We start from the raw sequence: 57,671 nt of genomic DNA on the forward strand, positions 1-57,671 counted from the left end.
GCGGTGGGGGGGGGGGGGGGGGGGGGGGGGGGGGGGTGGGGGGGGGGGGGGGGGGGGTGGGGGGGTGGGGGGGGGCCGGGGGGGGGGGGGGGGGGGGCCCCCCCCGCCCCGCCCCGGGCCGGCCCCGGGGCGTGACCGCCCCTCAGGCCGTCCGCCGGCTCAGATGGCCGTCAGGGTGAGCGTCGCGGTGTAGGTGCCGGCCACGGTCGAGGTCGGCACGTTCAGCGCGAGGTCCGCACCCAGGTGCGCGGTACCGAGGCCGGTACCGGTGGCGAGGGAGCGGGAGGACTTCAGACCGTCCTGGCCGGCGTCGCCGGCGGTGACGCCCTGCGCCGCGGAGACCGCGGAGCCGGCGGTGACGGTCTGCGCCGGGGCGTGGTCGACCACGTTCGGCGTCCAGCCCAGGTTCTGGCCGTTGATGGCGTGCGTGCCGCCGTCGGAGAAGTCGGTCACCTGGCCGCTGACGCTCCAGCCGGGGTTGCCGGCGCGGGTGTCGGTCAGGGTGACGGTGTTGATGTCGCCCGCGGTGCTCAGCAGGTCGCCGTCGGCGTTCAGCACCGGCGACGGCAGCGTGACGTGCGGGTTGTCGACGCTGATGACCAGGGCGCCGGACTCGACGGTGGTGGTGATGTCCTGCGAGGCGGAGACGCCCGCGAAGTCACCGATCAGGTACGGGACCGCGCCGGAGTCGGAGCCGGTGTAGGCAGCGCTGTTCGCCGGGACGAAGGTCGCGGAGAAGCTGTGCTCGCCCTTCGCCAGGCTGCTGGTGGTGTAGGAGGCCTGGCCGCCCGAGACGGGGACGGTGGCCAGCGTGGTGGTGGTGCCGCCCACGGAGTCCTGGAACTTCACGGAACCGGCCGCTGCGGCGGGGGTGACCGTGGCGTTCATGGTGACCGGGCTGAACTGCGGCGTGGTGTCGGACGGCGAGATGGCCAGCGAGGTCGTCGTCGCCGTCGCCTGCGGGGCGTTCACCTTGTACGCCACCGCGGTGGAGGCGGACGGGTTGTAGGCGGCGCCGGTCGGGGTGAACTCGGCGGTCAGGTCGTGGTCGCCCGCGGCCAGGGCGTTGGTGGTGAGGACCGCGGTGCCGGCGGAGACGGCGACCGGGGAGCCGAGCGCGGTGCCGTTGTCCTTGAACTGCACCTTGCCCTCGGCGGCAGCCGGGGTCACGTTGGCGGTCAGCGTCACGGTCTCGCCCTGGGTGACCGGGCTGGCCGGGGAGACCGCGAGGGCGGTGGCGGTGTCGGTCTTCACGCTCGGGTCGGTGTTCTGGTACGTCTCGTTGGACGTGAACCAGATCGAACCGGTGAAGTCGCCGAAGTTCGAGGAGCCGAAGGCCAGCCGGCAGGTGACCTTGAAGGCGTACTCGCCCTTCAGCTCGTTGAAGCCGGCGTCCTTGGCGTAGTCGCGCATGGTCTGCGTCAGCGGGATGACCATCCCGCCGTCACCGGAGATCGGGTAGATGTCCTTCGACGCGTTGCCGACGACGGTCTGCCCCTCGGCCGGGAAGCCCGAACCGGTCACGGACACGATGACGTTGGTCGCCTCGTCCGGGCAGACGTCCGTCGTGGTGAGCGCGATGCCCGTGGTGTCGGTGCCGGTGGCCGGGTTGAAGCTCAGGCCGCCGATCTCGGCGGCGTGCGCGGCCGGGGCCGCTATCAGGCCCGCCGCGCAGGCGGCGACCAGGCTCGCGAGACCGCCCGCCAGGGCCCGCGGGAGCTTGTTCTTGAACACTGTCGTGCTCTCCCTCTTCGGAGGTTGCGAAAGTGACGGAAACAACAGGGCGTGGATCAGGGGGTCTGCTTGCTGGTGTCGCCGCAGTTGGCGTTGGCGGCGAAGCCGTAGGTGTTGATCACGTCGGTCTTCTGGCAGATCAGCGAGTTCGGGCCGACGAAGACCGTGCTCCACGGCGCGGTGCCGACCTTGCTGCTCGGGATCACGTTGTAGACGTCGCGCTTCACACCGAAGTTGCCGTTCAGCACGGTCGGCGCGATGCCGTCGATGGTGCCGAGGACCGCCTTGCCGCGCAGGTCGGCGATGGTCTGCGTGGCCTGCGAGCTGTACTGGGCGATGGAGAACGGCACGATCGACTTGTCGTCGAGGACGCGGCCGTCGTGCTCCTGCACGGGGTTGCCGCCCTTGGTGTCCTTGATGCAGGGGTAGATGCCGTTCTTCACGTCGGTGTCCGAGATGCCGACGGTGGACTCCCAGAAGTTGCGCGTGCCGGAGCCCGCCTGCGGGAGGTACGCGGTCATGGTGAAGTTCGGAGCGGTGCCCACGTAGTCCTTGTTGCAGGTGTAGATCTGCTTCAGGTCGTTCAGGGTGAGCTTGCGCGGGATCTGGCTGGAGCCGGTGATCGCGTAGGTCACGCCGTCCACGGCGAACGGGACGTAGGTGAGGTCGGGGTCCACGGCGCCCAGGCTGAGGCTGGACGAACGGGCGAAGTCGAGGCAGTTGTCGCCCGCCTGAAGGGAGGCGACCAGCGCGTTGCGGCCGGCACCCGAGCCGTTCGGGCGGTCCATGGTGCAGGTCGTGCCGCTCTTGGTGGTGATCTTCGCCGAACCGGTGGCGTCGTAGGAGCCGATGACCTTCTGGCCGCCGATCGTGATCGACTGGGCCATGCCGTTCATGACGTCCTGGGTGGTGTCGGAGCCCACACCGGACAGCTGGCGGAAGGCCGGGGCACCGGACGGGTCGGCGACGGCGACGCTGCCGCAGACGGTACCGGTGAGCAGGCCGGCGGCGCCGATGACGGCCACTGCGAACTTGCGCATGTTCACTTGCGTTTACCTCTCGGATAGGCTTGCGCCGGGTGGTGCCCGGCACGGTTGTTTCAGACAGTTCGTTGGCGCGGACCTGTCGTGGTCTCGGGTTCGGGCATCACCCCCTCTGCTCTCGGCCGGACGTGCCCTTGGCACGCCAGGTCCGGAGACCTGCCGCGAGCCGCGGCACCACCCTCGGCAGGAGGGGGCCGCAGACGGCCGCGACGAGCCCGGCGACCAGGGCGATCATGAGGACGTAGCGCACGGCGCCCAGCGCCCACTCGGGCGTGCGCGACAGCGGGCCTTCGGCGGCCACCGGAACCGGCGGCGCCGTGGAGGCCTGGGTGCCCGGCGAGTCCGACGGGGACGGCGTGGCGGACTCCGGCGTGCCGGCGGTCAGCCCGCCGCCACCGTCGCCCGAACCGCCGCCCGTCCCGGCCGACGTGTGCTCGCCGCCCTCCCCCTCCTCGGGCGCGGAGGGGCCCGACCGGGACACGATGGCCTCGGCGGCGGACTCGGCCTGCTTGCGCAGCGACGTCGGCAGCGGGGCGTAGCCCTCCGGGAGGGTGCCCGCGGTCACTCCGGGCGCCTGGCCCTTGCCGACCGCGTACCGCAGCAGCGCGGCGTAGTCCCGGCCCTCCTGCTTGCTGAGCCTCTCCGGGACGGTGGCGGCGTAGGTGAGGAGCGTGAGCGGGTAGGCGTCCTTGGCCGCGGCCTTGGGGTTGCTCACCAGGACCCCGCTCACCGGGCCCGGCTTCATGGCCTTCTGCGCGGAGAGCATGGTCGCTTCGGTGGGCGCCACGAAGGCGCCGGCGGCGTTCTGCAGCTTCGCCGTCACCAGTCCGTACCGCCGCGCGGTCGCGGTGTCGGTCACCGCGAGGATGGCCCGCCTGCCCGCCGGCTGCGGGGGATCCTTCTTGTAGGCGGGCGGCCGGCTCGTCGGGTCCCAGTTGCCGCGGGCCAGCGTGTCGCCGCGGGCGGCGGAGCGGGCCGCGTTCTTCATGTCGGTCGCGTAGGGGTGCTTGTCCAGGATGCACAGCGGCTGGTCCGGGTGGTCCGGGAACTGCTGGCAGTACGGGTCGCTCTTGGGGAAGCCGTCGACGGGCAGGTCCAGGTCCTTGTAGTTCGGGTTGACGGTCATCCCCGAGAAGCCCGGATCGCCGTGGCTGCCCTCGTTGTCGGGCGTGCCGTCGAGGAACTCCCGCGCGGCGGGGTCGCTGTCGATCCAGCTCCACAGCTGCGAGGCCGCGTCGGAGAGCGGCTGCGGCACCAGCGCGTCGCCGAGGGCGCCGAGGAAGTCCAGGTCCTCGTACGTGGGGTTGTACTTGATGAACTCCGGGTCGTGCCCCAGGTTGTACGGGTTCTTCCCGGTGCTCTCGGCGAAGCGTGAATTGCCGTCCTGGTACGACTCGGTGAGCAGTTTGGCGACCAGTCGCGGGGTGAGGTTGAGCGAGGTCAGCCGGTTGCCGTTGCGTGCGCGGACCTCCTCGGAGGCGGAGGACGCCGCGTGGCTCTCGATGAAGAAGCCGAGGGTCAGCCCGGACAGGGTCACCGGCGCGTAGACGGGCTTGGTGTCCGGGGGCAGGGTGGCCGGATCCGCCGCGTGGTTGAGGAACACCATGCCCGGCTCGTCCGTGGTCAGGTTCTCACGAGCGCCGACGTCGCCGGCCTGCGCGAAGCCGTAGATGGTCTTGTTGCCGGTCTGGCAGAGGGTGGGCTGCCAGCGGTGCACGGCCTCGGCGGCCATCTCGGTGCCGAGAGTGGGACGCTCGGCGGCCCCGATCGGGCAGTAGGTGCCGGCGCGCTCGAAGCGCAGCGGGAAGACCAGGCGCTCCTTCCAGTTGGTCGCCGACAGCGGGGAGGACTGGAGCAGCCCGTCCGACTGCGAACGGTACGAGGTCCCGTCGACCTCCGTCTCACCCCGGGGAACGACGACGAGCCAGCACGAACGCGCGCCCGTCCGCCCCTTCGGGACGTCGCCGCAGCCGAGACCGGGGGCCTCCGCCGCGGTCTGGACCTCGAAGTACACCTCCCCGGTGCCGTTGGAGCCGCTGCGCGCGTAGGGCACCTCGTTGGTGGTGTTCGAGTCGAAGAACTCGTTGGTGTTGCCCTTGTCGAACACGTCCCCGCTCACGGCGCGGAAGGGCGCGAACGAGATGTTGCTGCCCGGAGCGGGCGCCGGCAGTGTCTGCGCGGGGTCCTTGAGGCCTCCGTAGCTGAGCTGCCGGGTGTTGGTCCAGGCTCCGGCGGCCTGCCCGCCCGTGCCCGCGCCGAGGTCGGCCGAACCGCCGAACTGGCACTGCTCGGGGCGCGGCCCCGAGGGGTCGTCGCCCCAGCACTGCATGATCTGCAGGTAGTCGGCGGGGTACTTGCTGTCGTCGACGGTGGGGGCCGCGCCCTTCCAGGTGATCTTCACGACCTGGTTGACCAGGCTGCTGGTCTGGTCGACGGTCACCTTGAGGCCGGCGAAGTCCCCCTTGCCGGACACGGTCATCGCGGAGCCGGAATCGGCCTGCGAGACGGTGGCCGGCGCGGCCGCCGCGGCCATCACCAGGGCGCAGGCGACGAGTACGGCGCGGTGCGCCGTCCGGCGAAGGCGCGAGGGGATCACGACCGCCTCCGCTTGGTGTTCAGCAGCGACGTGAGCATCGGCGGCGCGACCGGCAGCGCGAGCAGCAGCACCGCGGCGAGCACCATCAGGGCACGGCGCGTGCCGCCGCCGATGCTGCCGGCGGTGGTGACCGGCATGGAGTACGCGCCGTCGTCGCCACCGGAGGTGCCCGTCGAGCCGCCGTCGGTGACCACCTGTCCCGTGTCGGGGTCGACCGAGGGCGAGGCGCCCGTACCGCCCGACGCCGTGCCGTCCGCGCTCCCGCCGGTCGCGCCCGTGGAGGAACCGGCCCCGCTGCCGGACGTGCCGCCGGACAAGGCGCCGGACGTACCGCTGCCGGAACCGCCCGAGCCCGAGCCGCCCGACGAACCGGAGCCGCCCCGCACGACGGTCGACGTCGTGTTGCCGCCGGTGCCCGTGGCGCACTGGCGGCTTCCCTGCTTGTCGCAGTCCGCAGGGTAGGGCGCCTTCTTGGCGAGGGTGTTGGTGCCGTCGGTGGAGAAGGTCGGGTTCTGGCACTTCTTGACGTCGATCGACTCGACGTCCACCCCGGGGATGCGGCGCACCTGGTCGAGACCGGCCTTCACCAGGTTGATCGGCAGTGGGGAGAACCCGAGTTTGCCGACGCTCTTCTGGCCTTCGCACAGGAAGTAGTACGCGAACGCGCCGAGGGTCCTGCCCTTCAGCTCACTGAAGTTGTTCTCGGCCTTGGTGGGAATGATCATGTAGCTGTAGCTGGACAGCGGATACGTCCGGCGGTCGGTGTCGTTGTAGACGCCGTCCAGCTTCTGGGTGAGCGTCTTGTCGTCGATCTGCGCCTTCAGCAGCGCCACCGCCACGTTCTTGTCGGTCGGCTCGACGTAGTAGCCCGCCTTGTTGAGCACCTTGACGACCGGGAAGTGCGTGGTGACCTTCGCGTAGGAGTACTCGACGTAGGTGATCGTGCCGACGTTGCGCTGCGCGGCGACGTAGCCGGAGACGCCGTTGGAGCCCGCCTGGGCGACGGTGGGCGATCCGGAGATCTTGGGGTAGATGGACGTCGTGCCGCACGGCGTCGCACGGCCGGCCTTGCGGCAGTAGTCGTCCCACAGCCCGCCGTACTGCCTGGCCATCCAGGTCGTGAACTGCGCGGTGGTGCCGGAGCCGTCCGAACGGACCACCGGGATGACCGGACGTGCGGGCAGCGACGCCGCGAGCGCCGGGTTGTCCTTCTTGATCGCCGGGTCGTTCCAGGTCTTGATGACACCGGTGAAGATCTTGGTGATGACCTCGCCGGACAGCCGCAGGTTGGTCACCTGCTTGTTGCCGATCTTGAGGTTGTACATGAACGAGGTGCCGCCGGCCACGATCGGCATGTACGCGTACTTGCGGCGCGGCGGGGTGTCGACGACACCCGAGTCCTTGATGCCGTAGGGGATCTCGGAGACGGCGAAGTCGACGGTGCCGTTGCGGAACTGGTTGCGGCCGTCGGAGGAGCCGGTCCCGTTGTAGGTGACCTTCATGTTGTACATCTGGACGTTGGCCGTCCACTGGTCCATGGCGTTCTGGCTCCATGTGGAACCGGCGCCCGCGATCGGGACGTACGTCGCCGCGGCCGCCTGCTCGGCGACCGGCAGCGAGGCGCCGAACAGCAGCGCCGCCAGCATCACGGCGAGAGCGGTCAGGACTCTGACGCGGGGACGTTCGGATGATGCCGGACGTGCTCCGGGCATGACGGGTGACTCCTGATCGGTGCGGTCGGTGCCCTGCGTGCGGGCGGGGTGGACGGTCACGGCTGGGTCCCGGTTGCCGCCGCCTGCGCGCACGGCTCCTGACGGCGGCTCAGGCGCTCCACGTCACGGCGGGAGGCCAGCACCCGCCGGTGCTGCTGGCCCCGGGACAGCTCGCCCGGGCCGCGGCCGCCGAGGACGCGGGCCAGCAGGAACAGCAGCAGCACGAGCGCCATCAGCAGCGCGGCGCATCCGAACCCGCGGGCGATCATGTTGGGCTGGGGAGAGGCCACCAACTGGAAGGTGGCCAGCGGCAGCGAGACCTGAGGACCGCTCAGCGGGTCGGCGTTGAGCGAGGGGTTGGCTCCGGCGGTGAGCAGCACCGGGGAGGTCTCACCGATGCCCCGGGCGGTGCCCAGGATGACCGCGGTCGTGAGCCCGGAGCGGGAGGTCGGCAGCACCACGGTCCAGATCGTGCGCCACTGCCCCGAACCGAGTGCGTAGGAGGCCTCGCGCAGGGAGCCCGGCACCAGCCGGATGACCACGTCGGCCGCGCGGATGATGATGGGCAGCATCATCACGCTCAGTGCGAGCCCGGCGGCGAGGCCGGACTTCTCGAAGTGGAGGATGAGGATCAGCGTGGCGTAGATGAACAGGCCGGCCACGATCGACGGCAGCGCCGTCATCGCCTCGACGACGGTCCGTACGAAGCGGGCGTAGGCGCCCGGAACCTCGTTGAGGAAGACCGCGCACATCAGGCCGAGCGGCACGGTGATCGCCAGCGCGATGCCGATCTGCTCCAGGGTGCCGACCATCGCGTGCAGCACACCGCCCTCGCTGAGCGGTGCCAGAGGTCCCGTGCCCCCCATGTTGCGGGTGAAGAAGTTGAGATGCGTCAGCGCGGGTCTGCCGCGGTACAGGGCGTACCCGACCACGAAGAGCAGGGCCAGCAGGAGCAGCGTCGCCAGGCTCTGCCAGATCACGGCGGCGACCCGGTCGCGCACCGCGACGCGGTTCTGGTCGAGGGAGACCAGCACCGCGTACAGGCCGATGAACAGGACGTAGGCGACGACCACGAAGCCCAGCGGCGAGTCGAACGGGGCGATCCAGCCGAACAGCACGAACGTCAGGGCCACGGAACCGGTCAGTGCGCCGGCCAGCGCCAGCCGGTCCTCCGCCGTCACGGGCGAGGTGTTGCGGCGCGCCTCCGGCCCCGCGTCGTCCTCGCGGATCGGCGTCGTCGTCCGCGTTGTCTTGAGGAGATCGGTCATTTCAGGCCTCCGCCCCCGCGCCCGAGCGGCTGCGCGCCACGATCGAGGAGGCGATGAAGTTGACGATGAGGGTCATGACGAAGAGGGCGAGGCCCGCGGCCATGAGGGCGGACATGCCGAGTTCGCTCGCGGATCCGTAGCGAAGGGCGATCAGCGACGACACGGAGATGGCGCCGTTCTGCAGGATGTGCGGCTGGATCTCGAACACCGGCGAGATGATCATGTAGACCGCGATGGTCTCGCCCAGTGCCCGGCCGAGGCCGAGCATCGTCCCGCCGATCACGCCGCCCAGCCCGAAGGGCAGGACGACGGAGCGGATCATCCCCCACTTGGTGGCGCCGAGGGCGAACGCGCCCTCGCGTTCGCCGGGCGGCGCCTGGGAGAACGCCTCACGCATGACCGAGCAGGCGATCGGGGTGACCATGAGCGCCACGACCATGGCGGCGATGAAGGTCGAGGACGTGTAGACGGTCATGCTCGCGAGCGGGTTGTCGGGCTCGGCCCCGTTCACCTTGAAGATCGGGATCCAGCCGAAGTACGTGGAGATCCAGCGGGAGAGCCCGACGACGTGCCCCTGCAGGAAGAACGCCCCCCACAGGCCGTAGACCACGCTCGGCACCGCCGCCATGAGGTCGACGAGGCTGACCAGGAACCGCTTCAGCCGCCGCGGGGCGTACTCGGAGATGTACAGCGCCGTGCCGAGCGCCAGCGGCAGGGCGAAGCAGATGGCGACCACGCCGATCAGCACCGTGCCGGTGAGCACCGCCGCGATGCCGAAGTGGTGGGAGTCGGGCTCCCAGGCAGTGGTGGTGAGGAACGAGAAGCCGGCGACGCTCAGCGCCTCCCAGGCGCGGTAGGTGAGGAAGAAGCCGACCAGCAGCATGATCGCGAGCACCATGGCACCGCTGCCGCGGGCGACGAGGCGGAACGCGCGGTCCGCCGGCTCGGGGGACGAGCGGATGTCGCGGGGCGCGTCGTCGACGGCGGGGCCGGGGCCGGGCTCCGTACTGGTGAGACCGGGAACGAGGGAGTTCATCGCGCCACCGCCCCGATCCGGGAACCGGCGGTTGCAGCGGGTGCGGCGGGTGCCGCTGTCACGGCGGACGCGACGGGTGCGGCGGACGCGGCCTGGACGGCGGGGTTCCACCGGGGGCGCCCACCACGGGGTTCCTCCGGTTCTTCTCGCGTAGACCGCGCGGGCGACGAGGCGCGCAGACCGCGCAGCCGCGGGCGGTTGGCCGTTCCCTCGGTCATCTCGGCGACCGGGACCGCCGCCAGGAAGAGACCGAGGTTCTGCTGGCACTCGCGCAGGCGGTGGTACGTCCGCCCGGACACGGCGACGTCCCTGCCGCCGAGTTCGACGCGCCACGTCCAGGTGCCGCCCGCTTGGGCCATGGACAGCTGCGCCCGGACCTGAGCGATGTGCTCGCGGAGCAGCAGCACGGCGGCCTGGCACTCCGCGAGGGAGGCGTAGGTACCCGCACTGCGGCCCAGTTCCCGGTTGTTGGCGCCGACCAGCCGCCAGCCGACCGCGGCGGCGGATGCCCCCGGACGGGCACCCCGGTCACCCCGGTCGCCCCGGTCGTCACGGCCCCGGCGGTACTGGCCGTCGGGTACGCCTCCTCCGCCGGGTCTCGCCGTTCGCGACGAGCCTTCCGGGGAAGGCCCGGGATCCTCCGGGTTCCGCGGTCGCGCGGGCGACGAGGTCTGTGGCAGGGACCTGCCATCACTGTGAGCCGACATGTACAGAACGCGTGGCCGGACCATGGCGGCCGACCTCCCTCCCCTTCGCGCCGTTGTGCCCCAGGCCGAAATGCGACCCCAGGCGGCACTGACAGTCGCGGCCCATGAGGGGGCTGCGCTCAAGGAAGAGTGAAGGCCGAACGGAGAGGAGATGAACGAGACGTGCAGGTCCACGCAAGGTAATCGGGATCAGGGCATCGGTGACACTCCGCACCCGAAACCGGGTCCGTGGTGGGTGCACGTACACGGACCTTCCGCCCACTGCGCCCCAATGCGACGGGACCGAACCGGCGAGATGGGCGGGATCGGTCCCGGACCACCGGCCGGCCCTGGCGTTTTTCCGCCATTTCGGAGGGGCTTGGACGATCTCGCGCCCTTGGCGGAACCTTCACGGAATCCGACCTCCGCCCACGCGACGGCGACCCCGGCGAGGCGAGGACGGATCCCGCGGCCCCGCACCGCGGGATCCGGAAGGCGAACCGGAGCCTCCGGCGCCGGAGGGGCGGCGGATCACGCCGCGTGCTCACCCCGGCGGCCGGCAGGGCAGGCGGGGGGTCAACCCGCCTTGCGCAGCACCTCGGTGACCTTGCACGAGATCTCGCCGGATTGCGGCTCGGACCCCTGGGCGCTGGTCTCGATCGAGTCCCCGGCGGCCAGGTCCGTCGCGTTGGCGACGGTCTGGGCGAGGTGCTCCCCGCCGGCGTCCACGAACTCGACGCGCACCTGGTAGTCGGAGGTCTGCGAACTGTGGTTGGTGATGGTCAACTCGACACTGGGCCACTTGCTGAAGGCGTTGAGGCCGCACGAGGTGATCTTCGCGTCCCCCAGGGCCGCCTTCTGGGCGCCGTTCTCCGCCGGGGACGCCGTGACGGTCGAGGAGTCACCCCCCGAACCGCCCTTGTCGTCCCCGGTCTTGAGGGCGAAGGCGATGCTGCCGCCGACGACGACAACGATGGCGACGATCCCGAAACCGATGATCTTCCCCGCGCCCGACTTCTTCGGCGGCCGGCTCCAGTCCGGTTCCTGAGGCGGTGGGTACTGACCCGGTGGCGACGTGTGCGACGGCTGAGACATGGTGAACCCCCTGAGGCTCGGTTGTGAAGACACCGTGACAGAGCTTCACCATGCGCGCAGAGACAAGAGCTGTCTGTAATGTGGCTGTGACCGATCCGGTATAGATCATTCCTGATAAGTCTGCGCCAGGGGTCCGATCGGGTTCGTAAGACCACGCCTCGCCCGTCAACGACTGGGCGGAGGGCGTCCGTACGACGGTACGGACGCCCCCTCCGGCCCGCGGACGGGCCCGGACGGCTCAGCCGGTCAGACCGCGGCGCGCCAGCAGCGGCTCGATGTGCGGCGCCCGGCCCCGGAAGCCCTCGAACGCGGCCATCGGGTCGACGCTGCCGCCCCGGGAGAGCAGTTCACGGCGGAAGGTGTCGCCGTTCTCACGCCGCATGCCGCCGTTCTCCTTGAACCACTCCACGGTGTCGGCGTCGAGCACCTCGCTCCAGATGTACGAGTAGTACCCGGCGCTGTAGCCGTGGGCGAAGATGTGCGCGAAGTAGGTGCTGCGGTAGCGCGGCGGGATCGCGGGCAGCGCGAGCCCGGCCTCCTTCAGCGCTGCGGCCTCGAACTCCTCCGCGTCGCCGGGGTCGTGACCGGCCGGGATGGTGTGCCAGGCCCAGTCCAGGACGGCCGCCGCAAGGTACTCCACCGTGCGGAAGCCCTGCCCGAAGCGCTCCGCGGCCTCCATCCGGGACACCAGCCCGGCGGGCATGGGCTCGCCGGTCTCGTGGTGGCGGGCGTAGTGGGCCAGCACCTCCGGCCAGGTCACCCACATCTCGTTGACCTGGGAGGGGTACTCGACGAAGTCGCGCGGGACGGCGGTGCCGGAGAAGAAGGGGTGGCGGACGTCGGAGAACAGGCCGTGCAGGGCGTGCCCGAACTCGTGGAAGAGGGTGTTGACCTCGTCGTAGGTGAGCAGCGCGGGCTCGCCGGCGGCGGGCTTGGCGACGTTGAGGTTGTTGACCACGACGGGCTTGCGGCCGTAGAGCGCGGACTGGTCGACCAGGCTGTTCATCCAGGCGCCGCCGCGCTTGGAGGCGCGGGCGAAGAAGTCGCCGAGGTAGAGGCCGAGGGGCGAGCCGTCGGCGTTGAAGACCTCGAAGACCCGGACGTCGGGGTGGTAGCCGGCGAGGTCGGTGCGCTCGGTGAAGCTCAGTCCGTAGACCTGGCCGGCGGCGTGGAAGACCCCGTCGCGCAGGACCCGGTCCAGCTCGAAGTAGGGGCGCATGGCGGCGGTGTCGATGTCGTACTCCGCCTTGCGGACCTTCTCCGACCAGTACGTCCAGTCCCAGGCGGAGAAGTCCTCCAGCCCGGAGGCAGCGGCCAGGGCGGCGGCCTCGCGCTCGGCGTTGGCGACCGCGGCCGGCACGAGCCGGGCGAGCAGGGTGGTCACCGCCTCGGGGGTGCCGGCGGTCTGGTCGGCGACGACGTACGCGGCGTGGTTCTCGTAGCCGAGCAGGGCGGCCCGCTCGGCCCGCAGCCGGGCGAGCCGTGCGGTGAGTTCGCGGTTGGAGGTCAGGCCGCGGCCGAGCGATGCGGCCAGCAGGCGCTCGCGCAGGGCGCGGTCGTCGAGCGAGGCCAGCTCGGACTGGTTGGAGAAGTTCTTCAGGCTGAGGACGTACTTGCCTTCGTGGCCGAGGGCGGTGGCGTTGGCGGCCGCCGAGGCGACGGCGTCGGAGGACAGGCCGGACAGCTCGTCGGCGCTGTCGAGAACCAGGGCGGCGGCCTTGGTGTCGGCGAACAGGTTCTGCTCGAAGGCCGTGGAGGCCTCCGCGATCTGCGCGTTGAGCTCCCGCAGCCGGTCGCGGCCCTCCTCGCTGAGCTCGGCGCCCGCCCGGACGAAGCGGGTGTGGTAGCGCTCCAGCAGCCGCAGCGCCTCCGCGTCCAGGCCGAGTTCCGCGCGGCTCCCGTGCAGCGCCTTGACGCGGGCGTAGAGGGCGGGGTTCAGGTGGATGGCGTCGGCGTGGGCGGCGAGGGCCGGGTTGATCCTGGCCTCGATCTCCTGGATGGCCGGCCCGGTGTCGGCGCTCGCGCGGTTGAAGAAGACCTTCGACACGCGGTCCAGCAGGTCCCCGGAGCGCTCCAGGGCGACGATCGTGTTCTCGAAGCCCGGTGGCTCGGGGTTCGCGGCGACGGCCTCGGTCTCGGCGAGCTGCTCGGCCATCCCCTGCTCGAAGGCGGGAAGGTAGTGCTCCTCGCGGATGTCCGCGAACGGCGGCAGCTCGTACGGGAGGGGGCTCGGGCTGAGGAAGGGATTCGTCGAGGTCACGCCACCGACCTTACGCCCGGTGCCTGCCACCCGGACGCGGCCTTCCCTAGGATGCCCGGATGGCAGCTACGCGTACGGACGGCCGCGTGGAGCGCGGCAACCAGACCCGCCGCCTGGTGCTGGACCGCACCATGGCGCTCGCCTCGGTCGAGGGTCTGGAAGGGCTGTCCCTGGGCCGGCTGGCGACCGAACTCGGACTCAGCAAGAGCGGGGTGTTCGCCCTGTTCGGGTCGAAGGAGGAGCTGCAGCTCGCCACGGTGCGGGCGGCCCGTGAGGTGTACATCCGGCAGGTGGTGGGACCCTCGCGGGAGCTGCCGGCGGGGCCGGCGCGGGTGTGGCGGCTGTGCGAGTCGTGGCTGGACCACTCACGGCGGCGGGTGTTCCCGGGCGGCTGCTTTCTCCTCGCGGTGTCGGCGGAGTTCGGCGCGCGCAGCGGGCCGGTGCGCGACGCGGTCGCCCAGGCCCGGCTGGAGTGGACCACCTACGTCGAGATCACCCTCGAGAAGGCCCGGCGGGCAGGGCAGCTGCGCGCGGACACCGACGTCCCGCTGCTGGCCTTCGAACTGATCGCGCTGATGGACCACGGCAACCTGCGGTCCGTGCTCTTCGACGACGCCGGGGCATACGCCCGGGCGGGCACCGCCATCCTCGACCGCCTCCGGGCGGCGGCCGACGGGGCGGCGGCCGCAGCGGAAGTCCCCCTGCTGCCGGTCCGTTTCGCGGACTGAGGAGCGGCCGGCGTTCCGCAGACAGACGGCTTCTCCGACAATCGGGGAGGCCGGTCATGCCTCCGCCACGTTTGTCACCGTTACGCGGGCTTCGCGTCACAGATGATCAACAGCCCCATCCGCCCCTGATCGCATGTCGTTGTCCCGGCGAGGCCGGCCACCCCCCGAGGCCGGCGCATGGGAGGTGCGTGGGAGATGACGGACCGGACCCTCTGGTCGTACGCCGAGATCGCCGCTCACATCCGGGTGCAGGTCGACACCGTGCGCTCGTACCGCAAGCACGGGCACTTGCCGCCCCCCGACGTCGTGGAGGGCGGCAAGCCGTTCTGGTACGCGGACACTGTCCGTCTGTGGAGTTCCCGGCGCCCGGGGAACCGCGGGCGCCGGGAGTTCGACTGACGTCGGCCCCGCCGCCACTCAGCCCGAGCGGGCCGGCTCCGGATCCAGGTCCGGCTCCGGGCTCGGCTCCGGATGCGGGTCGGGGTTCGGGTCGGGTACGGGCTCCTCCCCCACGGGGGCCCTGCCGGGGTCCCCGCCCTCGCTGAGCCCGAACCGGTCGTGCAGCGCCTTCAGCGGTCGCGGCGCCCACCACGTGGCCCGCCCGGTCAGCCGCATCACGGCGGGCACGAGCAGGGTGCGCACCACCATCGCGTCCATGAGGACGGCGAGCGCGATCCCCAGGCCCAGCATCTTGGTGTTGGCGATCCGGGAGGTGCCGATGGCCACCATCACCACCGCGAGGATCACCGCGGCCGCCGTGATGAGGCCGCCGGTGCGGCGCACCCCGAAGACGACCGCCGCACGGTGGTCGCCGGTGCGGTCGTGCTCCTCCTTGATGCGTGACAGGAGGAAGACGCCGTAGTCCATCGAGAGACCGAAGGCGACGCAGAACATCAGCACCGGCAGCGTCGTCTCGATGCTCCCCGTCGCGGTGAAGTCGAGCAGACCGGACAGGTGGCCGTCCTGGAACACCCACACCACCGCACCGAACATGGCGGTCAGGCTCAGCGCGTTGAGCAGCACGGCCTGCAGCGGGATGACCGCGCTGCCGGTGAGGAGGAAGACCAGCAGCAAGGTCACCGCGACGATCAGGGCGGCCGCCCAGGGGAGGCGGTCGGCTATGACCTCCTTGGTGTCTACCAGTTGGGCCGCGGTGCCGGTGACCGAGGCCTGGAACGGGGCCTCGACCGCCCTGATCCCGCCGACCAGGTCCTGGCTCGCCTCGTCCACGGACTCCGCCTCGGGCATCACGGTCAGGTACGCCGCGCCGTCGCTGACCCTGGCCGCCTCGGCCGGGCCGGGCGCCGCGGTCCGCCTGCCCTGTGCGTACTGGCCGGCCGGGCCGTCGACGACGACCACTCCGGGCAGCGCGGACAGTCTGCTGCTGTAATCGCCGAGTTGCGCCGTGGTGGGGCGGCCCTCGGCGAGCACGCTGATCTCACCACCCGGGTTGCCGGGGAAGCCGTCGCGTATGTGCTGCTGTACGACGTGCGCCTCGGCCGTCGCCGGCAGTTGGCGGTCGTCGGCGGTGCCGAACTGCACCTGGAGGAAGGGCAGCCCGAGCAGGACCAGCCCGGCGACCGTACCGATCGCGAACAGCGGGGCGCGGCGCATCACCAGCCGCGCGAGCCGTGCGTAGCCCGCGCCCGGCTCCCGCCCGGCCGCACCCTTCCGCCGGCGCGGCAGGACGCCGCGCAGGTCCAAAGAGTTGACCCGGTGGCCGAGCAGCACCAGCGCGGCCGGCAGGATCACCAGCGCCGCGGCGGCCGCGAGCAGCACCACGGCGATGCCCGCGTAGGCGAACGAGCGCAGGAAGTACTGCGGGAAGAGGAACATCGCGGAGAGCGCGGCGGCCACGGTGAGGGCCGAGAAGAGCACCGTGCGACCTGCCGTGCGCAGCGTGGCGCCCACGGCGGTCAGCGGATCGGCACCGGTGTCCAGTTCCTCCCGGAAGCGCCGGACGACGAACAGGGCGTAGTCGATGGCGAGTCCGAGGCCGAGTGCCGTGGTGAGGTTCTGGGCGAAGATCGAGACGTCCGTGAACGCCGTAAGACCCCGCAGCACGGCGTTGGTCCCCAGGATCGCCACGATGCCGACGCCCAGGGGCAGTACGGCCGCGACGGCGCTGCCGAACACCATGACCAGCAGCAGGAGGGTGACCGGCAGGGCGATGAGTTCCGCACGGGCCAGGTCCTCCTGGATCGTGGTCTGCAGTTCGTGCCGGAAGGCGGCCATGCCCCCGACCTCGACCTCCACCGCGCCGTGCCTGCCCCGGTACTCGGGGGCGATGCGCTCGACCGCCGCGGCGACGGCGTCGTCGTCCCCCCCGATCCGCGCGGCGATCACGGCCTCACGGCCGTCCTCGGCGCGCAGCGCGGGCGCCCGGGTCGTCCAGTACGAGGTGACGCCGGTGACGTCCTTGTCCGCCGCGAGCCGGCGACCGAGCTCCCGTCCCTCGGCCGCCACCTCCGCGGAGTCGACACCGGCGCCGCGTCCGTCGACGAGGAGGATCAGATTGGGCTGCGCATCCGGGAAGTACCGGTCCAGCGCCTCGGCCGCGTAGGCCGACTCCGAGCCGGGGGCTTCCCAGCCGCCGCTGCGCAGCCGGTCGCCCACGCCGCTGCCCGCGACCACGGCCAGGGCGGTGAACAGCAGCGCCAGCATCAGGGTGAGGCGTGGACGGGCGGTCATCGCCCGGGTCCAGCCCCGTGGCGGACGCTCACGGTTGACATCGGACATGGCAGAGGTGTCCCCTCCCCTGAGGAACCGCCGTAAAATGGCGAACACGAGCAGTCACTCGCGTTTCTTCAGAATGCGAGCGGTCACTCGCGTTTGTCAAAAGTGATTGGGGATTACACGTGCCTGAGGAGCAGAAGCCTCGACGCCGGCAGGCCCGCGGCGAACGGCGCGTGGCGCAGCTGCTGGAGGCGGCGGCCGGAGTGTTCTGCAAGGTCGGCTACACCGCTGCCACCACGAACGCGATCGCCCGCGAGGCGGGCGTGTCCCCCGGCACGCTCTACCAGTTCTTCCCGAACAAGGAGGCCATCGCCATCGAGCTGGGCGGCATCCTCAACCAGCGGATGCACGAGGGGCACGGGGAGCTGTTCACCCCCGAGAACGCCTCGCTGCCGCTGCGCGAGATGCTCGAGGTGATCGTCGACCCGATGATCGAGTTCAACTGCCAGAACCCCGCCTTCCTCGCCCTGGTCCACGACAGCGACATCCCCGGCACGGTCGTCATGGAGCACGACGCTCTGCACAGCTCCCTGCTGGAGCGCGTGGAGAACCTGCTCGGACTGCGCGCCCCCGCACTGTCGGCCGCCGAACGGGCGCGGGTGGCCGCGATGGCCTTCGGCCTGTTCAAGGCCGGCCTGGCCCTGGTCCTGGCGCACGAGGGCGCCGAGCGGGAGGCGTACGTCGGCGAGGTCAAGGCGGCTCTCTACGGCTACCTCGCCCCGCACGTCGGCACCGGGGCCGTCGACCTCACGGAAGCCGGCAAGGCCTCAGCCGCCGTCTCCTGAGACCGCGCCCGGCGCGACCCCGCTCCCCGGCGGCCCGCCTCAGCGCCGCACCGCCCGGCCCGCCGTCTCCCCCCGCCCGGTCGCCGCCTGCCCGCCGTCCCCCTCCGGTCCGTCCGTCGTCCCCGTCGGCGCGGCGCCGCCGGAGGCCACCACCCGTCCGGGCGGCGCCGTGACCGCGCGGGCCGAGCGGCGCCGGGAGAGCATCTGCGCCACGCTGCCGATTCCGGCCACGGCCAGCGAGACGCCGAGGCCCAGCGCGACGGCGTACAGCGAGTTGGACATGGCGAGGCCCCCGAAGTAGCCCAGGCCCACCGAGTACGTGGCCCAGACCGCCTCGGCCACACCCGCACCGAGCAGGTAGCGGCGGGCCGGATAGCGCACGATGCCCGCCGAGAGACCGCCCACGACCCGCCCGCTGGGCAGGAAGCGGACGGCGACGACGAAGGGCACGCCATGGCGCTCTATCCGGGCGCTGGCCCATTCCAGCAGCGCACGTCGGCGCGGCCGCCGGTAGAGCCTGGTCAGCACCCGGCCGCTGACGGCCCGGCCCGTGCGGTGGATCAGCAGGTCCCCCGCGAGGGCGCTGCCGGCGACGACCAGCAGGACGAGCGCGATGGACAGCCGCCCTTGGGCGGCGAGCACGCCCCCGGTGACCAGCAGTGCCGCGTTGGGCACCAGGGGAGGCGCGGTGGTGGCAGCGAGCACCGCGTACGCCCAGAAGACGTGGCCGTCCCGCAGGTACCCCTCGAGGCCCGCGGTGAAGTCGAGGGCCGACACGATCCGTGCAACGTCCATGCGGCCGCCCCTCTTCCCGCCCCGGCCCGTCCCCCTGCCCGTCCCAGGCCCTCCACGCTGGCAGGGCCGCGACGGAGGGGGCAAGGCGATTTCACCGGGATCGGGGCATTCCCAGGGTTTTCCCGGGGGCACCTCATCCTCAGGTACGGGGCCGGTGGGTCCGGCTGTGGCGCGGGGAGTACGCCCGGGGTACTCCCCCTCGGCCCGGGCGTCCGGCGGCTCAGCGGCCGAGCAGCTCGCCGCCGTTGCACTGCAGGATCTCCCCGGTGATGAAACCGGCCTCGGGGGAGGCGAGGAAGACCACCGCGGAGGCGACGTCCTCGGGCCGCCCGACCCGGCCGACCAGGGTCCGGCCGGCCCTGCGGGTCTGCTCGGCGGCGTCGAGCCGGGCGCCGAAGAACTCGGTGCCCGCCACGGTGCCCGGGGCGACGATGTTGCAGGTCACCCCGCGCGGACCGAGCTGGGCCGCCAGGGAGTGGTTCCAGGCGTGCAGGGCGGCCTTGGAGGCCCCGTAGGAGCCCCCGCCGCGCAACGCGGCCACCGAGGTGACGGTGATGACCCGGCCGCCCTCGGGAAGCCGGTCACGTACGGATTCGGTCACCAGGACGGCGGTCAGAACGTTGCGCTCGAAGTCGCCGCGCCAGCGGGCCAGCACCCCGTGCGGGCCGGCCCCGATCGCGAGTTCACGGCTGCCCGCGTTGTTGACCAGCACGTCGATGCGCCGGGGCAGCCGCGCGAGGGTCGCCTCCACGTCGTCGGGGTCGGCGAGGTCGCAGGCGACCGGGGTGACGTCGTAGCCATGCCGGGAACGCAGCTCGTCGGCGGTGGCGCGCAGCACGTCGCGGCGCCGGCCGACGATGGTCACATGGTCGCCGGCCTCGGCGAAGAGGGTGGCCACCGACCGGCCGATGCCCGTTCCCCCGCCGGTCACCACGACGTGCCGACCCACACTTGCGTTCTGCGACATCACGCTCCGCCCCTCGAGGAGGGACAGCACGTTACGGGACCCCGGCCGCGCGACCGACACGGGGGTCCGTCATGATGCGGATGACGTAGGAGATGCGTAGCCATGACCGAGATCACACTGGCTGGAACGTAACCTTTTGGTTTACGAGGGGGTCTAACCCGGCGAAGACACCGGGCTCCCGGCGGACTCGGTGAGATGATGAGCGGGTTGTCTTTGGGGGACAGCCCGGTCGCCATGCCGGGGCGAACTGCCCGGAGAGCTTTGAGCGGCCCTCCCGGGTGGCTGGTCCCGGCTGGGCGAGCGCACCCAAAGAACGCCCGGTACGGACCCGTGGGGGGATCCGCTCCGGGAAACGGGAGCGCCCCGTGCCGAACCCGTGGGGGGATTCGGCGCGGGGCGTTTCTCTTTGCGGAGGGGCGCTCGCGTCAGCGGGCCTCGACCGGGACGTAGTCCCGCTCGACGACGCCCGTGTAGACCTGGCGCGGACGGCCGATCCGGGAACCCGGCTCGGTGATCATCTCGTGCCACTGGGCGATCCAGCCGGGGAGCCGGCCGAGCGCGAAGAGCACCGTGAACATCGTGGTCGGGAAGCCCATGGCCCGGTAGATCAGGCCGGTGTAGAAGTCGACGTTCGGGTACAGGTTGCGCGAGACGAAGTAGTCGTCGCTGAGGGCGTGCTCCTCGAGCTTCAGCGCGATGTCCAGCAGCTCGTCGGACTTGCCGAGCGCGGAGAGCACGTCGTGGGCGGCGGCCTTGATGATCTTCGCCCGGGGGTCGAAGCTCTTGTAGACGCGGTGGCCGAAGCCCATCAGGCGGACGCCGTCCTCCTTGTTCTTCACCTTGCGGATGAAGGCGTCCACGTCGCCGCCGTCGGCCTGGATGGCCTCCAGCATCTCCAGCACGCTCTGGTTGGCGCCGCCGTGCAGCGGGCCCCACAGGGCGTTGATGCCGGCGGAGATCGACGCGAAGAGGTTGGCCTGCGAGGAGCCGACCAGGCGGACGGTGGAGGTGGAGCAGTTCTGCTCGTGGTCCGCGTGGAGGATGAGGAGCTTGTCCAGGGCGTCGACGACGACCGGGTTGAGCTCGTACTCCTCGGCGGGCACGGCGAAGGTCATGCGCAGGAAGTTCTCGACGTAGCCGAGGTCGTTGCGCGGGTAGACGAAGGGGTGGCCGACCGACTTCTTGTAGGCGTACGCCGCGATCGTCGGCAGCTTGGCGATGAGCCGGATCGTCGACAGGTAGCGCTGCTTCTCGTCGAACGGGTTGTGGCTGTCCTGGTAGAAGGTCGACAGCGCGCTGACCACGGAGGACAGCATCGCCATCGGGTGGGCGTCCCGCGGGAAGCCCTGGAAGAACCGTTTGACGTCCTCGTGGAGGAGCGTGTGCTGCGTGATGTCGCCGCGGAAGGCGGCGAGCTCGTCGACGGTGGGGAGCTCACCGTTGATCAGAAGGTATGCGGTCTCCAGGAAGGTGCCGCGCTCGGCGATCTGCTCGATGGGGTAACCGCGGTAGCGGAGGATTCCCTGCTCGCCGTCGAGGTAGGTGATCGCGGACTTGTAGGCCGCGGTGTTGCCGTAGCCGCTGTCCAGGGTGACCAGGCCGGTGTCGGCGCGCAGCTTGCCGATGTCGAAGCCGTTGTCCCCAACGGTGCCCTCGATCAACGGGTAGCTGTACTCGCTGTCCCCGTACCGCAGTACTACAGAGTTGTCGCTCACGTCATTCCCTCACCGACGTCGTGCCTCTTCTTCGAGGTTTGTAGGTGCCCTGACTACCCCTACTGTCCCCCATTTGGCGTGACCACGTGCACTCGGGGTCGGCAGAGGAGCCAAATGATGGCACCCAGTGCCTATTTTGCCGCGCGCGCCAGCCGGTGGTCGAGGGCCGTGAAGCGCCTGCCTGCGGAGACGGTACGGACCGCCTGGCCGATCGCTCTGCGCGAACCCACGAGCACGACCAATCGCTTTGCCCGGGTAACGGCGGTATAGAGCAGGTTCCGCTGGAGCATCATCCACGCCCCCGTGGTGACAGGGATCACCACGGCGGGATATTCGCTGCCCTGGGACCGGTGGATCGTCACCGCGTAGGCGTGCGCCAGCTCGTCCAGCTCGTCGAAGTCGTAAGGAATCTCCTCGTCCTCGTCGGTCAGTACGGTGAGCCGCTGCTCCACGGTGTCCAGGGAGGTGACGACCCCCACGGTTCCATTGAAGACGCCGTTGGCGCCTTTTTCATAGTTGTTCCTGATCTGTGTCACCTTGTCGCCGACCCGGAAGGTCCGGCCGCCGAAGCGCCGCTCCGGCAGGTCGGGGCGGGCCGGGGTGACCGCCTGCTGCAGCAGCCCGTTCAGCACGCCGGCGCCCGCGGGGCCGCGGTGCATGGGGGCGAGCACCTGCACGTCACGGCGGGGGTCGAGGCCGAACCGGCGCGGGATGCGGCGGGCCGCCACGTCCACCGTGAGCCGGGCCGTCTCCTCGCCGTCCTCCTCCACGAAGAGGAAGAAGTCGTCCAGCCCCTGGGTGACCGGGTGCGCTCCGGAGTTGATCCGGTGCGCGTTGGTCACCACCCCGGACTCCTGGGCCTGCCGAAAGATCCGGGTCAGCCGGACCGACGGGACCGGGCCGCCCTCGGCCAGCAGATCGCGCAGCACCTCGCCGGCGCCGACGCTGGGCAGCTGGTCCACGTCGCCGACGAAGAGCAGGTGGGCCCCCGGCGGCACGGCCTTGACCAGCTTGTTCGCCAGCAGCAGGTCGAGCATCGAGGCCTCGTCGACGACGACCAGATCGGCGTCGAGGGGGCGGTCCCGGTCGTACGCGGCGTCACCGCCCGGCTTGAGCTCCAGCAGCCGGTGGACCGTCGAGGCCTCGGCCCCGGTCAGCTCCGCCAGCCGCTTGGCCGCCCGCCCCGTGGGCGCGGCCAGCACGACCTTGGCCTTCTTCGCCTGCGCCAGAGCCACCACGGACTTGACCGTGAAGGACTTCCCGCAGCCCGGGCCGCCGGTCAGCACGGCGACCTTCTCGGTGAGCGCCAGCCGCACCGCCTGCTGCTGCTCGGGGGCGAGGTCGGCGCCCGTCCGTCCGGCGAGCCAGGTCAGCGCCTTGTCCCAGTCCACGTCGTGGAAGGCGGGCATGCGGTCCTCCGTGCCACGCAGCAGCCGCAGCAGCGAACCGGCCAGGGAGATCTCCGCCCGGTGGAAGGGCACCAGGTACACCGCGCGCACCGGGTCGCCGCCGCCGTCGGGGGCGGGCACCGGCTCGACGACCACGCCCTCCTCGCCGGCCAGCTCCGCGAGGCAGTCGATGACCAGGCCGGCGTCCACCTGGAGCAGTTTCACGGCGTCCGACAGCAACTGCTCCTCGGGCAGGAAGCAGTTGCCGCTGTCGGTCGCCTGGGACAGGGCGTACTGGAGGCCGGCCTTGACGCGATCGGGGCTGTCGTGCGGGATGCCGACGGCCTGCGCGATCCGGTCCGCGGTGAGGAAGCCGATGCCCCAGACGTCGGCCGCCAGCCGGTAGGGCTGGTTCTTCACCACGGAGATCGACGAGTCGCCGTACTCCTTGTAGATCCGCACCGCGATCGAGGTGGACACGCCGACGCCCTGGAGGAAGACCATGACCTCCTTGATGGCCTTCTGCTCCTCCCAGGCGGCGCCGATCAGCTTGGTGCGCTTGGGACCCAGCCCCGGGACCTCCACCAGCCGGGCCGGCTCCCGCTCGATGACCTCCAGGGTGCCGGTGCCGAAGTGCTCGACGATCCGCTCGGCGATGCGCGGGCCGATGCCCTTGATCAGCCCGGAGCCGAGGTAGCGCCGTATGCCCTGGATCGTGGCCGGCAGGACGGTGGTGTAGTTCTCCACGGTGAACTGCTTGCCGTACTGCGGGTGGGAGCCCCAACGGCCCTCCATCCGCAGCGACTCCCCCGGCTGGGCGCCCAGCAGCGAGCCGACCACGGTCAGCAGGTCGCCGCCGCCCCGGCCGGTGTCGACCCGGGCGACCGTGTACCCGTTCTCCTCGTTCGCGTACGTGATCCGCTCGAGGACGCCCTCGACGACGGCCAGTCTCAACTCCCCCACGGCGCGGGCACCTCCCCGGATCTGCGATGTGATCCGACGGTACCGCCCGCCCCCGACAGGCCGCCTGGGCCTGTGGACAACTCCGCCCGGCGGGCCCCCGGAATGTAACGATCCGGTTTCGTGCTCTTGCCTCGGAGCATGTAATCGATTCCAATCCTCTTTGTAATCGATTCCACGAGGAGGTGGGACGGGTGGCGAGCATCAAGGACGTGGCATCACGAGCGGGTGTCTCCGTCGCGACGGTCTCCCGTGTGCTCAACGACCACCCGGCGGTCCGACCGGACACCCGCACCCGGGTGCTGGAAGCCGTGGCCGACCTGGGCTACCGGCCCAACGCGGTGGCGCGCTCGCTGCGCACCGACCAGACCCGGACCCTCGGCCTGGTCATCAGCGACGTGCTGAACCCCTTCTTCACCGAGCTCGCCCGCTCCGTGGAGGACGAGGCCCGGGCACTGGGCTACAGCGTGATCATCGGCAACGCCGACGAGCGGCCGGAGCAGCAGGACCACCACATCCGCACGCTGCTGGACCGCCGCATCGACGGACTGCTGGTCAGCCCCACCGACGGCGGTTCCCCGCTGATCCTGGACGCGGTGCGCTCCGGTACCCCGATGGTCTTCGTCGACCGCTGGATCCCGGGCATCGGCAACGACGTCCCGGTGGTCCGCACCGACGGCTGCGACGCGGTGCGCGACCTGGTCGCCCATCTCCACGGCCTGGGCCACCGCCGGCTGGCGATCATCGCGGGCCCCGCGGCGACCACCACGGGCCGCGAGCGCGTGCGGGCCTTCCGCGAGGCGCTTGCCGCCTTCGGTCTGCCGCTGCCCGACGAGTACATCGGCCAGGGCGACTTCCAGGCCGACAGCGGCCGCCGGGCGGTCGCCCGTTTCCTCGACCTGCCGGTTCCGCCCGACGTGGTCTTCGCCGCGGACAACCTCATGGCGCTCGGCGCCATGGACGAGATCCGCGCCCGCGGCCTGCGCGTGCCCGACGACATCGCGCTCGCCGCCTTCGACGACATCCCGTGGTTCCTCCACACCGATCCTCCGATCACCGCGATCGCCCAGCCCACGGGCGAGCTCGGCCGTGCCGCCGTGCGCTCGCTGATCGACCGGGTGGAGGGCAGGCCGGCGCCGTCGGTCACCGTGTCCGCCCGTCTCGTTGTCCGCCGCTCCTGCGGCGCGTCCGAAGGGAGCCCCCGTTGAGCACGAGCAGCCCCGAGCTCCTCCGCATGGAGGGCGTCCGCAAGGTCTTCCCCGGTGTGGTGGCCCTCGACGGCGTCGACTTCGACCTGCGCGGAGGCGAGGTGCACGTCCTGCTCGGCGAGAACGGCGCGGGCAAGAGCACCTTGATCAAGATGCTCTCCGGCGCCAACCGCCCCGACGGGGGCCGGATCCTCGTCGACGGCGGCGAAGTGCGCATCCATGGTGCGCAGGACGCCGAGAAGCTGGGCATCGCGACCATCTACCAGGAGTTCAACCTCGTGCCGGCGCTGAGCGTCGCCGAGAACATCTTCCTGGGCCGCCAGCCGCGCCGTCTCGGCCTGGTGAACCGCAAGCAGATGAACGCGGACGCCGCCGCACTGCTCGCCCGGGTCGGCATCGACGTCGACCCGCGCACCCCGGTCTCCGAACTGGGCATCGCCCGCCTGCAGATGGTGGAGATCGCCAAGGCCCTCAGCCTGGAGGCGCGCGTCCTGATCATGGACGAGCCGACCGCGGTGCTCACCAGCGAGGAGGTCGACAAGCTCTTCCGGATCGTGCGCAAGCTGCGCGAGGACGGCGTCGGCATCGTCTTCATCACGCACCACCTGGAGGAGATCGCCGCTCTCGGCGACCGCGTCACCGTCCTGCGCGACGGCCGCAGCGTCTCCCAGGTGCCCGCGAGCACCCCCGAGGACGAGCTGGTCCGGCTGATGGTGGGCCGCAGCATCGAGCAGCAGTACCCGCGCGAGCGTGCCGAGGCGGGCGCGCCCCTGCTGCGGGTCGAGGGCCTCACCCGGGGCGGCGTCTTCCACGACGTGAGCTTCGAGGTGCGGGCCGGCGAGGTCGTCGGCCTGGCCGGTCTCGTCGGCGCAGGGCGCACCGAGGTCGTCCGCGCGGTCTTCGGCGCCGACCCGTACGACGCGGGAACGGTCGAGGTGCTGGGCAAGCGGCTGCGCCGCCACGACGTCAACGCCGCCATGGACGCGGGCATCGGCCTGGTGCCGGAGGACCGCAAGGGCCAGGGCCTGGTGCTCGACGCCACCATCCAGGAGAACCTGGGCCTGGTCACCCTCGGCCGCGCGACCCGCGCCGGGTTCGTCGACCGGGCCGGGCAGCGCAAGGCGGCGGAGGGGATCTCGGGGCAGCTCAAGGTCCGCATGGCCGGGCTGCACCAGCACGTACGCACCCTGTCGGGCGGCAACCAGCAGAAGGTCGTCATCGGCAAGTGGCTGCTGGCCGACACCAAGGTGCTCATCCTCGACGAGCCGACCCGGGGCATCGACGTCGGTGCCAAGGTCGAGATCTACCAGCTCATCAACCAACTCACGGCTTCCGGCCACGCGGTGCTGATGATCTCCAGCGACCTCCCCGAGGTGCTGGGCATGAGCGACCGCGTCCTGGTGATGTCCCAGGGCCGGATCGCCGGTGAACTCCCCGCGCACGAGGCCACCCAGGACTCCGTCATGGCCCTGGCCGTCGGCACAGCGCCCGCCGAGGGCGGCAACGCAACAGCAACGAAGGATGTGGAGGGCTCCCGTGGCCACTGACACGCTCAAAAGCAGTACGGACACGGGCGGCGTCGCCGCGGCACGCCGTGTGCTCCTCAACAACGGCGCGCTGAGCGCCCTGGCGGCCCTGCTGGTGGCACTGTCGTTCCTTTCGGGCGACTTCCTGTCCACGCAGAACCTGCTCAACGTCGGCGTCCAGGCGGCCGTCGTCGCGATCCTCGCCTTCGGCTCCACCTTCGTGATCGTGGCGGCCGGCATCGACCTGTCGGTCGGCTCTGTCGCGGCGCTCTCCGCGACGGTGCTGGCCTGGAGCGCGAGTTCTGCGGGTCTGCCGGTGTGGCTGGCGGTCGTGCTGTCCGTCGCCACGGGTGTCGCCAGCGGCCTGCTGAGCGGCCTGCTGATCTCCTTCGGCAAGCTGCCGCCGTTCATCGCGACGCTCGCGATGCTGTCGATCGGCCGCGGCCTCACCCTGGTCATCTCCCAGGGCAGCCCGATCGCCTTCCCCGACTCCGTCTCCCACCTGGGCGACACCATCGGTGGCTGGCTGCCCGTCCCGGTCCTGGTGATGATCGTCGCGGGCGCCGCCACGGCGATCATCCTCGGGCGCACCTACATAGGCCGCGCCATGTACGCGATCGGCGGCAACGAGGAGGCGGCCCGCCTCTCCGGCATCCGCGTCAAGCGCCAGAAGATCATCATCTACGCGCTGTCCGGCCTCTTCGCCGCGGTCGCGGGCATCGTGCTCGCCTCCCGGCTCGCCTCGGCGCAGCCGCAGGCCGCCTACGGCTACGAGCTGGACGCCATCGCGGCGGTCGTCATCGGCGGCGCCAGCCTCTCCGGCGGCGTCGGCAAGGCATCCGGCACCCTGATCGGCGCGCTGATCCTCGCCGTCCTCCGCAACGGCCTCAACCTGCTGTCGGTCTCCGCCTTCTGGCAGCAGGTCGTCATCGGCGCGGTCATCGCGCTGGCCGTCCTGCTCGACACCCTGCGCCGCCGCGCCTGACCGCGCCGCGCGCACCCCAGACCCCTTCTTCTTCTCCGCACCACACCAGCAAGGAACCCTCATGCGCACCAAGCTCATCTCCGCCACCACCGTCGCCGTCGCCGCCCTGGCCCTCACCGCGACCGCCTGCAACTCCGGCTCCGGCTCGTCGTCCGACGTCAAGGTGGGCCTGTCGGTCTCCACCCTCAACAACCCGTTCTTCGTCCAGCTGAAGGAGGGCGCGCAGGCCGAGGCGAAGAAGGAGGGCGTCGACCTGACCGTCACCGACGCGCAGAACGACGCGTCGCAGCAGGCCAACCAGCTGCAGAACTTCACCAGCCAGAACGTGAAGTCGATCATCGTCAACCCGGTCGACTCCGACGCGGCCGGCCCCTCGGTCAAGGCCGCCAACAAGGCCGGCATCCCCGTCGTCGCGGCCGACCGCGGCGTCAACAAGGCCGAGCTCGCCACCACCGTCGCCTCCGACAACGTCGAGGGCGGCCGGCTCGCCGCCAAGACCCTGGCCGATTCGCTGGGCGGCAAGGGCACCGTGGTCGTCCTCCAGGGCACCGCGGGCACCTCCGCGGCCAACGAGCGCGGCCAGGGCTTCAACGAGGGCATCAAGGCCTACCCGGGCATCAAGGTCGTGGCCCAGCAGGCCGCCGACTTCGACCGCACCAAGGGCCTCGACGTCATGACGAACCTGCTGCAGGCCCACTCGGACGTCACCGGCGTCTTCGCCCAGAACGACGAGATGGCCCTCGGCGCCATCAAGGCGCTCGGCGACAAGGCCGGCAAGTCGGTCAAGGTCGTCGGCTTCGACGGCACCCCCGACGGCCTCACCGCGGTCAAGGGCGGCACCCTCTTCGCGTCCGTGGCCCAGCAGCCGAAGGAACTCGGCAAGCTGGCCGTGCAGAACGCGGTGAAGGCCGCCAAGGGCGAGAAGCTCGGCAGCCTGGTGAAGGTTCCGGTCAAGGTCGTCACCGAGAAGAACGTCGCCGACTTCTCCTCCTGACAGGCCGTACCGGTACGGCTGGATCCCGAAGGGAACACGCAGATGCACGGCTACGACCTGCTGGTCGTAGGGTCGGCCAACGCCGACCTGGTGATCCACGTCGACCGCCGCCCGGCGGCCGGCGAGACGGTCCTCGGCTCCGACCTTGCCACCCACCCGGGTGGCAAGGGGGCCAACCAGGCCGTCGCCGCCGCCCGCCTGGGCGCGCGCACGGCGCTCCTCGCGCGGGTCGGCGACGACGCCCACGGGCGGCTCCTCACCGGCTCGCTGACGTCGGCCGGCGTCGACACCACCGGTGTCCTGAGCGGCGACGTCCCCACGGGGGTCGCGCTGATCACCGTGGACCCCTCGGGTGACAACAGCATCGTGGTGTCGCCGGGCGCCAACGCCCGGCTCACCGCGGCGGACGTGACCGGGGCGCGCGAGCTGCTGGCCGCCGCCAGGGTGGTCTCGCTGCAACTGGAGATCCCCCTGGAGTCCGTCGCCGCCGCGGTGGCGACGGCCACGGAGGCCGGCACGCGGGTCGTCCTGAACCCCTCGCCCCCCGCGGCTCTGCCGCGCGAGGTGCTGGCCGGCTGCGACCCCATCGTGGTCAACGAGCACGAGGCACGCGTCGTGCTCGGCGCCGGGGCCGGGGACACCCCCGAGGCGTGGGCGGCGGGGCTGCTCGCCCTCGGCCCGCGCTCGGTGGTCGTCACGCTCGGCGCGGCGGGCGCGCTCGCCGCGACGGCGGACGGCACCGTGCGCATACCCAGCCCGCGCGTGTCCGCCGTCGACACCACCGGCGCCGGCGACTCCTTCACGGGGGCGCTGGCCTGGCGGCTCGGCGCGGGCGACGACCTGGTGACCGCCGTGCGGTTCGCGGTGCGGGTGGGCGCCGCCGCCGTCACGAAGCCGGGTGCGCAGGAATCCTTCCCCACCCTCGAAGAAGTGGGTCAGCTGTGAAGAAGTCCGGAATCCTCAACCGCCATCTGGCGGGCGCCCTCGCCGTGCTGGGCCACACCGACCTGGTCGTGGTCTGCGACGCGGGGCTCCCGATCCCTCCCGGGCCGATCGTCGTCGACCTCGCGTTCCGGGCCGGCACCCCGTCGTTCTCCGAGGTCCTCGACGGCCTGCTGGAGGAACTGGTCGTGGAGGGCGCGATCGCGGCCAAGGAGGTCCGCGAGCACAATCCCGAGGTGACCTCCCGGCTCGACGAGGCCTTCCCCGACCTGGAACTGGTGCCGCACGAGGAGTTCAAGGCCCGCACCCGGCAGGCCCGCCTCGTCGTCCGCACCGGCGAGTCCCGGCCGTACGCCAACGTCATCCTGCGCTGCGGCGTGCCCTTCTAGGCCGTACATCCTTCCGGCTGCGGTCGGCGGGCCGTGCGGGCGGATCGCGCGTAGCGTCCCGACCATGAGCGACCGACCGCTGAAGGACGAGGTGCTGGAGGAGCTGGGGGACGACCGGCTCCGGGAGATCACCGAGCTGCTCGGGACCGACGCCGACGAGGCGCAGCAGGTCGTGGGGAGCGCGGTGGCCTCGATCACCGGGGTGCTGACCGACGACGCCGTGACGCCCGGCGGCACCGCGGAGCTGTGCCAGGCCATGGAGCAGGCCGCGAACGAGCCCGAGCCGCTGCCCGCCGCCGCCGTCGGCTTCGCCGGGGTGCAGGGCGGCACGAGTGCGGAACCGGGGCGCGGAGTGCTGGCGGCCGTGCTGGCCAAGGTCGCCGCGCCGGCGGCGCGGGCGGTGGCCAAGCGGACCGGGCTCCCGGTCGAGACGGTCACGGCGGCACTGCAGACGGTGATCCCCGTGATGGCGGCCGTCCTGGCCCGGCGGGCCCGCGAGAAGCGCTGAACCGCGTCGGCCCGGGCGGACACGGCCGGGCCGACATGGCGAAAGGGGTCCGGCTGGGCCGGACCCCTTTGGCGTTTCCCCTCCCTCTGCGCGATGCCCCGAGCCCCCTCCGGGCGTCACGCTCTCCCCCACTCAAGACCCTTGTGAGGCCCCCCTCTGGGTCTTGACGCTACGTAGACACACCGGCCCCGGGGATGGTTGCACGGGTTGCGGAAGAAATTTTCAGGGATTTCTCAGAGCACGTGCCGGCGGTACCTGGCGGCCGTCTCGGCCAGCACCTCGGCCCCGTCCCGGGCCCACAGCGCCGGGTTGAAGATCTCCACCTCGACGGCTCCCGTGTAGCCGGCCGCGTCCACCAGCTCGCGGAACCCACGCAGGTCGACGCAGCCGTCCCCGAGCTGGCCGCGGCCCAGGAGCACGCCCTCGGGAAGCGGGGTGACCCAGTCGGCGAGCTGGAACGCGGCGATCCGGCCGCCGGCGCCCGCCCGTGCGATGCCCTCGGCCGCCCGGTCGTCCCACCACAGGTGGTACGTGTCCACGACGACGCCGACCTGCCGCGCGGGGAAGCGCTCGGCGATGCCGAGGGCCTGGGCGAGGGTCGACACGACGCAGCGGTCGGAGGCGTACATCGGGTGCAGCGGCTCGATCGCCAGGCGCACCCCGCGTTCCTCCGCGTACGGGGCGAGCTCGGCGACCGCGTCGGCGACGCGTTCACGCGCGCCGGCGATGTCGCGGTCCCCGGCGGGGAGGCCGCCGGAGACCAGGACGAGGGTTCCGGTGCCCAGGGCCGCAGCCTCGTCGACCGCGGCCCGGTTGTCGGCGAGCGCGGCGCCGCGCTCCTCCGGGTCGGAGGCGGTGAAGAAGCCGCCGCGGCAGAGCGTGGTGACGGTGAGCCCGGCCTCGCGCACCAGCTTCGCGGTGGCCTCGACGCCGTGCTCCCTCACCGGCCCGCGCCACAGTCCGACGCCGGGGACACCGAGCGTCACCAGCGCCTCGACCAGTTCGGGGAGGGGCAGTTGCCGCACGGTCTCCTGGTTGACGCTGAGCCGTGCGAGCTCGGCGCGGGGCAGATTGCCAGTACGCAATGTCACACTCCGTACACGGAGAGAAGTTGGCGCACGCGCGACGCGGCGAGCGACGGATCGGGGAACAGTCCGATCCGGTCGGCCAGTTCGTAGGCGCGGGCCAGATGGGGGAGGGAGCGTGCCGAGTGGAGACCACCGACCATCGTGAAGTGCGACTGGTGGCCGGCCAGCCAGGCGAGCAGGACGACGCCCGTCTTGTAATGGCGGGTCGGGGCGCCGAAGAGGTGACGGGAGAGTTCGACGGTGGGGTCGAGCAGTGCCCGGAAGCCCGCGATGCCACCGGTGCCGGCACCGGTGCCATCGGTCTCGCCGGTGTCGTCGCCGTCGTCGTCCAGCAGGCGCACGGCCCGGGCGGCGAGGGGTGCGAGCGGGTCGAAGACGCCGAGCAGGGCGTGGCTGAAGCCCCGGTCGTCGCCGGCGATCAGTTCGGGATAGTGGAAGTCGTCGCCGGTGTAGCAGCGCACGCCGTCGGGGAGGCGTCGGCGCAGCGCGACCTCGCGCCCCGCGTCGAGCAGGGAGATCTTGACGCCGTCGACCTTGCCGGGGTGGGCGGCGATCACCTCGAGGAAGGTCTCGGTCGCCGCGTCCAGGTCCGTGCTGCCCCAGTAGCCCTCCAGCGCGGGGTCGAACATCGGACCGAGCCAGTGCAGCACGACGGGCCCGGCGGCCTGGCGCAGGAGGTGGCCGTAGACCTCCAGGTAGTCGTCGGGCCCCTTGGCGACGGCGGCCAGGGCGCGCGAGGCCATGAGGACGGCGCGCGAGCCCGCGTCCTCGACGACGGCCAGTTGCTCCTCGTAGGCGGCCCGGATCTCGGTGAGGCCGTACGGGTGGCCGGACTCGGTGGGCCGCAGTTGGTCGGTGCTCACGCCGCAGACGATGCGGCCGCCCTCGGCGCGGGCCTCCGCAGAGGAGCGGCGGATCAGTTCGGCGGCCCCGGCCCAGTCCAGGCCCATGCCGCGCTGGGCGGTGTCCATGGCCTCGGCGACACCGAGCCCGTGCGACCACAGATGGCGGCGGAAGGCCAGTGTGGCCTCCCAGTCCAGTGCGGCGGGCCGGTCGGCCGCGGTGCGGAAGGGGTCGGCGACGACGTGGGCCGCCGCATAGACGACGCGCCTTCGCGGCTCGTCCGGCGCCGTGGGGGCTCCGGCGTGGGCGGCGGGCTCGGTGCGCGGCCGGTACGCGTACAGCTCGCCCGATTCGGTGGGGAGGTGGAGGAGTGTCACAGCGTCAGCTCCGGCACGTCGAGCCTGCGGCCCTCGGCGGAGGAACGCAGGCCCAGTTCGGCGAGCTGGACACCGCGGGCACCGGCAAGCAGATCCCAGGTGTAGGGCTCGTCGAGGTGGACGTGGCGCAGGAACAGCTCCCACTGGGCCTTGAAGCCGTTGTCGAACCCGGTGTTGTCCGGAACCACCTGCCACTGGTCGCGGAAGACCTCGGTGGCAGGCAGGTCGGGGTTCCAGACCGGCCTGGGGGTGCCGGAGCGGTGCTGGGCGCGGCAGTTGCGCAGCCCGGCCACGGCCGAGCCCTCGGTGCCGTCCACCTGGAACTCCACCAGCTCGTCGCGGTTGACGCGCACGGCCCAGGAGGAGTTGATCTGGGCGACCACGCCGCCCTCGAGCTCGAAGATGCCGTAGGCGGCGTCGTCGGCCGTGGCGTCGTAGGGCTTGCGCTGCTCGTCCCAGCGCTGCGGGACGTGCGTGGTGACGAGCGCCTGCACGGAGAGCACCCGGCCGAACAGCTCGTGGAGCACGTACTCCCAGTGCGGGAACATGTCGACGACGATGCCGCCGCCGTCCTCGGCGCGGTAGTTCCACGAGGGGCGCTGCGCCGGCTGCCAGTCGCCCTCGAAGACCCAGTAGCCGAACTCGCCGCGGACGGAGAGGATCCGCCCGAAGAAGCCGCCGTCGATCAGCCGCCGGAGCTTGAGCAGGCCGGGGAGGAAGAGCTTGTCCTGGACGACGCCGTGGCGCACTCCGGCGTCGGTGGCGAGACGGGCCAGCCGCAGCGCTCCGTCCAGGCCGGTCGCGGTGGGCTTCTCGGTGTAGATGTGCTTGCCCGCGGCGATCGCCTTGGTGAGCGCCTCCTCACGGGCACCGGTGACCTGCGCGTCGAAGTAGATCTCGGTGGCGGGGTCGGCGAGCACCGCGTCCAGGTCGGTGGAGACCAGGGACCGGTCCAGGCCGTGACGGTCGGCGAGGGCGCGCAGCGCATGCTCGCGGCGGCCGACGAGGACGGGCTCCGGCCACAGCACGCTGCCGTCGCCGAGGTCGAGCCCGCCCTGCTCGCGCAGGGCGAGGATCGAGCGGACGAGGTGCTGGTGGTAACCCATACGGCCGGTGACGCCGTTCATGGCGATCCGCACGGTCCTGCGTGTCACGTGGGGGTTCCTCTCTCCTGCGTATCACCGAACTACAGCAAGCGCTTTCTCCACCTCACGCTAAACGCTGCCGGACATCTTCGACAAGAGGTGGCACAACAAGAGAAAGCGCTTGCAGGCCCGCTGACGTGGAGTCAGCGACCCGGGTACGGGTGCGCCGGCGCAGGCGGCACGTCGCACGCCTCCCGGTCGCGACAGGCCCCGGCCCGCGCTGCGGCAGTACCCGCGGCCGCGAGCCCGGCGCGCGACAGGTGCCCCGGGTCACCCCCGGGAGCGCCCGCAACAGGGCGTCCGCGCACTGATGCGGGCCTCACCCCCGGGCGCCGACGCACCCTGCCGGGCGGGGGACTTCGGCACGACGAACCGGGCGACGGCAGGAAGGTGCGCGCTGCGTTCACCGGCACTCCGCCACCCGCGGTGCCGACCTCGGCCCGACGGCGTCACGGAGACACGGGGCGGCCGGCGGTCGAGGGCTCCGGAGCGGCGCCCACGGCCGGCGACGACGGCAGGTCGAGGCGCTTGATTGGGGGCAGAAAGCGTTTTCCCGTACCACGACCCCAGGGCGTTGGAGGGTCCGGGCAAGGTGCCGTGCGACTCCGCTCCCCCGCCGGCCCCCGAGGTGAGACCATGTGCGGCTACGGGCGGAGGGCCCGGGGAGGACCGACCCGGAGGAAACAGACGAGATGGCAGTGACCCTCGCCGACGTGGCGGCGCGCGCCGGAGTGTCCGCCGCGACCGTGTCGCGTGTCCTGAACGGCAACTATCCGGTCGCGGGCAGTACGCGCGAGCGGGTGCTGCGGGCCGTCGACGACCTCGACTACGTCGTGAACGGGCACGCCCGCGCGCTCGCCGCCGCCACCTCCGACCTGGTGGGGGTCCTGGTCAACGATGTCGCCGACCCCTTCTTCGGGCTCATCGCCAGCGCCGTGCAGGGCGAGATCAGCGGCGGCGGCGAGCAGCCGTCCGGGCTGCCGGCGGGCGCCGGGAAGCTCGCCGTGGTCTGCAACACCGGGGGCTCCCCCGAGGCCGAGCTGAACTACCTGACCCTGCTGGAGCGGCAGCGCGCCGCCGGCGTGGTGCTCACCGGGGGCGCAGTGGAGGGCACCGGCCACAGCGCCGCCGTCGCGGGCCGCCTCGCCCGGCTCGCCGCGTCAGGCACCCGGATCGTGCTCTGCGGCCGCCCGCCCGTACCGGAGCTCGCCGGGCTGTCCGGCCCCGCCGCGGACGCCGTCATGACCGTCGCCTTCGACAACCGCGGCGGTGCGCAGCGCCTCACCGAGCACCTGCTGGGTCTCGGCCACCGCACCATCGGCTACGTCGCCGGCCCCGCGGAGCGCAGCACCACCCGGCACCGCCTGGAGGGCCACCGCGCCGCCCTGGCCGAGGCCGGGCTCGCAGGCTCCCCCGTCGGGCTCGAGCGCCTCACCGTGCACGGCTACTACGACCGCTCCTCCGGATACGACGCGGCGCTGGAGCTGCTGCGCCGCGAGCCGGGGCTCACCGCGGTCGTCGCCGCCAACGACACGGTGGCGCTCGGCGTCTGCGCCGCGCTGCGCGAGCGCGGGCTGCGCATCCCCGAGGACGTCTCGGTCGCCGGCTTCGACGACCTGCCCTTCAGCGTGGACGCCGTGCCCGCGCTCACGACCGTGCGCATACCCCTGCAGGAGGCGGGCGCCCGCGCCGGGCGGCTGGTCATGGGGCGGCAGGCACCGCCTCCCGGCGGGCTGGCGACCGTGCGGACGGAACTGATGGTGCGGGCGTCGACGGCGGCTCCACGGAAGGGCGCATAGCCGGCCGGCACGGCGCGGCGGCGCCTTTTCACGACCACCCGACGGGGATATCTTTGACGCAGTCAAAGAATTTCCGGGGAGGACCACCGTGACCGTCCAGGAGATCCGGGCGTTCAACCGCTTCTACACCAACCTCATCGGCGCGCTCGACTACAGCCGCCATCTGCACACCCCGTACACGCTCACCGAGGCCCGCGTCCTGTACGAGCTCGCCCACGCTCCCGGCGGTGGGCTGGACGCCGCCGACCTGCGTACCGCCCTGTCAGTGGACGCCGGGCAGCTCAGCCGGATGCTGGCGGCCTTCGGGGAACGGGGACTGGTGACCCGCTCGCCGTCACCGCGGGACGCCCGGCGGCAGCGCGTGGAGCTGACGCCCGGCGGCCGCGAGGCCGCCCGGCTCCTGGAGGACCGGTCGCGCGAGGCGGTCGCGTCCATGGTCGGCGGGCTCGCCGCGCGCGACCGCGAACGCCTGACGGAGGCCATGCGCACCGTCCGCAAGGTCCTCGGCGGCGACGCCGCGGCCGGCGCCCCCGCCGGGCCCCGGGTCCGGCTGCGCGATCCGCGCCCCGGCGACCTCGGCTGGGTGGTCCAGCGCAACGCGGAGGTCTACGCCGAGGAGTACGGCTGGAACGCCGACTACGAGACCCTCGTCGCCCGGATCGTCGCGGACGGCCACGAGCGGGCGTGGATCGCCGAACTGGACGGCGAGCGCGCCGGCTGCGTGTTCTGCGTGCGCGACGAGGCACCCGGCACGGCACGGCTGCGCCTGCTGCTGGTGGACCCGGCCGCCCGGGGCCACGGCATCGGCCGCCTGCTCGTCGAGGCCTGCGTCGCGCACGCCCGCGCGGCCGGCCACCGCGAGCTGGTGCTGTGGACGAACGATGTCCTGGTCTCCGCCCGGCGGATCTACGAGGCGGCCGGTTTCGAGCTCGTCGGCGAGAAGCCGCACCGCAGTTTCGGCCGCGATCTCGTCGGGCAGGACTGGCGGCTGGTGCTGTAACGTCCGAAAAGTGAAGCTCGCGTTCTCGACCCTCGGCGTGCCGGGGCTCCCCGTGCCGGACGTGCTCCGGCTCGCCGCGGAGCACGGCTACCACGGCGTGGAGCTGCGGGCGGGCCACGAGGAGCCGGTGCACAGCGGCCTGACGGAACGGCAGCGTGCCGACGTGGCCGGGGAGTTCCGCGACGCCGGAGTGGCGGTCCTGGCGGTCGCCTCCTCCGTCCAGGTGGCCGCGCCGGGTGAGGACGCCCCCGCGCTGCGCGGACTGCGCGACCATGTGCGCCTCGCCGCCGACCTCGGCGCCTCATACGTACGGGTGTTCCCCGGCGCCGGTGACGGCGACGGCGACGCCGCCGACACCCGGGCGGCCCGCCGGCTGGCGGCGGTGGTCCCCGAGGCGGCGGACGCGGGCGTGCGGGTGCTGGTGGAGACCCACGACTCGCACCGGACCGGCGCGGACGTGGCGCGGATCCTGGGGCTGGTGGGCCATCACCACGCGGGCGCGCTCTGGGACGTGCTGCACCCGTGGCTGGGCGGCGAGCAGCCGGAGCACACCTATCCCGTGCTCGCCCCCTACCTGGGCTACGTACAGGTCAAGGACGTCTCCTCGGCGCAGGACACCACCCCGCTGCCGCTCGGCCACGGGGCGCTGCCACTGGCCGGCACGGTGGAGGTGCTCAGCCGGGCGGGCTGGGACGGCTGGCTGTGCTGGGAGTACGAGAAGCGCTGGTACCCGCAGGTGCGGGCGCTGCCGGAACTGCTGTCGCGGGGGCGTTCGCATCTGCTGCGGCTGCTCGGCGAGTCTGCCTGAGCCCGGCGCCCTCGTCCTCGCCCAAGTCCCGTCCCCGTCCCCGGCCCCGGCGCGGCCGGATCGAACCCGACGACGTCAGGCCGACGCCGCCCACCAGCAGCACCGCAGCCGCCCAGCGCAGCGGGCCGACGCCCTCGTCCAGCAGCAGGGCCGCCGACGTCATGCCGAACACCGGGACGAGCAGGGAGAACGGGGCCACCGCGGAGGCGTCGTACGTCCGCAGCAGGAAGCCCCAGGCGCCGAAGCCGAAGACCGTGGTGATCCAGGCGACGTAGACGATCGCGCCGGCGCCGCTCCAGTCGAGGCCGCGCAGCGCGGCCGCGTCCGCCGCGGGACCCTCCAGGGCCAGGGAGAGGGCGAGCAGCGGCAGCGGCGGGACGAGGCTGACCCAGACCATCCAGCTCAGCGCGTCCGGCGGGGCGGCACGGCGGGTGAGCACGTTGGACAGCCCCCAGAAGGCGGCGGCCACGACGACCAGCACGAACGCGCCGAGCGGCCCCGAGGTGCCCTCGTCGTACGCGGCCACGCCGATCCCCGCCAGCGCGACACCCATGCCCGCGATGCGCAGCCGGCCGGGCCGCTCGCCCAGCAGTACGACCGCGAGGAGGGCGGTGAAGACCGCCTGGACCTGGAGCACCAGCGAGGACAGCCCGGCGGGCATGCCCTGGTCCATGCCGATGAAGAGCAGGCCGAACTTGACGACGCCGAGGACGAGTCCGACGGCGACGATCCAGCGCAGCGCGACACCGGGCCGGCGGACGAAGAAGACCGCGGGCACGGCCGCGACCAGGAAGCGCAGGGCGCAGAAGAGGAGCGGCGGGAAGTGGCCGAGCCCGGCCTCGATGACCACGAAGTTGACGCCCCAGACCGCGGCGACGAGGACCGCGAGGGCGAGGTGTACCGGTCGCATCGCCCCAGCATCCGGCACCGTACTCTTAAGCACCAGCGACTATCGCTGCACTGTCGGCTTCAGCGTTGCTGAATGGTGCGCCCTCCGGAGCGCGGGATGACGAGGTGAACGGATGCTGGACCTGGCCCGGCTGCGGGCGCTGCACGCCGTGCATGTGCACGGATCGGTGGGGGCGGCGGCCACGGCCCTCGGCTACACCGCGTCCGCCGTGTCCCAGCAGATCGCCAAGCTGGAACGGGAGACCCGTACGACGCTCCTGGAGCGGCAGGGCCGCGGAGTCGCGCTGACCGAGGCCGCGCAGTTGCTGGCGGAGACCGCGCAGGAGCTGATGGCGATCGTGGAGCGGGCCGAGGTGGCGCTGGAGGAGCGGCGCGGCCGCCCCACCGGGCGGCTGACCATGGCCGCCTTCCCGACCGCCGCGCGCGGTCTGCTCCCGGAGGTGCTGGCCGGGCTGACGGCCGCCCACCCGTCGCTGGAACTGCGGCTGGTGGAGGAGGGCGCGCACCTGTCGGTCGACCTCGTCTCCCGCGGCGTCGTCGACCTGGCCGTGGTGCACGACTGGGACATCGCCCCACTGCCCGCGCCCGAGGGGCTGGAACGGGTGGTGATCGGCGAGGACCACTGCGACGTGCTGGTCCCCGCCGGGCATCCGCTGGCGGCCCGCGATGCGCTGGTCCGCGAGGACGTCGTCGACGAACGGTGGATCTGCCAGCCGCCGGGGCACGTGTGCCACGACTGGCTGGTGCGGACGCTGCGGGAGGCCGGCACCGAGCCGGACCTGGCGTTCCAGGTCGCCGAGTACCAGACGCAGTTGGCGCTGGTGGCGGCCGGGCTGGGGATCGCGCTGGTCCCGCGGCTGGGGCGCGGGCCGGTGCCGGACGGCGTGGTCGTGGTGCCGCTGGAGCCGGCACCCGTGCGGCGGCTGTACGCCTTGTGGCGGACGGGGGCGTCGCGACGTCCGGCCATCACGGAGACGGTCCGGGCGTTGCGCGTTCACTACCCCCGGGTCGTTGCCTGACCATGGGCGGATGTCACCCACCCTCAGGGAACCGTTCGCGTCCCGATCCCGTCCAACCCGCGTGCTGCCGGGGAGTCTCCGCAAAGCGGTGTCGGTCACGCTGCTTGCTGCGTCGCTGACGACCCTCTCCGCCGCCTGCGGCCGGCAGCAGCCCGCCACCGGCGTACCCCCCTCCGACAACGCCGGTGGCGGCCCCTCCACCTCCGCGATCGCCTCCGTGCCCACCGGCCCGGCACCGTCAGCCTCGGCGTCCGCCGCGCAATCCGTCCCTTCCGACGGGACGGTCTCCACCCGCCGCGTGTACTTCACCGAGACCACGCGGGGGGTGCCCGCGGTGCACACCGTCCTCGACGGGGAGCGCGACCTGAGTCGCTTCCCCGGCTACTTCATGAAGTCGGCGCCGGAGATCGCCGACGACATCGCGCGGCGCGCCGCGCGGACCGACTTCTCCCGCTCGGTCCTCGTCGCCTGGACCCGGACCACCGGCTGCAACAGCACCAAGAGCGCCGTCCTCTTCCGGAGCGGCGACCGGCTGGTGCTCGGCCTCGCGCAGACCCCGATGGGCCAGTGCCTGGTCGCCAACCGGGTGGTCGTCGTGTTCGAGGTGCCGCGCGACCGGATGCCGAAGCGGCCGCGCTTCGCGCAGGAAGAGAACACGCGGGCCGATCCGCCCGCCCCGGGGAGCACGGTGGCGTTCGGCGGCCTGGAGGACATGCGAAAGCCGGACGGCCGGCGCAGTGCCGAGGTCACCTCGGCCCGGCAGCTCGACGCCTTCCTCGCCGGTCTGCCCCGCAAGGGGGCGGCCGCACTGCGCGAGCAGCTGGCGCGGCATCCGCGACGCAGTGACGAGCGGCGCTTCGGCTTCGTGCTCACGGGCTGCGGGCCCACCGGCGCCGTGCTGACCATCGGCCGGCGGGAACTGTCGGCGGCGCCCACCGGGGACGAGACCAAGCGCTGCATCCAGGTCGAGCACTACGCCGCGGTGCTCGCGGTGCCGTCCCGGCTCGTCCCGGAGCGTGCCCAACTCATTGACTGACAATAACTTTCCGGCTAAGCGTGTGTGCTTGAAGGTTTCTTTCAGCACGCCCCCCACCTCCTGCCGGAAGGAGTCCGTCATGCACAGCCGTCCCCATCCGTCCCGCCGCACGGTGCTCGGTGCCGCCGCGGCCGCCTCCACCGCCCTCGCCCTCGGCGTCCCGGGCACCGCGAGCGCGGCCGCGGCTGCGGCCGACCGCAGACGCGTCCGTGCGCTCATCGACCGCATGAGCATCGAGGAGAAGATCGGCCAGCTCTTCGTCATGCGCGTGTACGGCCATTCGGCCACCGCCCCCGATCCGGCCGACGTCGCCGCGAACCAGGCCGAGATCGGGGTCTCCAACGCGGCCGAGCTGATCGCCAAGTACCACGTCGGCGGCATCATCTACTTCGCGTGGGCCCACAACACCCGCGATCCGCACCAGATCGCCGACCTCTCCAACGGCATACAGCGGTCCTCCCGGATCCCGCTGCTGATCTCCACCGACCAGGAGCACGGCGCCGTCGCGCGGGTCGGCTCCCCCGCCACGCTCTTCCCGGGCGGGATGGCGCTCGGCGCGGGCGGCAGCACGAAGGACGCCCGGCGGGCCGCGGCCGTCGCCGGGGCCGAACTGGCGGCGATGGGCATCACCCAGGACTACGCGCCGGTCGCCGACGTCAACGTCAACCCCGCCAACCCGGTGATCGGCGTGCGCTCCTTCGGCGCCGACCCGAAGGCCGTGGCCGCGCTGGTCGCCGCCCAGGTCGAGGGCTACCAGCGGGCCGGGGTCGTCGCCACCGCCAAGCACTTCCCGGGGCACGGCGACACCGGCACCGACAGCCACTTCGAACTGCCGATCATCACCCACTCGCTGGAGGAATGGCGGCGCCTGGACGCACCGCCGTTCCGCGCCGCGATCGCCGCCGGCATCGACTCGATCATGACCGCGCACATCCTGGTCCCCGCACTCGACGACTCCGGCGACCCCGCCACCCTCTCCCGGCCGATCCTCACCGGCATCCTGCGCGAGGAACTCGGCTACGACGGCGTCGTCGTCACCGACTCCCTCGGTATGGAGGGCGTGCGCCAGAAGTACGGCGACGACCGGGTCCCGGTGCTCGCCCTGAAGGCCGGTGCCGACCAGTTGCTCAACCCGCCGGTCCTGGAGACCGCCTGGCAGGGCGTCCTGGCCGCCGTGAAGTCCGGCGAGCTCACGGAGGAACGCCTCGACGAGTCGCTCACCCGGATCCTGACGCTCAAGGCGCGGCGCGGGCTGCTCGACGATCCGTACGTCACCCACCGCGGCGTGGACCGGACGGTGGGCACCCGCGGACACCTCACCGAGGCCGACCGGATCACCGAACGCACCGTGACCCTGCTGGCGAACCAGGGGGCGCTGCCGCTGCCCGCCCACCGCCGGCTGCTGGTCGTCGGCGCCGACCCGGCCGCGCCCTCGGGCACCGGCGGGCCGCCCACCGCGGTGCTCGGCGCGACGCTGACCGGCCTCGGGCACACCGCGCAGGTCCTGTCGACCGGAACCGCGCCGGGGCAGGCGGCGATCGACCAGGCGGTGGCCGCCGCGCGGGACAAGGACGCCGTGGTGGTGGCCACGTACAACGTCACCGGGGCGTCGACGGGCCAGATCGCGCTGGTGGCCGCGCTCGTCGCCACCGGCGTGCCGGTGGTCCAGGTCGCGATCCGCAACCCGTACGACGTCGCCCGGCTGGAAGGGGTGGCCGCGTCCCTGGCCACCTACGGCTGGACGGACGTGTCGATGCGGGCGGCGGCACGGGTGCTGGCGGGCACGGTGCGGCCCACCGGGAAGCTCCCGGTGGCGGTGCCCGCGGCGGACGACCCGGCGCGGACGCTCTACCCCGTCGGCTGGGGCCTGCGGTACTGAGACCGCCGCGCGCGGGGCGGCCCCTCCGGCCCCTCCCCGAACGGGGCCGTGCCACCTATCCTGCCGAAAACGGGCAACTCGCCCGGGGGGACGGGTGGGGGGCCGCCATGCGCGTGTTGTCCGGACAGCTCCTGGGTGCCGCGGGGCTGGTCGCCGTGCTCCTCGCCGCCTGCTCACCGGGCCCGGGCGGCACGGGCAGCGGCGCGGCCGCGCCCGGCGTCCCGCCCGTCACGCACGACGCGGTCTTCCTGGACCGGGGCGACTGCGCGGCCGGCGACCGGGTGGGCGCCTACCGGGAGACGGCGTGCTCGGACCCGGGCGCCCGGGCCCGCGTCGTCAGCCGGCTGTACGGACTGCTGCCGGCCTCGCCGTCGCCTTCTCCCCCGGGCGCCGCGCGGGCCGGCGACCGCTGCCCGCCCACCACGGACTTCCTGCTCACCGTCACCGCCGCCCGCCCCCAGGGCTACGCCTGCATGCGCAACCTGGCGGCCCCGCACCCCGGGGACCCGGGCGGGGGCGGCGGTCCGCGGACGATCCCGGGCGACTGCGTCCACAGGTCCCGGAAGGGACAGGTGAAGGAGACGCCCTGCGACGGTTCGGGACCGCACGCCCCGCAGTTCCGGGTCGTCGAGCTGGCCCGGAGCCGCGGGTCCTGCCCCGCCGGGACGGCCCTGTACGTCGGGGTGGGCGGCGGGCCGGCGGGCGTGGGATGCGCCCGCCGGCTCTGACACCCGATCAGAAGGGCAGCCGCCCGGCGGCCTCGGTGCTCCGGTCGAGCTTCGCGTCGTACGCCGCCAGGGGCCTGGCCGACCCGGGGTCGGCGCGTACGGCCGCGGGGGCGACCCCGGCCCACTCCAGCACCTCGGCGGTGGCCTTCGCGCGGTCGGCCTCGCCGAGCGCGCCGATGACCGCACCGTGGTTCGCGCCGGGCGCCCACATCACGTACGAGTCGTGCGCGCCGCGCGAGAGGCGGAAGGGCTCCGCTCCCCACGGGTCGTTGGCCCCGTACACGAAGAGCATGCGCTCCGCGTGGTGGCGCACCCAGGAGTCGACGTCGTGCATCGCGCGGGGCTGGAAGCGCATCGGGATGGAGCGCGGCACGTAGGAGCGCGGCTGGTAGATCCCGGGGTAGCGCAGCAGCCCCTTCAGGTGCGGGGTGTCGAACGTCGGGGCGCCGAGCTGGGTGCCTGCCTGGTAGTAGTACGGCGTGTAGTACTCCAGGCCCTGGTCGGTGTAGAAGTCGAAACCGGAGACGGAGTCGACGAAGGAGTAGATGGCGTCCGTGGTGGCGGTCGCCGCGGGCACGTCCGCGCACTCCGCCTGCTGGTGGTACTGCCAGAAGGCCCACACCAGGTCGAGCACCACGTTCTCGTACGCCTTGTCGGCGCTGCCGACGGTGGTGAAGGTCAGGCCGTTGTCGGCGGCGTACTTCTGGTAGCGGGCGACGATCTCGCCCCGGCGGACCAGCGCCTCGCGCTGCACGGCGTTCAGCCGCGCCCGGCAGTCGGCGGTGCCGACGGTGCGGAAGAAGCGGGTGTAGGCGGAGTCCTCGTCGTTCACCACGTCGTTGGGGGCGACGTAGGCGACCGTGCCGGCCATGTCGTGCGGATAGAAGCGGCGGTAGTACGTGGCCGTCATGCCGCCCTTGCTGGCGCCGGTGGCGAGCCAGTTCTCGGCGTAGATCCGGCTCAGCGCCCGGTAGATGCGGTGCTGGTCGCCGGCGGCCTGCCAGATGTCGAGATTGGACCAGTCGGCGGGGGCGGGACGGGACGGGGTGAAGAAGCGGTACTCCATGGAGACCTGGTTGCCGTCGACGATCTGCGTCGGCTCACGGCGGGAGGGGGTCGTGGAGAGGCCGTAGCCGGAGGTGTAGAAGACGGTGGGCCGGTCGGTCCCCTTGTGCAGCACGGTGATCCGCTGCTGGAACGTCCCCTTGGACGGGTGCCGGTGGTCCACCGGCTGCGTGTAGTTCAGGACGAAGAAGCGGTAGCCGGTGACCGGCTTCTCCTCGATCAGGCTCATCCCGGGTATCGCCAGGATGCGGTCCTTGATGTCCGGCTCGTCAGCGGTCGCGGTGGCGACTCCACCGCCGGCGGTGCCTATGAGCAACACCAGCGCCAGCAGCCATCTGAGCGCGTTGCGCATGCCCCCTCCTTTGGGGTTCGACGGGCGTCGCCCGCGAACCTATGAGGAGGAAGTGACCCGCCGCCAGGGGGCGTTGGGCAAAGACCCGCGGCCCGGACCACCGGGTCCGGGCCGCGGAGGCGGCAGGGGCGGCCGCCCGCCCATCACCCGCGTGAACAACCCTGCGGGTCAATACACCTAGGCGACGGCCTCGCTGCTCTCGTCCTCGCCGACGAAGGTGCGCCACAGCACGGCGTACCGGCCGTCGGCGGCGAGGAGTTGCTCGTGCGTGCCGTCCTCGACGATTCGGCCGTGGTCGAGGACGACGACCCGGTCGGCGCGCGCGGCGGTGGTCAGCCGGTGGGCGACGACCAGGGTGGTGCGGCGTACGGCGAGGCGGTCGGCGGCCTGGTTGACCAGCGCCTCGGTGGCCAGGTCCAGGGCGGCCGTCGCCTCGTCGAGCAGCAGGACGTCCGGGTCGACCAGCTCGGCGCGGGCCAGGGCGATCAACTGGCGTTGTCCGGCGGAGAGGTTGCGGCCGCGCTCGGAGACGGAGTGCAGGTAGCCGCCGTCCAGCGTGGCGATCATGTCGTGGGCGCCGACCGCGCGCGCCGCGGCCTCCACCTCGGCGTCGGTCGCGTCCATCCGCCCGTAGGCGATGGCGTCGCGGACCGTCCCCTCGAAGAGGTACGCCTCCTGCGGGACGACGCCGAGCCGCTGGCGGTAGCCGGTCAGGTCGAGCTCGCGGATGTCCTGGCCGTCGACGAGGACGGCGCCCGAGGTCGGGTCGTAGAACCGGGCGACCATCTTGACCAGGGTCGACTTGCCCGCGCCCGTCTCGCCGACGAACGCCACCGTCTGGCCGGCGGGGATCCGCAGGTCGATCCCGGACAGCGCCTCGGCGCCCTCCTCGGTGTAGCGGAAGTGCACGTCGCGGAAGGCGATCTCGCCGCGCAGCCGGCCGACGCCGCGCGGGGACTCGGCGGGCGGGGTGGCGGTCGGTGTGCGCAGCAGCTCGCGGATGCGGCCCAGGGACACCGACGCCTGCTGGTAGCCGTCGAAGACCTGGGAGAGCTGCTGGACGGGTGAGAAGAACAGGTCGATGTAGAGCAGGTACGCCACCAGTGCGCCGGCGGTGAGCGTGCCCGCGCCGATCCGGTGGGCGCCGACGATCAGTACGAGGGCGGCGGCGACGCTGGACAGCAGCTGCACGAAGGGGAAGTAGACCGAGATCAGCCACTGGCCGCGCACGCGCGCCTGCCGGTAGGCGTCGCTGCGGTCGGCGAAGCGCTCGGCGCCGCCGCGCTCGCCGCGGAAGGCCTGCACGACGCGGAGCCCCGCGACGTGCTCCTGCAGATCGGCGTTGACGACGCTGACCCGTTCCCGGGCCAGCTCGTAGGCCTTGACGGACTTGCGTCGGAAGACCCAGGTGGCGACGAAGAGCACCGGCAGGGTGGCGAAGACGATCAGCGCCAGCTGGACGTCGATCACCAGCAGCGCGACCAGGATGCCGAGGAAGGTGAGCACGCTGACCAGCGCGGTGACCAGACCGGTCTGCAGGAACGTCGACAGTGCGTCGACGTCGGTCGTCATCCGGGTCATGATGCGGCCGCTCAGCTCGCGCTCGTAGTAGTCGAGACCGAGCCGGTGCAGGTGGGAGAAGATCTTCACGCGGAGCATGTAGAGCACCCGCTCGCCGGTACGGCCGGTCAGGCGCGTGGAGCCCCACTGCGCGACCCACTGCGCGCCGACGACGACGAGGCCCAGCAGCGCGGCGGCCCAGACGGCGCCGAGCGCCGCCTGCCGGACGCCGGAGTCGATGCCGTGCCGGATCAGGACCGGCAGCAGCAGCCCGGCCAGCGCGTCCACGGCGACGAACACCAGGCTGAGCAGCAGGGGGCCGCGGAAGCCGCGCAGCAGACTGCGCAGGCCGAAGTCCTTCTCGACGGAGGACGCCGCGTCCTCGTCGACGTCCGGGGTGTCCAGGGCCGGGGGCAGCGCCGACACCTGCGCCAGCAGCTCGGGGGTGGCCGGCATGCCGGCCATGGCCGAGGCCATGCCGCCCGGGCCGCCGCGCGCGGCGGCCGCTGAGGGTGTGGCCTGTGCCCGACCGGTGTTCTCGTCGCGGTGCCGGCGGTCCTGCGGCCACAGGGCCGCGGTCACGCCCCCGGCCGCGGGCGCCGGGGCGGCGGTGGGGGCCGCGGAGGCCGCGACCGCGCCGTCGCCCGGCCACTCGGTGAGGGGCAGGACCTCGCCCGCGGGATCGTGCGTGACGACGTCCGAGCCGAGCTCGTCGGGGTCGGTGAGCAGCCGCCGGTACAGCGGGCAGCGGGCCTCCAGCTCCTCGTGGGTGCCCACGTCGACCAGCCGGCCGGCCTCCAGGACGGCGATCCGGTCGGCGAGGGCGAGGGTGGAGTGCCGGTGGGCGATGAGCAGGGTCGTGCGGCCCGCCATCACCTCGCGGAGCGCGTCGTGGATCTCGGCCTCGACGCGGGCGTCGACGGCGGAGGTCGCGTCGTCGAGGACGAGCAGCCGCGGGTCGGTGAGGATGGCGCGGGCCAGGGCGACGCGCTGGCGCTGGCCGCCGGAGAGGGTCAGCCCCTGCTCGCCGACGACGGTGTCGTACCCCTCGGGCAGGGCGCTGATGAACTCGTCCGCCTGGGCGTGCCGGGTCGCGGTGAGGATCTGCTCGTCGGTGGCGTCGGGGTGGCCGTAGGCGATGTTGGCGCGGATGGTGTCGGAGAACAGGAAGCTGTCCTCCGGCACGAGCCCTATGGCGTCGCGCAGGGAGTCGAAGGTGAGCTCGCGCACGTCGCGGCCGCCGACGCGGACGGCGCCGCCGGTCACGTCGTAGAAGCGCGGCAGCAGCAGCGAGACGGTCGACTTGCCGCTGCCGGAGGCACCGACGACGGCGACGGTCTCGCCCGGCTCGACGGTGAGCGAGAAGTCGTCCAGCACGGGGCGGGTGCGGTCGTAGCCAAAGCTGACGTGGTCGAACTCGACGGTGGCCGCGGCCTCGCGGGGCAGCTGCCCGGTGCCCTCCTCCAGGCTGGGCCGGGTGTCGATCAGCTCGGTGACGCGCTCGACGCCGGCCCGGGCCTGCTGGCCGACGGTCAGCATCATGGTGAGCATGCGCACCGGGCCGGTCAGCTGCGCGAGGTAGGTCGAGAACGCGACGAAGGTGCCCAGGGTGATCTGGCCCCGTACGGCCATCCAGCCGCCGAGCGCCAGCATGCCGACCTGCCCGAGCGAGGGCACGGCCTGCAGGGCGGGGCTGTAGCGCGCGTTGAGCCTGATGGTGCGCAGGCGCCCGGCGAAGAGCCGCTCGCTGACCGAGCGCAGCTTGGACATCTCCTGCTGCTCCTGGCCGAAGCCCTTCACGACGCGGACACCGGTCACCGAGCCGTCCACGATCCCGGCGACGGCGGCGGCCTGACCCTGCGCGTACCACGTGGCGGGGAAGAGCCGCTTGCGGCTGCGGTCGGCGAGGAACCACAGGGCGGGCGCGACGGCGAGGGCGATCACGGTCAGCAGCGGCGAGAGCACGAACATCACGACGATCGACAGGACGAACAGCAGGACGTTGCCGATCATCATGGGCGCCATGAAGAGCAGGCCCTGGATGAGCTGCAGGTCACTGGTGGCGCGGCCGACGACCTGACCGGTGTTGAGCTCGTCCTGGCGCGCGCCGTCCAGCCGGGTGAGCGAGTGGAACATGTCCGTGCGCAGGTCGTGCTGCACGTCGAGGGCGAGCCTGCCGCCGTAGAAGCGCCGCAGGAAGGTCATCAGGTAGACCACGATCGCGGCGGCGATCAGCACGCCCGCCCAGGGGGCGAGCGGCTTGTCGTGCTTGACGATGACGTCGTCGATGATCAGCTTGGGGACGAGCGGCACGAGGGCCATCACGGCCATGCCGGCGAGCGAGGAACCGAGCGCGAGGCCCACGTTCCACCGGTAGCGCCAGCAGTAGCGCATCAGCCGCCGGAGCCAGCCCTCGGCCGCCACGGCCTGCCCGGCCTTCGCTTGGTCGTCCTTCGCCGCCACCCGGTGTCCTTCCGTCCCGTCCTTCTCGCCGGAGGATCACAACGCCCTGGAGTGCGGATTTCATCCTCCTGCAACAAAACTACGGCGAAGGTCCGACAGTGCTCGGGCGGAGGTCCTGGGACAAAGGCCACCGAAACGTTTCTCCCGCGGCCGGGCCCGGGTTCCCGGCCCCCGGTCACCCGAGGTGGGTCGGCGCGAACATCCGCAGGCGCGCGGGGAGCACGACCACGGAGGGGCCGGGCGCCGCGAGGGCGTCCGCGAGGTCGTCGCGCAGCCGCTCGGGGCTGGTGCGGACCGCCGGGACTCCGAAGGAGGCGGCGAGGGCGGCGAAGTCCGGCCGGGCCAGCTCGGTCCCGGTGGCCTCGCCGAACGCGTCCGTCATGTACTCGCGCAGGATGCCGTAGCCGCCGTCGTCGACGATCAGCCAGGTCACGGGCAGGCCGTACTGCCGGGCCGTGGCGAGCTCCGCGATCGAGTACATCGCGCCGCCGTCGCCGGAGACGGCCAGCACGGGCCGGGTGCGGTCCGCGGCGGCCGCGCCGAGCGCGGCGGGGAAGCCGTAGCCGAGGCCGCCGGCGCCCTGGGCGGAGTGCATCGGCCCGGGCCACGCCGACCAGGCCCAGTAGGCGAGGATCGTCATGTCCCAGAAGCTGGGGGCGTCCTCGGGGAGTGCGTCCCGCACGGCAGCGAGGACCTGCCGTTCCAGGCCGAGGTCCTGGCCGTCGATCCGTTTCCGGACCCGCTCCAGCAGGGCCGCCACCGCTTGGGGCGCCGCCGCGTCGCGGCGCTCGTCGACGGCCGCGGCGAGCGCGCCGAGGGCGAGCCGGGCGTCGGCGTGGATGCCGAGCGCCGGGTGGTTGGACTCCAGCTTGCCGAGGTCGGCCTCGATCTGGATCACCCGGCCGCGCGGGCGGAAGGTGTGGTAGTTCGAGGAGAGCTCGCCCAGTCCGGAGCCGACCACCAGAAGGACGTCGGCCTCCTCCAGGAAGTCGGTGGTGTGCCGGTCCTCCAGCCAGCTGCGCAGCGACAGCGGGTGTTCCCAGGGGAAGGCGCCCTTGCCGCCGAAGGTGCAGGCGACCGGGGAGTCGAGCCGTTCGGCGAGGGCGCGCAGCTCCGCCCCGGCCCCCGCGCGCACGACCCCGCCGCCGGCCAGCACGACCGGCCGCTCGGCGCGGGACAGCAGGGCCGCGGCCTCGGCGACCAGCTCGGCGCGCGGGTGCAGCGGCCGGGGCTCGGCCGCCAGCTCCCCGACCGGCGGGACGGAGACGGGGGCGAGCAGTACGTCCTGCGGGATCTCCACCCAGACCGGCCCGTACGGCGCGGTCAGGGCCGACTCCCAGGCGGCGGCGAGGGCCGAGGGGATCTGGGAGGCGGTGCGGACGGTGTGCACCGACTTGACGATGTCGCGGAACGACGCCTTCTGGTCGACGAGTTCGTGCAGGTAGCCGTGGCGGCCGCCGCCGAGGCCCGCCACCGGCACCTGGCTGCCGATCGCGACGACCGGCGCCGACGCGGCGGCCGACTCCTGCAGCGCGGCGAGCGTCATCAGTGCGCCGGGGCCGGTGGAGACCAGCAGCGGCGCCGCGCCGCCCGTGACCCGGGCGTACGCGTCCGCGGCGAAGCCCGCGTTGTTCTCCACGCGCAGCCCCACGTACTCCAGCTTCGAGCGCCGCAGCGCGTCGAAGGCGCCCAGCGCGTGCTGCCCGGGCAGCCCGAAGACGGTCGTCGCGCCGAGCGCCGCCAGGGATTCGACGACCAGGTCTCCGCCGTTCCGCTCGCTCACGCGCGGCCCGCCGCGATCTGCCGCGTCATGATCGTGGTCAGCTCGTACGCGGTGTGGGAGGCCGCGACGCTGGTGATCTCGGCGTGGTCGTAGGCGGGGGCGACCTCGACGACGTCGGCGGAGACCAGGTTGCAGGAGGCCAGGCCGCGCAGGATCTCCAGCAGCTCGCGGGAGGTGATGCCGCCGGCCTCGGGGGTGCCGGTGCCGGGGGCGTGGGCCGGGTCGAGGACGTCGATGTCGATGGAGATGTACAGCGGGCGGTCGCCGATGCGCTCGCGCAGCTGCTGGGCGACCTCGTCGGCGCCGCGCCGGTAGACGTCGGCGGAGGTGACGATGCCGAAGCCCATCTTCTCGTCGTCGGTGAGGTCCTGCTTGCCGTACAGCGGTCCGCGGGTGCCGACGTGGGAGAGCGCGGAGGTGTCGAGGACGCCCTCCTCGACGGCCCGGCGGAACGGGGTGCCGTGGGTGTACTCGGCCCCGAAGTAGGTGTCCCAGGTGTCGAGGTGGGCGTCGAAGTGCAGCAGGGCGACGGGGCCGTGCTTGCGGGCCATGGCGCGCAGCAGGGGCAGCGAGATGGTGTGGTCGCCGCCGAGGGTCATCAGGCGGGCGCCGGTGTCGAGCAGGTCGTCGGCGGCGGCCTGGATGGTCTCGACGGCCTCATGGATGTCGAACGGGTTGGCCGCGATGTCGCCGGCGTCGGCGACCTGCGCGAGCGCGAAGGGCGAGGCGTCCTGCGCCGGGTTGTACGGGCGCAGCAGACGGGAGGCCTCGCGGATCGCGTTGCCGCCGAAGCGGGCGCCGGGGCGGTAGGAGACGCCGGCGTCGAAGGGCACGCCGACCACGGCGACGTCGGTGGTGCCGACCTCGTCCAGGCGCGGGAGCCGCGCGAACGTGGCGGGACCCGCATACCGCGGGGTGCGGGAGGAGTCGACGGGGCCGCGCGGCTCGGTGCTGCTCATGAGTAACTGCCTTCTTTCGTACGCTTCGTTGCGTTCTGCTCGCTTTGTGACTTTATCCGACCGGAACGGTCCCCTCGGCGGCCGGGACGGGCGTGCGCCCGGCCAGCCGCTCCCGCCAGGCCGCCAGCACGGCGGCGTCGGTCGGCTTGGTGGCGAGGCTCACCGCGACGTACGCGACGAGGGAGGCCAGCAGCCCGTAGTAGACGGGCTCGTTGGCGAGGATGCCCTTCCAGGCCATCAGGCCCACGACGGCCAGACCGCCGACGGCCACCGAGGTGAGGGCGCCCGCCGCGGTGCCGCGCTTCCACAGCAGACCGCCGAGGATCGGCACCAGCAGTCCGCCGACGAGCAGGTTGTACGCCACGGTCAGCGCCTCGACGACGTTGTTCAGCGCGATGGCGGTGACGATCACGACCACGCCCATGATCAGGATGAAGGCGCGGTTGCCCGAGACCTCGTCGTGCGCGTCCTCTTCGCCGTCCCGGCCGCGGGAGACCACGCCGCGCAGGCGCGACCAGATGTCGTTGTTCGCCACGGTGGCGCAGGCGATCAGGGCGCCGGAGGAGGTGGACATCACCGCGGAGAGCGCGGCGGCCAGCACCAGGCCGCGCACGCCCACCGGCAGCGCGTCCTTGACGATGGTGGCGAAGGCGTCGTCGGCCGCGGCCAGATCGGGGTACAGCACCTTGGCGGCGGTGCCGATGACGGCGCCGGCGACGGCGTACACCAGGCAGTAGACGCCGGCCACGGTGCCGCCGAGTTTGGCGACCCTGTCGCTGCGGGCGGTGAACACCCGCTGCCAGATGTCCTGGCCGATGAGCATGCCGAAGGTGTAGATCAGCACATAGGTGAAGATCGTCTGCCCGCCGATGCCCAGGGGCGCGAAGTACTCGGTCGGCAGCTGCGCCTTCATCTGCGCGAAGCCGCCCGCCTTGACCACCGCGATCGGCAGCAGCAGGACCAGCACACCGAGCGTCTTGACCACGAACTGCACCATGTCGGTGAGCGTGATCGACCACATGCCGCCCAGCGTGGAGTACGCCACCACGACGGCGCCGCCCAGGATGATCGCCAGGGTGCGGTCCAGGCCGAACAGGACGTCGAAGATCGTCGCGTAGGCGATGGTCGAGGTGACCGCGAGCATCAACGTGTACGCCCACATGACGACGCCGGAGATGACTCCGGCCGAGCCGCCGTAGCGCAGGTCGAGCATCTCGGAGACGGTGTAGACCCTCAGGCGGGCGATGCGGGCCGAGAAGAAAACGCTCAGCGCCAGCAGGCCGAGTCCGATGGTGAAGACCATCCAGGCTCCGGACAGCCCGTACTGGTAGCCGAGGCCCACGCCGCCGATGGTGGAGGCCCCGCCGAGGACGATCGCGGCCATGGTGCCGGAGTACATCGACGGGCCCAGCCGGCGGCCTGCGACCAGGAACTCGCTCTTGGACCTGGCGCGGCGCATGCCCCACCAGCCCACGGCGAGCATGCCGGCCAGATAGCCGATGATCACGGCGTAGTCGACGGCCATGAACCCTCCTCCATCGGTAGCGCGGGCGGAGCCGCTGGCTTCCTCTGCGGTGACGATAGGTGGCCGGGGAGAGGCGCTGAAGTGTACGTTTCCTCCACTCCGACCGGTCAGCATGGAGGAAACGCACATGACTCCCCCGCGTCAGGGCCTGGCGCCGCCCACCCCGCCGATCCCGCTCGCGACCCTGCTCGCCCTCCCCGACCTGGGGCTGCGTCAGGTCGCGGGGCCGTCCGCGGCCGAGCGGGACGTCCGCGTCCAGTGGGTGCACACCAGCGAGATGGAGGACCCCTTTCCCTACCTCCTCGGCGGGGAGCTGCTGCTGACCGCGGGGGTGCACTTCGCCTCGGCCGAGGGCGCCGACGCCTACCTGGACCGCTACGTGGCCCGCACGGTCGAGGCGGGGGCGGCGGCGCTCGGCTTCGGCCTCGCCCCGGTGCACGACGAGACCCCGGCGGCACTGCTGGCCGCCTGCGACCGCCACGGCCTGCCGCTGGTGGAGGTGCCGCCGCAAACGCCCTTCACCGCCGTCGCACGGGCGGTCTGGCAGGCCATGAACGAGGCCCGGGTCCGTGAGCTGCGGCACGTCACCGAGGCGCAGCAGGCCCTCGCCGCGGCCGCCGCGCGCCCCGATCCCGTCCCTTCGGTGCTGCGCAGGCTGGCGGGCCGGCTGGGCGCGTGGGCCGCGCTGATCGCCCCGGACGGCTCCGAGGTGTACGCGGCGGGCACCGCCCCGGACCCGCAGGCCCGTACGGCAGCGGTCCGGCTCGCCCGGGTGGTCCGCCCGGCGCCGGACGCGCACGCGCCGTCGTCGGCGACCGACACCCATGCCGGGACGCGCCTGTCGGCGTACGCCCTCGCCGGCGGCGCACCAAGCGAGCGGCCGGCGCTCGTCCTGGCCACCGGCCGCCCCGATCCGGGCGACCACGCGGTCGCCAACGTCGCCGCCGTGCTGCTCTCGCTGCTCACCGGGCCGCACCTGGGGAGCGCGGAGGCGGGCCGGTCCGCGGCGCTGGTACGGATGCTGCTGGGCGCCACGCCCGAGGAGGCGGCCCCCCTGCTGGGACCGCAATCACGGTGGGCCGTCGTGCACGCCCGCAGGCGCGGCGGCACGGCCGGACCGCCGGCGGCGGCCGCCCTCGGCACGGCGCTGGGCACCGCGCTCATCGAGCCGGGGGACACGGTCGTACGTCTGCTGCTGCCGGCCGGCCGCGAGGTCACCGCCCAGCCGGGGTGGACCCTCGGGGTGAGCGGCCCGGTGGCGGTGGCCGCCCTCGTCACCGGCGACGGTCAGGCCGCGGGCGCGCTGCGCCGGGCGGTCGCCACCCGGGTGCCGCTGGTGGTCCACCGCGCAGCCGGTCCCGGCATGTCCGGACTGATCGCCCCGGACGACGCCCGGGGCAGGGCGCGGGAACTGCTGGCTCCGGTGGCGGACTCGCCCGCCCTGGTGGAGACGCTGCGCACCTGGATCGGCCTGCACGGCAGCTGGGACCGTACGGCCGTCGCCCTGGAGGTGCACCGCAACACCGTGCGCCAGCGCGTCGGACGGGCCGCGACCCTGCTGGAGGCGGACCTGGACGACCCGGACGTACGCATGGAGCTGTGGTTCGCGTTGCGCTGGCTGTGAAGCCGTCCACCCCGCCGCACCGGGCTTCCTGACGCCCCGGCAGGAGGTAACGGACCGGCGTCGATCGGCGGCCGCCCGCACGCACGTCCGACAGCAGGCGACAATGGGGGTCATGCTGCCCCATGTCACCGTGCCGTCCCGCAAGGCCCTCGCCGACCACCTCGTACGCACGCGCATCGCGGGCGACGTCGCCACTCCCCGCGAGAACAACCGCTCGCACTACCGCAGACTCGCCGAGGGCGACCGCCACTACTGGTTCGGCCTGGAGTTCGGCGACCGCTGGACGGACGAGGAGGCGGTGCTGGCGGTCATGGCCGAGCGCTGCGGGGTCGTGGCCGACCCCGGCCACGTCCAGGGGCAGGACACCATCGACCCCGAGCTGACGATCAGCGCGCTGGACCGCGCCGCACGAATGCTCGGCAAGGCCGTGGAGGGCGGACAGCGGGTGCTGTTCGCCACCGGACACCCCGGCGGTCTGCTGGACGTCCACCGCACCCTGGCCGCGGCCGTACGGGCCGCCGGGGCCGAGGTCGTCGCGATCCCCGGCGGGCTGTCCGCCGACGAGGGCGGCGTCTTCCAGTTCTGCGACGTGGCCATGCTGGAGCGCGGCGCCACGCTGTGGCACACCCACTCCCCCCGCCCGATGGCCGCGGTCCTGGACGCCATGGCCGCGCAGGGGCGGCCGATGCCCGACCTGGTCGTCGCCGACCACGGCTGGGCCGGGTGCGCCGGGCAGCGCGGCATCGACGCGATCGGCTTCGCCGACTGCAACGACCCGGCGCTCTTCCTCGCGGAGGCGGAGGGCACGGTCTCGGTGACCGTCCCGCTCGACGACCACGTCACCGACCCGCGCCACTACGACCCGATGACCGCCTACCTGCTGGACGCGGCGGGCCTGACCGGCTCCGCGTGACAGGAGGGCCACGCCCCCGAAGAGGCGTGGCCCGCCGTTTCCCGACGGGCCCCGGAACGCCGACCTTCCGGCGTCCCGGGGCCCGATGCCGTCAGGCCGGGACCTTCGCCCCGCCCTTGGTCCGCGACATGGGAACCCCCGTTCCCCGTGCTTCCCCCGTGGGCCCCGTTCCCCCGTAGGCCCCGGTTTCCCCCGTCGACCGACGCGGCACGGCCGCCCGGGCATGCGGCCCGGCGGTGTGCTCGTTACGATCGCCGTCGATTCTGCCGGGCCGGCGCCGCCGGGAGATCAACCCCGGGGCGGACATCGCGGTCCACCCCCGGGTGGAGTGGCAGGCCGTCCGGAGAAAGGCGCGGGAGCGTGGTACGGGTCGTAATCGTCGACGACGAGACGCTGGTGAGGACCGCCCTGCGGCGCATCCTGGAGTCCGCCGGAGACATCAGGGTGGTCGCGGACTGCGACAGCCGCGCGGCACTGGCCGCCGTCCGCGGGCACGCGCCCGACCTGGTACTCCTGGACACGGTGATGCCCGACCCCGACGGCCTGACCGTGCTGCGCGCCGTACGGGCGCTGCCCGATCCGCCGGCCGTCGCGATGCTCACCGGATTCGACACCAGCGCCCACATCACCGCCGCCATGCGCGCGGGCGCGACGGGTTTCCTGCTCAAGGACACGGCGGTCGCCACCCTCATCGACGCCGTCCGGGTGCTCGCCTCCGGCGGGACGGTCTTCACTCCCACCGTCAGCCGCGCCGTGGTCGACGGCTACCTGGGCACGGCCGACGCCCGGGGGACGGACGCGGCCGGGGCGGCCCTGGACCGGCTGACCGGGCGTGAGCGGGAGGTGCTGCTGCTGGTCGCCGGGGGCCTGTCGAACCTGGAGATCGCCGAGCGGCTGCACATCACGGTGGCCACGGTGAAGGACCATGTGCGCGCGCTGCTGCGCAAGCTCGACGCTCCGAACCGGGTGTCGCTTGCGATCACGGCGCACCGGGCCGGGCTCTCGCCGGGAAGCGCCGCGTGAGGCTCCCCCGGGCCGCCGTCGACGGGTGCCTGGTCGCCGTCGCCACGGCCGAGGCCTGGGCCACCCGTTCCCTGGGCGGTCCCTTCGCGCTGACGGCGGCGTACGTGGCGGCCGGCGCCCTCGCGCTGCGCCGGCGGCTGCCGCTGACGGTGCTGCTGGCCACCCTGCCCGCCCTGTCGCTGGGCTACGTGTGGCTGGCCCCCATGGCCGCGCTGTACACGATCGCCGCCGACGGCGGCGCGCTCACCGTGGCGCGCGCCCGGCGGTTGCTGCGGCGCCGGCAGCCGCCTCCGGGCCGGAGGCGGCTCCCGCGGGCTCTGGCCGTGACGTGGGGCAGCGCGGCGGCCGTCGCCTTTGTGTCGTTCTTCCCCTGGCCGTGGATCGGGGAGGTCGACTGGTCCCCCGCGGCAACCCTGCTCGCCGTGCTGCTGTCGGCGCTGCTGGCCGTGGCCCCGACCGCGCTGGGGCTGCTCACCGCGTCGCGCCGTGAACTGGCGGCGCGGCTCGCCGAGCTCGCCGAGAGCCGGGAGCGGGAACGGCGGCTGGCCGCGGAGCGGGCGGTGGTGCGGGAGCGCACGCGGCTCGCGCGGGAGATGCACGACACCGTGGCCCACCACATCAGCCTGATCGCCGTGCAGTCGGGCGCGCTGGAGGCGACCGCCCGCGGCGACGAGGCACGGGCCGCGGCAGGCACCGTACGGCAGCTCAGCCGCGACGCGCTGGACGAGCTGCGGCACATGGTGGGGCTGCTGCGGATGCCGGTGGCGGTGGGCGGCGGCGAGGACGCCGGACCGGGGCTCACGGAGCTGCCCACGCTGCTCGCCGCGGCGGGACCGGAGGTGCACGGCGACCTGCCCGCCACCGGCGGGACCGGGTGCCCGCCACCGGTGCAGCACGCGGCCTACCGCACCGTGCAGGAGGCCCTCACCAACGTGCGCAAGCACGCCCCGGGGGCGCGGACCGAGGTGACGGTGCGGCTCGCCGCCGACGCGCTGCACGTCGCGGTGCGGAACGCGCCGGGCGGCGAGGACCCGCAGGGCCCGGCGCTGCCGTCCGGTGGGCACGGCCTCACCGGGCTGCGCGAGCGCGCCGCCCAGCTCGGCGGCACCCTGGACGCGGGTCCCGAACCGGACGGCGGCTTCTTGGTGCGGGCGACCCTGCCGCTCGACGCCAGGCGGTGACCGTCCACCTGTGACCGTGCCCAACGGACCCGTGCCCCCACGGACTCGTGGACCCGTGGAGCCGTGACCCGGTGGCTCAGTCCCGCGGTACGCGGACCACGCCCTCCTGGATGACGGAGACGGCGAGCCGCCCGTCCTGGGTGTAGATGCGCGCGGTGCCGAGTCCGCGCCCACCGGAGGCGGAGGGACTCTGCTGGTCGTACAGCAGCCATTCGTCGGCGCGGAACGGCCGGTGGAACCACATGGCGTGGTCCAGGCTCGCGCCCACCACGTCGCCGACCGCCCAGCCGCCGCGCCCGTGGGCCAGCAGCACGGAGTCCAGCAGCGTCATGTCCGACACATAGGTGGCGAGGCAGACGTGGAGCAGCGGGTCGTCGGCGAGCTTGCCGTTGGTGCGGAACCACACCTGGGAGCGGGGCTCACGCGGCCCGGCCCCGGCGGCGAGGAACGGTGGGGCGTCGGCGTAGCGCAGGTCGACGGCGGCGCGGGCCTCCAGGAGGCGGTCCACGACCGAGGGGTCGGGGAACCGGTCCCGG

General features: G+C 72.8%; 42 protein-coding genes and 2 pseudogenes (1 of these 44 only partly in view). 20 read left to right on the forward strand and 24 right to left on the reverse strand.

Features of this window, described 5'->3' with window-relative positions:
- Nucleotides 1-159: 159 nt before the first annotated feature.
- From ACFW3D_RS02620 to ACFW3D_RS02660, 9 genes are all read right to left on the reverse strand, one after another.
- Complete coding sequence (locus ACFW3D_RS02620) at nucleotides 160-1,734, reverse strand: Ig-like domain-containing protein (RefSeq protein ID WP_500500492.1); 1,575 nt, start codon at nucleotides 1,732-1,734, stop codon at nucleotides 160-162.
- Nucleotides 1,735-1,790: 56 nt separating this feature from the next.
- Nucleotides 1,791-2,774, reverse strand: a complete 984-nt coding sequence (locus tag ACFW3D_RS02625; RefSeq protein ID WP_500500494.1) for a hypothetical protein — start codon at nucleotides 2,772-2,774, stop codon at nucleotides 1,791-1,793.
- Nucleotides 2,775-2,880: 106 nt separating this feature from the next.
- Nucleotides 2,881-5,373 (reverse strand): hypothetical protein, encoded by a 2,493-nt coding sequence (locus tag ACFW3D_RS02630; RefSeq protein WP_500500496.1) that lies wholly within the window; start codon nucleotides 5,371-5,373, stop codon nucleotides 2,881-2,883.
- Complete coding sequence (locus tag ACFW3D_RS02635; protein ID WP_500500498.1) at nucleotides 5,370-7,085, reverse strand: phosphate ABC transporter substrate-binding protein PstS; 1,716 nt, start codon at nucleotides 7,083-7,085, stop codon at nucleotides 5,370-5,372. Before ACFW3D_RS02635 ends, ACFW3D_RS02630 begins: the two co-directional genes overlap by 4 nt.
- Nucleotides 7,086-7,141: 56 nt before the next feature.
- The gene (gene pstA / locus ACFW3D_RS02640) at nucleotides 7,142-8,353 is read right to left on the reverse strand and encodes a phosphate ABC transporter permease PstA (RefSeq protein ID WP_500500500.1); all 1,212 of its coding nucleotides are present in this window, start codon (nucleotides 8,351-8,353) and stop codon (nucleotides 7,142-7,144) included.
- A 1-nt stretch (nucleotide 8,354) separates the two neighbouring features.
- A complete protein-coding gene (gene pstC, locus ACFW3D_RS02645) occupies nucleotides 8,355-9,389 on the reverse strand; it encodes a phosphate ABC transporter permease subunit PstC (RefSeq protein WP_500500502.1) in 1,035 nt (344 codons plus the stop codon).
- Complete coding sequence (locus tag ACFW3D_RS02650) at nucleotides 9,386-9,796, reverse strand: hypothetical protein (protein ID WP_500500504.1); 411 nt, start codon at nucleotides 9,794-9,796, stop codon at nucleotides 9,386-9,388. The genes pstC and ACFW3D_RS02650 overlap by 4 nt, the downstream gene beginning before the upstream one ends.
- An 855-nt stretch (nucleotides 9,797-10,651) precedes the next feature.
- Complete coding sequence (locus ACFW3D_RS02655; RefSeq protein ID WP_500500507.1) at nucleotides 10,652-11,170, reverse strand: FxLYD domain-containing protein; 519 nt, start codon at nucleotides 11,168-11,170, stop codon at nucleotides 10,652-10,654.
- Nucleotides 11,171-11,408: 238 nt separating this feature from the next.
- On the reverse strand, nucleotides 11,409-13,430 hold the full coding sequence (locus ACFW3D_RS02660; RefSeq protein WP_500500509.1) for a M3 family metallopeptidase: 2,022 nt from the start codon (nucleotides 13,428-13,430) through the stop codon (nucleotides 11,409-11,411).
- 59 nt (nucleotides 13,431-13,489) lie between these two features.
- Between ACFW3D_RS02660 and ACFW3D_RS02665 the strand changes: the two genes are divergently transcribed.
- Together ACFW3D_RS02665 and ACFW3D_RS02670 are read left to right on the forward strand one after the other, a co-directional pair.
- Entirely contained in the window at nucleotides 13,490-14,158 is a 669-nt protein-coding gene (locus tag ACFW3D_RS02665) for a TetR/AcrR family transcriptional regulator (RefSeq protein ID WP_500500511.1), read from the forward strand.
- A gap of 195 nt (nucleotides 14,159-14,353) precedes the next feature.
- Entirely contained in the window at nucleotides 14,354-14,557 is a 204-nt protein-coding gene (locus tag ACFW3D_RS02670) for a MarR family transcriptional regulator (RefSeq protein ID WP_500500512.1), read from the forward strand.
- An 18-nt stretch (nucleotides 14,558-14,575) separates the two neighbouring features.
- Here ACFW3D_RS02670 and ACFW3D_RS02675 read toward each other — a convergent pair whose 3' ends face one another.
- A complete protein-coding gene (locus ACFW3D_RS02675) occupies nucleotides 14,576-16,897 on the reverse strand; it encodes an MMPL family transporter (RefSeq protein WP_500500513.1) in 2,322 nt (773 codons plus the stop codon).
- Nucleotides 16,898-17,016: 119 nt separating this feature from the next.
- Here ACFW3D_RS02675 and ACFW3D_RS02680 point away from each other — a divergent pair, with 119 nt between their 5' ends.
- Entirely contained in the window at nucleotides 17,017-17,679 is a 663-nt protein-coding gene (locus ACFW3D_RS02680; protein WP_500500514.1) for a TetR/AcrR family transcriptional regulator, read from the forward strand.
- 39 nt (nucleotides 17,680-17,718) lie between these two features.
- Here the strand turns inward: ACFW3D_RS02680 and ACFW3D_RS02685 are convergent, their stop codons facing one another.
- From ACFW3D_RS02685 to recD2, 4 genes are all read right to left on the reverse strand, one after another.
- The gene (locus tag ACFW3D_RS02685) at nucleotides 17,719-18,474 is read right to left on the reverse strand and encodes a DedA family protein (RefSeq protein WP_500500515.1); all 756 of its coding nucleotides are present in this window, start codon (nucleotides 18,472-18,474) and stop codon (nucleotides 17,719-17,721) included.
- A gap of 220 nt (nucleotides 18,475-18,694) precedes the next feature.
- The gene (locus ACFW3D_RS02690; RefSeq protein WP_500500517.1) at nucleotides 18,695-19,441 is read right to left on the reverse strand and encodes an SDR family NAD(P)-dependent oxidoreductase; all 747 of its coding nucleotides are present in this window, start codon (nucleotides 19,439-19,441) and stop codon (nucleotides 18,695-18,697) included.
- 425 nt (nucleotides 19,442-19,866) lie between these two features.
- Nucleotides 19,867-21,156, reverse strand: coding sequence for a citrate synthase (locus ACFW3D_RS02695; RefSeq protein WP_500500519.1), 1,290 nt, complete (start codon nucleotides 21,154-21,156; stop codon nucleotides 19,867-19,869).
- A 131-nt stretch (nucleotides 21,157-21,287) separates the two neighbouring features.
- Nucleotides 21,288-23,507, reverse strand: coding sequence for an SF1B family DNA helicase RecD2 (gene recD2, locus ACFW3D_RS02700; protein WP_500500521.1), 2,220 nt, complete (start codon nucleotides 23,505-23,507; stop codon nucleotides 21,288-21,290).
- Between the two features lie 191 nt (nucleotides 23,508-23,698).
- On the opposite strand from recD2, the gene ACFW3D_RS02705 reads away from it, so the two are divergent.
- From ACFW3D_RS02705 to ACFW3D_RS02730, 6 genes and pseudogenes are all read left to right on the forward strand, one after another.
- A complete protein-coding gene (locus ACFW3D_RS02705; RefSeq protein ID WP_500500523.1) occupies nucleotides 23,699-24,712 on the forward strand; it encodes a LacI family DNA-binding transcriptional regulator in 1,014 nt (337 codons plus the stop codon).
- A 26-nt stretch (nucleotides 24,713-24,738) separates the two neighbouring features.
- Complete coding sequence (locus ACFW3D_RS02710) at nucleotides 24,739-26,259, forward strand: sugar ABC transporter ATP-binding protein (RefSeq protein ID WP_500500718.1); 1,521 nt, start codon at nucleotides 24,739-24,741, stop codon at nucleotides 26,257-26,259.
- A pseudogene (locus ACFW3D_RS02715) lies at nucleotides 26,249-28,211 on the forward strand (ABC transporter permease/substrate-binding protein); the annotation flags it as partial. The gene ACFW3D_RS02710 and the pseudogene ACFW3D_RS02715, both read left to right, overlap by 11 nt.
- Before the next feature lie 48 nt (nucleotides 28,212-28,259).
- Nucleotides 28,260-29,162, forward strand: a complete 903-nt coding sequence (rbsK, locus tag ACFW3D_RS02720) for a ribokinase (RefSeq protein ID WP_500500525.1) — start codon at nucleotides 28,260-28,262, stop codon at nucleotides 29,160-29,162.
- Complete coding sequence (gene rbsD, locus ACFW3D_RS02725) at nucleotides 29,159-29,548, forward strand: D-ribose pyranase (protein WP_500500527.1); 390 nt, start codon at nucleotides 29,159-29,161, stop codon at nucleotides 29,546-29,548. Before rbsK ends, rbsD begins: the two co-directional genes overlap by 4 nt.
- A 64-nt stretch (nucleotides 29,549-29,612) precedes the next feature.
- Complete coding sequence (locus tag ACFW3D_RS02730; protein WP_500500529.1) at nucleotides 29,613-30,056, forward strand: DUF937 domain-containing protein; 444 nt, start codon at nucleotides 29,613-29,615, stop codon at nucleotides 30,054-30,056.
- Between the two features lie 233 nt (nucleotides 30,057-30,289).
- Here the strand turns inward: ACFW3D_RS02730 and ACFW3D_RS02735 are convergent, their stop codons facing one another.
- The 3 genes from ACFW3D_RS02735 to ACFW3D_RS02745 are packed head-to-tail and all read right to left on the reverse strand — an operon-like array spanning nucleotide 30,290 to nucleotide 33,518.
- On the reverse strand, nucleotides 30,290-31,141 hold the full coding sequence (locus tag ACFW3D_RS02735; RefSeq protein ID WP_500500531.1) for a sugar phosphate isomerase/epimerase family protein: 852 nt from the start codon (nucleotides 31,139-31,141) through the stop codon (nucleotides 30,290-30,292).
- Between the two features lie 2 nt (nucleotides 31,142-31,143).
- Nucleotides 31,144-32,364 (reverse strand): dihydrodipicolinate synthase family protein, encoded by a 1,221-nt coding sequence (locus ACFW3D_RS02740; protein ID WP_500500533.1) that lies wholly within the window; start codon nucleotides 32,362-32,364, stop codon nucleotides 31,144-31,146.
- Entirely contained in the window at nucleotides 32,361-33,518 is a 1,158-nt protein-coding gene (locus ACFW3D_RS02745; RefSeq protein ID WP_500500535.1) for a Gfo/Idh/MocA family protein, read from the reverse strand. Before ACFW3D_RS02745 ends, ACFW3D_RS02740 begins: the two co-directional genes overlap by 4 nt.
- A gap of 683 nt (nucleotides 33,519-34,201) precedes the next feature.
- Here ACFW3D_RS02745 and ACFW3D_RS02750 point away from each other — a divergent pair.
- From ACFW3D_RS02750 to ACFW3D_RS02760, 3 genes and pseudogenes are all read left to right on the forward strand, one after another.
- Entirely contained in the window at nucleotides 34,202-35,308 is a 1,107-nt protein-coding gene (locus tag ACFW3D_RS02750; protein WP_500500538.1) for a LacI family DNA-binding transcriptional regulator, read from the forward strand.
- An 88-nt stretch (nucleotides 35,309-35,396) separates the two neighbouring features.
- Nucleotides 35,397-36,308: a bifunctional helix-turn-helix transcriptional regulator/GNAT family N-acetyltransferase gene (locus ACFW3D_RS02755; RefSeq protein WP_500500539.1), complete on the forward strand. Its 912-nt coding sequence runs from the start codon at nucleotides 35,397-35,399 to the stop codon at nucleotides 36,306-36,308.
- A pseudogene (locus ACFW3D_RS02760) lies at nucleotides 36,190-36,999 on the forward strand (sugar phosphate isomerase/epimerase family protein); the annotation flags it as partial. The gene ACFW3D_RS02755 and the pseudogene ACFW3D_RS02760, both read left to right, overlap by 119 nt.
- Here ACFW3D_RS02760 and ACFW3D_RS02765 read toward each other — a convergent pair.
- A complete protein-coding gene (locus tag ACFW3D_RS02765; RefSeq protein ID WP_500500541.1) occupies nucleotides 36,983-38,026 on the reverse strand; it encodes an EamA family transporter in 1,044 nt (347 codons plus the stop codon). The pseudogene ACFW3D_RS02760 and the gene ACFW3D_RS02765 overlap by 17 nt on opposite strands.
- Before the next feature lie 112 nt (nucleotides 38,027-38,138).
- On the opposite strand from ACFW3D_RS02765, the gene ACFW3D_RS02770 reads away from it, so the two are divergent.
- The 4 genes from ACFW3D_RS02770 (at nucleotide 38,139) to ACFW3D_RS02785 (ending at nucleotide 42,687) form a co-directional block, all read left to right on the forward strand.
- Nucleotides 38,139-39,044 carry a LysR family transcriptional regulator gene (locus ACFW3D_RS02770; protein WP_500500543.1) on the forward strand — a complete coding sequence of 302 codons (906 nt, stop codon included), beginning with the start codon at nucleotides 38,139-38,141 and terminating at the stop codon, nucleotides 39,042-39,044.
- An 88-nt stretch (nucleotides 39,045-39,132) separates the two neighbouring features.
- Nucleotides 39,133-40,080 (forward strand): hypothetical protein, encoded by a 948-nt coding sequence (locus ACFW3D_RS02775; RefSeq protein WP_500500545.1) that lies wholly within the window; start codon nucleotides 39,133-39,135, stop codon nucleotides 40,078-40,080.
- A 79-nt stretch (nucleotides 40,081-40,159) separates the two neighbouring features.
- Nucleotides 40,160-41,959 carry a glycoside hydrolase family 3 protein gene (locus tag ACFW3D_RS02780; RefSeq protein WP_500500547.1) on the forward strand — a complete coding sequence of 600 codons (1,800 nt, stop codon included), beginning with the start codon at nucleotides 40,160-40,162 and terminating at the stop codon, nucleotides 41,957-41,959.
- A 107-nt stretch (nucleotides 41,960-42,066) separates the two neighbouring features.
- Nucleotides 42,067-42,687, forward strand: a complete 621-nt coding sequence (locus ACFW3D_RS02785) for a hypothetical protein (RefSeq protein WP_500500549.1) — start codon at nucleotides 42,067-42,069, stop codon at nucleotides 42,685-42,687.
- A gap of 7 nt (nucleotides 42,688-42,694) precedes the next feature.
- Here ACFW3D_RS02785 and ACFW3D_RS02790 read toward each other — a convergent pair whose 3' ends face one another.
- The 5 genes from ACFW3D_RS02790 to ACFW3D_RS02810 form a co-directional block, all read right to left on the reverse strand.
- Nucleotides 42,695-44,104 carry a S28 family serine protease gene (locus tag ACFW3D_RS02790; protein ID WP_500500551.1) on the reverse strand — a complete coding sequence of 470 codons (1,410 nt, stop codon included), beginning with the start codon at nucleotides 44,102-44,104 and terminating at the stop codon, nucleotides 42,695-42,697.
- A 177-nt stretch (nucleotides 44,105-44,281) separates the two neighbouring features.
- The gene (locus ACFW3D_RS02795; RefSeq protein WP_500500720.1) at nucleotides 44,282-48,058 is read right to left on the reverse strand and encodes an ABC transporter ATP-binding protein; all 3,777 of its coding nucleotides are present in this window, start codon (nucleotides 48,056-48,058) and stop codon (nucleotides 44,282-44,284) included.
- Nucleotides 48,059-48,302: 244 nt separating this feature from the next.
- Entirely contained in the window at nucleotides 48,303-49,910 is a 1,608-nt protein-coding gene (locus ACFW3D_RS02800) for a thiamine pyrophosphate-binding protein (RefSeq protein WP_500500553.1), read from the reverse strand.
- A complete protein-coding gene (gene speB / locus ACFW3D_RS02805) occupies nucleotides 49,907-50,869 on the reverse strand; it encodes an agmatinase (RefSeq protein ID WP_500500554.1) in 963 nt (320 codons plus the stop codon). Before speB ends, ACFW3D_RS02800 begins: the two co-directional genes overlap by 4 nt.
- 52 nt (nucleotides 50,870-50,921) lie before the next feature.
- Nucleotides 50,922-52,394 carry a sodium:solute symporter family protein gene (locus ACFW3D_RS02810; RefSeq protein ID WP_500500556.1) on the reverse strand — a complete coding sequence of 491 codons (1,473 nt, stop codon included), beginning with the start codon at nucleotides 52,392-52,394 and terminating at the stop codon, nucleotides 50,922-50,924.
- Between the two features lie 127 nt (nucleotides 52,395-52,521).
- Between ACFW3D_RS02810 and ACFW3D_RS02815 the strand changes: the two genes are divergently transcribed.
- From ACFW3D_RS02815 to ACFW3D_RS02830, 4 genes are all read left to right on the forward strand, one after another.
- Nucleotides 52,522-54,018, forward strand: coding sequence for a PucR family transcriptional regulator (locus tag ACFW3D_RS02815; protein ID WP_500500558.1), 1,497 nt, complete (start codon nucleotides 52,522-52,524; stop codon nucleotides 54,016-54,018).
- A gap of 103 nt (nucleotides 54,019-54,121) precedes the next feature.
- Nucleotides 54,122-54,931, forward strand: coding sequence for a phosphatase (locus ACFW3D_RS02820; RefSeq protein WP_500500560.1), 810 nt, complete (start codon nucleotides 54,122-54,124; stop codon nucleotides 54,929-54,931).
- 360 nt (nucleotides 54,932-55,291) lie between these two features.
- On the forward strand, nucleotides 55,292-55,954 hold the full coding sequence (locus ACFW3D_RS02825; RefSeq protein WP_500500562.1) for a response regulator: 663 nt from the start codon (nucleotides 55,292-55,294) through the stop codon (nucleotides 55,952-55,954).
- Nucleotides 55,951-57,135: a sensor histidine kinase gene (locus ACFW3D_RS02830; RefSeq protein ID WP_500500564.1), complete on the forward strand. Its 1,185-nt coding sequence runs from the start codon at nucleotides 55,951-55,953 to the stop codon at nucleotides 57,133-57,135. Before ACFW3D_RS02825 ends, ACFW3D_RS02830 begins: the two co-directional genes overlap by 4 nt.
- A 76-nt stretch (nucleotides 57,136-57,211) precedes the next feature.
- Here the strand turns inward: ACFW3D_RS02830 and ACFW3D_RS02835 are convergent, their stop codons facing one another.
- Nucleotides 57,212-57,671, reverse strand: the 3' portion of a protein-coding gene (locus ACFW3D_RS02835) for an acyl-CoA thioesterase (protein ID WP_500500566.1). Its footprint extends 422 nt past the window's final position; the window shows 460 of its 882 coding nt (coding positions 423-882); its start codon lies beyond the right edge, outside the window; the stop codon is at nucleotides 57,212-57,214.

The organism is Streptomyces sp. NPDC058864 (genome assembly GCF_042742985.1).
Taxonomy (GTDB): Bacteria; Actinomycetota; Actinomycetes; order Streptomycetales; family Streptomycetaceae; genus Actinacidiphila.

Excerpts from the sequence above, each read along its gene's own strand:
- pstC (WP_500500502.1), bottom strand. The coding sequence starts at position 9,389 with ATGAACTCCCTCGTTCCCGGTCTCACCAGTACGGAGCCCGGCCCCGGC.
- ACFW3D_RS02625 (WP_500500494.1), bottom strand. The coding sequence starts at position 2,774 with ATGCGCAAGTTCGCAGTGGCCGTCATCGGCGCCGCCGGCCTGCTCACC.
- ACFW3D_RS02790 (WP_500500551.1), bottom strand. The coding sequence starts at position 44,104 with ATGCGCAACGCGCTCAGATGGCTGCTGGCGCTGGTGTTGCTCATAGGC.
- ACFW3D_RS02810 (WP_500500556.1), bottom strand. The coding sequence starts at position 52,394 with ATGGCCGTCGACTACGCCGTGATCATCGGCTATCTGGCCGGCATGCTC.
- ACFW3D_RS02795 (WP_500500720.1), bottom strand. The coding sequence starts at position 48,058 with ATGCGCTACTGCTGGCGCTACCGGTGGAACGTGGGCCTCGCGCTCGGT.
- ACFW3D_RS02635 (WP_500500498.1), bottom strand. The coding sequence starts at position 7,085 with ATGCCCGGAGCACGTCCGGCATCATCCGAACGTCCCCGCGTCAGAGTC.
- ACFW3D_RS02710 (WP_500500718.1), top strand. The coding sequence starts at position 24,739 with ATGGAGGGCGTCCGCAAGGTCTTCCCCGGTGTGGTGGCCCTCGACGGC.
- ACFW3D_RS02675 (WP_500500513.1), bottom strand. The coding sequence starts at position 16,897 with ATGTCCGATGTCAACCGTGAGCGTCCGCCACGGGGCTGGACCCGGGCG.
- ACFW3D_RS02820 (WP_500500560.1), top strand. The coding sequence starts at position 54,122 with ATGGGGGTCATGCTGCCCCATGTCACCGTGCCGTCCCGCAAGGCCCTC.
- ACFW3D_RS02785 (WP_500500549.1), top strand. The coding sequence starts at position 42,067 with ATGCGCGTGTTGTCCGGACAGCTCCTGGGTGCCGCGGGGCTGGTCGCC.
- ACFW3D_RS02670 (WP_500500512.1), top strand. The coding sequence starts at position 14,354 with ATGACGGACCGGACCCTCTGGTCGTACGCCGAGATCGCCGCTCACATC.
- ACFW3D_RS02690 (WP_500500517.1), bottom strand. The coding sequence starts at position 19,441 with ATGTCGCAGAACGCAAGTGTGGGTCGGCACGTCGTGGTGACCGGCGGG.
- ACFW3D_RS02780 (WP_500500547.1), top strand. The coding sequence starts at position 40,160 with ATGCACAGCCGTCCCCATCCGTCCCGCCGCACGGTGCTCGGTGCCGCC.
- speB (WP_500500554.1), bottom strand. The coding sequence starts at position 50,869 with ATGAGCAGCACCGAGCCGCGCGGCCCCGTCGACTCCTCCCGCACCCCG.
- ACFW3D_RS02770 (WP_500500543.1), top strand. The coding sequence starts at position 38,139 with ATGCTGGACCTGGCCCGGCTGCGGGCGCTGCACGCCGTGCATGTGCAC.
- ACFW3D_RS02665 (WP_500500511.1), top strand. The coding sequence starts at position 13,490 with ATGGCAGCTACGCGTACGGACGGCCGCGTGGAGCGCGGCAACCAGACC.
- ACFW3D_RS02750 (WP_500500538.1), top strand. The coding sequence starts at position 34,202 with ATGGCAGTGACCCTCGCCGACGTGGCGGCGCGCGCCGGAGTGTCCGCC.
- ACFW3D_RS02765 (WP_500500541.1), bottom strand. The coding sequence starts at position 38,026 with ATGCGACCGGTACACCTCGCCCTCGCGGTCCTCGTCGCCGCGGTCTGG.
- ACFW3D_RS02730 (WP_500500529.1), top strand. The coding sequence starts at position 29,613 with ATGAGCGACCGACCGCTGAAGGACGAGGTGCTGGAGGAGCTGGGGGAC.
- ACFW3D_RS02685 (WP_500500515.1), bottom strand. The coding sequence starts at position 18,474 with ATGGACGTTGCACGGATCGTGTCGGCCCTCGACTTCACCGCGGGCCTC.
- pstA (WP_500500500.1), bottom strand. The coding sequence starts at position 8,353 with ATGACCGATCTCCTCAAGACAACGCGGACGACGACGCCGATCCGCGAG.
- ACFW3D_RS02655 (WP_500500507.1), bottom strand. The coding sequence starts at position 11,170 with ATGTCTCAGCCGTCGCACACGTCGCCACCGGGTCAGTACCCACCGCCT.
- rbsK (WP_500500525.1), top strand. The coding sequence starts at position 28,260 with ATGCACGGCTACGACCTGCTGGTCGTAGGGTCGGCCAACGCCGACCTG.
- ACFW3D_RS02815 (WP_500500558.1), top strand. The coding sequence starts at position 52,522 with ATGACTCCCCCGCGTCAGGGCCTGGCGCCGCCCACCCCGCCGATCCCG.